We start from the raw sequence: 55,299 nt of genomic DNA, 5'->3' as shown, positions 1-55,299 counted from the left end.
TCCGCCGCTCCCGTACGTACCGCTTGGCGTGGCCAACGTTAGGTCGATCTTTTTCGATACAGCCAAAGCTGCGCGGGCGGGATGTTTCGCATCATGAATGCGATATGGCGCACCTCGTAGCCCGCAGGAAGTGACACAACCGGCGACAAAAGGCCGTAAGTTATCTGTACGACCGGTCGGCCAGCGGGGACGCGTTCAAGCAAATCGAGGACCAGTTCGCGTCGCTTAGCAGGGGGCAGGTGCAAGAGCGGTATAGCGGAAATGACGCAGTCGAACATCGCGTTTTTCTGCGCGCCCAATATAAGATCAAGCGCGAAGGCATCGCCGCATCGCACATCCACTGTCGGGAACTGCTCCCGAAGATGGCGACAGAACTCGGGTGAATACTCGATTGAAATGAGGTCCCTCGGTAGGACGCCCCGTGCCAAAATTGCCTTGGTGATAACACCTGTCCCTGGCCCGAGTTCAAGAACCGGTAGCCCCGAGGCAGCTTGGATGACACTCGCCATTCGGCTGGCGGTAGCAGAGGATGTTGGCGTGATCGCGCCGACCGCGGTTCGGTTCCGCTTCCATCCCTTTAGAAACTCGATTTCGTCCCTGAACCTCAATCCCACGCGCTGTCGTATGCTCAACGTCTGACTCCCTAAGGTTTTAGCGTTCGCGAAGTGATAGTCCAAACGCGACAAATACAAGTCCGTTGACGCCCGTTCTGGTTCGGCGATGAGGATTGATTGACTGAATCTGGGCCCAATTGCTCAATGACAGCACAAATCCTCAGGAGGCAGGTTTTTATGAGCGAGCAAACCAATCTCGTTCGGTGGCTCCTCGCCGTTTTGGCTGCCGCTTGCGAGCTGCCGGCCGCAAGGGAAGCTTTGCCGCGCCTCACTCCTATTTGTCAGATCCTCCAATTGCGCAGGCGCGCCCTTGCCGTCCTTGCTCTTCGCACCGGTTGGAAGCTTGTCTGTAAAATATCGGGAAGGAAAGGAAGGCCGGTCAACGTGGTCGGAAAAACAAATGACACGAGACGAGATCGAACAATTGAGGGAAAGGGTGGGCTGCCAGGTGGTTCTGGAGACCGCCGGGTTCGCCCTTGATGAAAAACAAAGTACGAAGCGCGCGATGAAGTATCGCCGTGGCAGCGAGATCATTATCGTCACGCACGCTGGACGGGGATGGTTTGATCCTCTCGGTGACGATAAGGGCGATGTGTTCGCGTTGGTGGCTGCGTTGGAGGGATGCGACTTCCTTGAGGGATGCGCGCGGATCGCCGCTCTATCTGGGTTTGCGCCGTCTGATGGAACCTCGGTAAGCAACGACCGCCGACCGTTGAACGAGGTCTCTATTACCGACAGTTGGGCAAGCCGGCGACCGCCGTGGCCGGGATCCGCAGTATGGCGTTATCTGCGGTTGGAGAGGTCCCTGCCCGCGTTCGTTATTCGAGCAGCGATCGACGAGGATCGCCTGCGCGAGGGACCTTATGGCAGCATGTGGGCGGCCCACACGGACGACATGGGAAGAATCAGTGGATGGGAAGGCCGCGGTGCTCAGTGGCGTGGGTTCGCTAAAGGTGGGAGTAAGATTCTGTTTCGCCTAGGCACCAGTCGAGCGAACCGGCTTTGTGTGACGGAGGCTGCGATCGATGCGATGAGCCTCGCCTCGATAGAGGGAGTGCGGGAGGAGACCGCCTACCTCAGCACCGGTGGGGGCTGGGCGCCGGCCACAGCGGAAGCGTTGCGCCGGCTTGGCGAGCGTCCCAACATTCAATTGGTAGCAGCGACCGATAACAATCCTCAAGGTGACGTCTTCGCAGATCGACTGCGCGCTCTGGCGGAGGATGTCGGCTGCTCATATCTTCGGCTGCGGCCGGCCGCCGATGACTGGAACGACGTGTTGAGACAGTCTGGAAGGTTCGCCTGACCTCCCTTTTCCTGAGGCATAGACGAGCCGTTTCGACCGTTAGTGTCTGTTCGGGTCGTTTCGAGACTGCTTCATTGGAAGATCGTTGGCGTCGGTGCTACGGACCACCCGTACACTGCCGCGTATTGCGAGCCAGATGCAGCTCAGCATGGCCGCCGGCATTCCCCATTCGAAGATCAATCCGGCATAGGTCGGCCACGGTTGCCCGGCGCTCAACCCGTCGATCAGATATCGGTATCCACCAAGGAGGAACGACAGCAGGGTTGCCCAACCGATAAGCAGGAGGGACAGATTGAGCGCCTTCAATTTGAACAACTCAGATGGCCCCCGCAACGGGATGTAACCGCGTTCCCGAGTGCGATCAATGAAGGTTGCAACACGCCGCGCGTCGTTGAAAAATCGATGTTCGGGGCCAACGATCCAGCTGCAAAGCACGTGACGAGCGATTGCCAGACTGAAAAAAATGGATGTGATCGCAAAGATCGAGGATGCAAATCCCTTGCCGTGAGTAGGGAACAAATCCACCAGCGGGACGCCGATAATCCAGATCGGCAGGGTCGCGCCCACCACCCGCAACGTGCCGAGATTGGCTTCGATGTTTCGAAGCCGACGAAGCTCGAAGATTGACTGCTGGGTCATTGAGGACTCCCGCCGGTTGGATTTCGGTGATCCATGTGATCGTCACAGTCTATGGTTTGTAGATGAGCCCGGCAACCGGCAATTTGTTTCATCCGGCCATTGAAATGCGTCGCCTCACGTCGTCGCTTGCCATTGACCTCGCAGCCACCGCATAGCTGCATTGCACAATAAATGTTTTCCAAATGGACAATATTCAGGCATAACGCCTACAGCTGATGCACATGACGGTCTCCTCCCAGTTCCGTCGCATTGGCTGTTCCCCTCTGGAGGTTTTTTTGACCTTCAAACTTTATGGGCCGCGGCTTTCGCCGTCGGCCCTTTTTTCTCCCTGCGACTCTGGCGTCGCACCGATGCGATCAGTTGCGTCAACAGACGCGCTCGCGGAATCGCTCTCCGCCGCCACCCTAGCCGGTAAACTCAGCTCAAGACGAGCGTACGCAAAACGCCCCTGCGTAAGGTGGCCGCCCTGGATGCCACCGAGCTTGGCGACGAACGAAAGTTGCCCCTGATGCATAGCTTGCGCTCCCTCGCCGTGATTGCTGGAAGCCTGCGCGAGCAACTTGAGATTGACCTTCGTCTGCGCTTTGATATTCACCTTCCTGATCGACAATCTGTGATCATGCGGGAGCACAAATTGACATTTGAAGAATTTTTTTCTGCTGGTCCGCGGATGCGAAACAAGTGGGTGCGCGAACCCGGCATTTCCATTTACATCCGCAAGTCGACAGGCTTTGGCCACAATGCGGACTACGAGCTCGCTTCGATGGAAGCGGACGTGCCGAGTAGTGGATCGCTGACGTAGTTCTTGGAAAGGTATGAGCCGACCTACAGTTTCTACATCGAGAACCTTCTGCACGAACAACTGGTGTCGTTTTTCGCGCGGCGGGGCTACCGTGTCGTCGGTGCGAACAGAGGCGATCTTGACATCTGCATGATCACAGAGCGCTGCTGGCATTTCAAAGACGACGCACACATCCCTTCCTGAACTTCTCGCCCATGCGTGCGATCACTTCGTCGGCTCGTGATCTGACGAGGCGGCCATTTCTTCAATCTGGATGGACGGGCTTTCCGTGATAGGTCTCGCGGAACGCTTTTGCGTGTTTCTTGTCGGGCACGGTGACGATTACGAAGCGACGCCCGGTCTCAGGATCCTCTTGATTGGATAGGTCGATCATCCAGATCGTTTTCGGCGCCAGGGTTGTGAGCTCGATCAGTTTTTCCATGATCGGGTCATCGCTCGCCTGGACGGCAAATGGGAGTTCATATGCGAAGGTTTCCTGGCTTGCTGGTCCGCTTAGCTGCTCCCTGAACCACTCCCACACATTCGCAAAGTCGACCGGAAAAGGTCCAAGATCAACGTTCACCTGGACCACGTCCCGCGCAAAAATGACCTCGCCATCAAAGAAAGTGTGAATTCCGAGGAAGTACTGGGAAAGTTCCAGATGAGAGGAAAGAGCCTCGCGGAGGATCTTCAGGTTCGATGTGGTCTGGAACATACCGGTCTCCGTGGGCCTACCAAATAATTTCAGCGTGATCGATGCAAAAGGCAGAGAATGATCTGCGGCGTATTCCGCAAACAGTGGAAGTTTCGACCGTAAATCTAATGTTAGTCATGCTTCAGGCAAGATTAAAACGACAAGTTGCTGAAATAACGTTGAGAGGGCGACTTTGCAGATTGTTATCGACACGATCGACCCGCAGGGAAAATGCCGAGCTCTGGTGGTCGAAGCCCTTCGATGCGACGGTGAGACGCTTTTTGTCCGCAAGGGAACTTGCGATTTGGAAGTATCGGTCGCTTCCATTGTCGACTGGACGCCGATCGATGACGAGGCGTCACATTCCCTGCCACTCGACAGGTGGATTACCAGGCGCGGGGATGTCGTCTGTTTCTGATTTTTTATGCTAACTGCTCAACATAGGTTTTGGAGCAAACTGCGCTCCACCCTATGACCGGGAGCCCGTCGCCAAACGCACTGTAGCGACGACGCAGAGACCAAGTCGGGTAGATTGCCGTTCGAGGCTGATGTTGCGCAATGAGTGCGCTTTGCACGACGCCAATTCAATTGGGCGACTCGTTTCGACCATGGTTCCAGAAAGCGCGGATATCGTCCTGTTGTGCATCACGCGTCCAGCTTGGATTTTCGAACTGATGTGGCGTCAGTCTAAAACTGTCCAATCCGTACACCATCCCAGTGCGATCTCGGGTGATGGTCGTAAGCACGACGTGTTGGAACCTGTTTCGGTCATGTGCTTCTTAGCGCACGATTGGCCCGTGTCGGCTCGTCCTTCGGTTTTGCTGCGGTCTGAACCAGCGTCCGTCCGCTTCAAGGCCGCTATCGCGCCGCGGGGCGGCCGGAACCTGCCGTCCTGCACGGAGCAGCTCCGCTCGGCTTCGCAGGGCAATTTCCCTGCTTGCTCGCAGATCGGCTCCGCTTGGCCTGGCATGTCCGGACCGTGAAGCGCCCGTCTTCCGCCGGTTCGTGGCGACCGTACCGAAGGGCAAGCCGGCATGGGGCCGGAACCGCTTCGGCTCGAAAGGAAGAGACATGGCCAAGCCCACAAACAATCCTCATCAGATCGCCCGGGTCGTTCAGCTCCGCAAGGGTGCCAGCCTCGAAATGGTCCGCCTTACCTGCCCGGACAGCGCCCAGGCGATCAAGATCGCCGAAAGCTTCGGGAACGCTGTTGTCGACAGCGACGGGATCCGAGATCTCCACGAACGACTCATCATCGAGACCGCGGATGCACTCAGCGAAGGCCTCGGTGACCGGGCCATGCAGATCCACCTGCAGCGGATCGTCGGCGCCTATGTCGGCTCCGCCCACGGCGCCGGGCAATTTTACAGCAATGCCGTCACCCAGGCACGCGATGCCACCGCGAAGGCTGCAAACGACGCTCGCGACGAAGACCTCGACGGTCCTGTTGGCTACGATAGTGCCGCACAGCGCAAGCGCGAGTTCGCCGCCGACATGGGTGTTCAAGCCCACGCGCTACGGATGGCGGCCGAAGGTGCCGTCACCGCCTACAAGCACGTCGTAGGTGAGAACTGGAAGCCATTCGATCGCCCGATCGAAAATCCTGGACACTCCCTCGACCGCAAAGCGGCCGCAGTCCAGATGTCCGCGTTCGACTGACACACTGCGGCGGGGTTCGCCCCGCCTTTCATTGTTGAAGGCCGCCTCCCTGGGGCGGCCTTTTTCATGCCGGCTCGTGCGGGAGGAAGAGCGAAAAGGAAATTGATCGGGCTATGCGGCCCGTCTCGGGCGTCGGACCTGCAGGAGCCGCCCACGTCAGGCAACGGCTTCGCCGTCCTTCACGTCGTTCCGGCCGTTCCGGTGCAAGCCGTGCGCTTATGCCTCCTGCTCTTGGTCTCCGCGACGGGCCGCGATTGGCGCGGCTCCAAATAGTGGAGAAGAGCAATGAGCAGGAAGACCGAAAGCCAGCGCATCGACACCTATTCCCGGATCACAGATCGGATCATCGAGGACCTCGTCAGCGGGGTTCGTCCATGGATGAAGCCCTGGAATGCGGCTAATACGGATGGCCGCATCACTCGCCCGCTCCGTCATAACGGCCAGCCCTATTCAGGGATAAACGTTCTCCTGCTATGGTCAGAGCAAATGTCGCGTGGCTTTGCTTCGTCGATGTGGATGACCTTCAAGCAGGCGTTGGAACTCGGCGCCGCTGTTCGAAAGGGCGAGACCGGATCGACGGTCGTATTCGCGAGCCGATTCACCAAATCCGAAGCGGATGAAAACGGTGGGGAGGTCGATCGAGAGCTCCCGTTTTTTAAAGCCTATTCCGTGTTCAACGTGGAGCAGATCGACGGATTGCCGGAGCATTACTATAGTCGGCCAGAGATCGTGCTCGACACCGTCACACGGATCGAGCAGGCGGATCGTTTTTTCCGCAACATTGGCGCGGTGATCCGCCACGGCGGAAACCAGGCTTTCTATGCACCCGGTCCGGACGTCATCCAGATGCCACCCTTCGAGACTTTCAAGGACGCGGCAAGCTACTATGCCACGTTGAGCCATGAAGCGACCCACTGGACTGCAAATGAGAACCGCGTTGACCGCGACCTGTCACGCTATGCCAAGGATAGAAGCGAACGTGCTCGCGAAGAGCTGATTGCGGAGCTTGGCAGTTGTTTCCTTTGCGCGGACCTTAGGATCGCCCCAGAGCTTGAACCGAGGCCTGATCACGCGTCGTACCTTCAGTCTTGGTTGAAGGTATTGGCCGACGACAAGCGGGCGATTTTCCAAGCGGCGGCCCATGCACAGCGTGCCGTCACCTACCTGCATGGTTTGCACGAAGCGTCGATGACGTTTCGGCCTGATTGATGCCGCCGAGATCGTGATGGGAGTGGGCCGTGTCGCCTGTATTTGCAGCAATGCTGCGATTGCTGGACCGCAGTCGACGATACAATAAGGACTTGTCCGCACGCCAGGATCGCGATCCGGCCCAAGACATTCGAAAACGATTAATGGTAAGTCTGCGATACTTCGGCCGGATCGTTGGGATTCTCGCCTTGGAACCCGCTGTCCTTGCCAAGGTCTTGAATCTGCTCGAGCCGTTCTGCAACGCTGGCGACGTAGCTGATGCCTTGCTCCAAAAATATTTCGGCCGCGCGCAGAATTTCCGTCGCCTTGCCAGTTCCACAGCCACGGATCGAGCGTGCAAGATAAGTGGCGTTGCGTGCCGACTGAACGTCGCCGAGTTCGTCTGCGTCCTCTGCGACGCTCTCAAGCGCCTGGGCAACGAGCAACATCATCTTCGCTCGTTCCACGGCTGTCATCTCGGTCAAGGTGCGCGCGGTCATCGATGCCACTTTCCGCCATGGCAAAGATATGACTTTGCCGGCTATCTATTGGTTGACGTTGAGAAATCTACAGACGGCGACGTGTCCGTCGGGATCAGATGGCAATCGAAAGTGGCGACGACAAGACCTAACCCATGTCGTGGCCGCACCACAGTCATGCGCTGAATGGGCGGATCCGCGAGGGCGGGATGATGATCCCAGTTGACCTTAAGTCGATGCACTCTCTGGCAGAGCAACTCGGCCGAAAAGTGAGGTTACGTTCGATGGCTCATCCGGAACCTGCCTTGCACTTTGAGCGCGCCGTCTCCAGAATTGATCCATCTCCCGTGTCTTCGACAGAAAGTCCTTGTGGGGATTGTAGTAGTCGGGTCGGGCCGGCAAAGGCAACTGGTAAGCAGCGCAAATCCGCTCAACCAGATCCATCCCCCGCAGGCCAAGGCGTGCATATTCATCCTGCCGATGTTCAAACAAGTCCTTGAAATCCGGTGGATCGATCTCGATGGATTCCAACGCGTCGCGGACATTGCGCAGCCGGTTCGGCAGCCACCTGATCTCGTCGGACAATTGCCGTTCGAACAATGACCAATTGGCATCCTTTGGCAGGGTGAGAACTGGATCGTCAGCGTGGAGGAAGAAATTCTCCGGATCATCGACGTCGAATTCGGGGAAATCGTGCGCCGCCATGTAGCAACCGCCGACAAAGTCGTCGATTGCCAGGACCAACTGCATCGCAAGGTCCCGCGCTTCATCTTCGGGTAGCACGATTGGTCTTCGTTCGATTTTCCGGCTTATCCAGACAACGACCCCAATCGATAGTCCGGCAACGGCGACCCCGATCAAAATCATCAGTGCAGCGAAATCAAATGGGCTCATAAGGAATCCTTCTGACAGCTAGCTTTAGCAATGCGATATGAGCACGATTCTCTGAATAGACAAACTATTGCGTGGTGCGCGAACGCGCAGTCGGAGGGATTGTCGCTTTACGACATTTGGCGATCTATGACTTAATATTCTGTATTGCTTAAATGGCATTGTGTTCAAGCCGCAAGAACACCTTGCTAAATGCCCGTCGACCCTCATCGACGGGCATCTTTCCTTTAACGCAGGAACGTGACGGAGGCAGTGAGATCTGCGCGCTAGGCTTCCGGCCCGCCCGTTTGTAAAATGATCTGCAAAACAATCATCCGCTCTAACCGCTGCATCAATCCCGATACTATGCCATCACCTTCAGAGAGCGTTCAGTTCACAACGATCCGCCAACACGAACCTTGATTTTCTGCCATCTGGCTGGATACTCCGTTCTCTTTGGTCGAAGCCAACGAGGAAGGCCAGGGCTTGCAGAATCTCGTCGACTGGTTGATCGCACAGGGTATCTCCAGCGGAAGCATCGAGCAGATCATGGAGGGGCTTGGGCCGCGCTTGGTGGCGCTTGGGTACCCCATTGCTCGCGCTTCGATCGCGATGCCATCCATCGATCCGATGCAGAGAGGGTATTCGGTGGCATGGGCCCCAGACTTAGGCGTGTCGATCGATAGCCAGGGACATGATGATGCGGGCCAGGCGATGTTCGAACGATCGCCTATTTTTCACCTGTTGGCCAATGACCTTCTTTACGGTCGGTGGCGACTGCCGACGGACGGACCCGATACCTTCCCTCTGTTCGACGATCTGGCGGCGCTCGGCGCCACCGACTACGTCATTAGGCTCGCGGAGTTTCCGGGAGAGATCGCAATCGGAGGTGTTGGGTTCTCCTTGGCGGCTAACGCTGTGGAGGGGTTCTCCGACGAGCAGATTGCAGGGATCGCCCAGTTCATGCCCGCCCTTGCGCTGGCTTGCTATCGCGTTGCGACGACCCGCTTGGCGACAGACATGCTGGCGGTCTACACCGGTACGCGAACGAGCGGCCGTATCTTGAGCGGGCAAACCAGGCGGGGTGACGGGACCTCGATAGACGCCGCGATCCTGTTTGCTGATCTCAAGAACTTCACTTCATTGAATGAACGTTGGCCCGCTGAACGTATAATCGGCTGGTTGAACGAACACTTCGAAGCCATTGCCGGTCCTGTTGAAGGGTGCGGGGGCGAAATCCTGAAATTCATGGGAGATAGCCTGCTGGCTATTTTCCCCAGTGAACTTGACGATCCGTCAGCAGCCTGCGGGCGTGCTCTGTCAGCCGCTTTAGATGCCGTTAAAGGCAACGAAGAGCTCAACGCGAGCCGCGCGGCACTCGGCGAACCCCAGTTGCTCGTCGATGTCGCCTTGCATGTCGGGGAGGTGTTCTACGGCAACATCGGCGCCTCTCGCCGGCTCGACTTCACGGCAATTGGCCGGGCGGTCAACGAAGTAGCTCGGATTGAGAAGATTGCCGATGTGGTGGAGCGCAGCGTGCTCGCATCAGCCCCGTTTGCAGCGACACTGGCCACGATCGGCTTTGAGAGCGCTGGCTACTTCAAGCTCAAAGGGGTCGAGGAACCAATGGAAGTCTATGCCTGGAAAGGCATCGTCGGGCATTGAACGCCGCGCGTGATGCAACCGGCAAAGCAGCGATCGGCTCAGCCCGAAGAGGTGTCGATCAACCCTACCGACGTTCGCGGGCGTGTGCCCCGTCCACGAGGGGGCGCCTGAGCTAAATAGGCAGCCCTGCGGGGTTTCCGCGCAAGGTGCCAGTTGGCTTGCCCTGTGACCTAGCGAAATGACCAGTTGGACCGACCTATTGGGTTTGTCGTTGTGGGTAAGCTCAGCGCCCCCATGACATCGACGGGCGATTTGCGTATGCGGTGATCGATTATTCTTATCCGCGACGGGCCCATAGAACGAGACAAGTGTCTCGGGCGCGGCTCCGCGCAACGATCTCGAAGGGGCATGAATTTGATGAGCGAAACTGGTGGCTATTTCCCGCGCTGGCGGTTGAAGACGGAAGGGCGCATCCTGCCCGATGAACGGTTGCCGGCCGGTCAGACTGTCGTGCTTGGCCTGCAGCACGTGGTCGCCATGTTCGGCTCGACCGTGCTTGCGCCGCTGATCATGGGCTTCGATCCCAATGTCTCCATCCTGTTTTCGGGCATCTCGACGCTGATCTTCTTCGTTGCCGTCGGTGGTCGAGTTCCGAGCTATCTCGGATCTTCCTTCGCCTTCATCGGTCCCGTGCTTGCCGCGACCGCGGCCACGGCCGGCGCGCCAAATCCAAATATCGCGCTGGCTTTGGGCGGCATCATCGCCGCCGGGGCGCTTTATGCCCTGATCGGCCTCTTCGTCGCATTCGCGGGTCACCGCTGGATCGAGCGGCTCATGCCACCTGTGCTCACCGGTGCGATTGTTGCGGCAATCGGACTTGTGCTGGCGCCGATCGCGATATCGAGTGCCTCCGGCATCAACGCGTCCAGCCCCGATGGCAGCCAGCTCTCGCGCTGGATCGCCATCCTGACCTTCGTGGCTGTCGGCGCCATCGCGGTTTATGCACCCGGCATGACCCGTCGCCTGCCGATCCTCATCGGCGGCGCGCTCGCTTATCTCACCTACTACATCGTCGCCAACGGTTTCGGGCTTGGCGCACCCATCGACTTTTCCGGCGTGGCCGCCGCCCCGTGGTTCGGCTGGCCGCATTTCACGACACCGGTCTTTTCAGCTTCCGCCGTGACGCTGATCGCGCCTGTCGTCATCATCCTCATCGCGGAGAACTTGGGGCACATCAAGGCGATAGGCGCCATGACAGGCCGTAGCCTGGATCCTTATCTCGGCCGCGCATTCATTGGCGACGGTGTCGCGACCATGCTGTCCGGCGCCTTCGGCGGCACGGGCATGACGACCTACGCGGAAAACATGGGCGTGATGGCCGTCACACGAATCTTCTCGACCCTCGTGTTCCTCGTCGCCGCCGCTGTCGCGATCCTGCTCGGCTTCTCGCCGAAGTTCGGAGCCCTGATACAGACGATACCTGCCCCTGTGATTGGTGGCCTGTCGATCGTCGTCTTCGGGCTTATCGCGGCGACCGCCGGCCGTATCTGGGTCGAAAACAAGGTCGACTTCGCCGAGCCGCGCAATCTCATCACGGTTGGCGTCGCGCTTGTGTTGGGCGCCGGCAACTTCAAGCTTGACGTTGCAGGGTTCACGCTCGACGGCATCGGCACGGCGACGATCGGCGCGATCGTGCTCTATCATGCCCTGGGCTGGTCGAAAGTCTCGGGTCGCACGAACAACAATGCGTAGCAGCGATTGATCTGAGCACCAGCACACGAGATCGAGGTCGCCTTGATGAGAGGCGGCCTTTCTGCTCGTTTCTACCGTCATCTAGTCGGAAGACTGATCTCGGAAATTGATGTGGATCTATCTGTGCCTGGACGATCGATGGCTCGCTTCCGACGGCCGAAATGGATTTGGCTCAACAGATCGAACACACAGCTTAGCCCGCTCTCATCCGCATCATCATGCGAAAGTTGCGAGGGGTGTCGTCCGTGTGGTGTTTGAAAACAGCGTAGAAGCGCGCGGGGGAACCGAAACCACAGTCATGTGCGATCTCAAGGATCGGGTCGTTGGTCTCCGCCAGTCGTAGCATGGCACGCGATAACCGGAACCGCGTCAGATATTCCATGACAGAGATTCCCAGCACGTTGCGAAACGCCCTGTTGGCGGTTGTGGGATGCACGCGCGCCAGCTTTGCGATCGATGCGAGCGTCAGTGGTTCACGGTAGCGCTTGCTGATTATCTCCGTCAGAGCCTGCGTATAGCGTATGCCCGGACCGGCAAGCGCCGTCGCTTCGCGGCGGGTGATGCCGGCGTCTGCATGGTCAAGAATAAGCCTGCGCACGCGAAGAGCAACCTCATCGCTGACCAGTTGCCGCCGCGCCTGATCGCCATTGGTCCATTCCTTGACCCATCGAGCGCCTGACGACGATGCGCCGTCCGTGGGGTTGGGTTCGTGTATGAACGCCCCCTGCAATATGGCCTGTCTGGCGGTTGCCTCGATTGGCATTGCCAGAAAGTCCGCGAGCGGAAGATAGGCACAGACGAGTGGTGATTGCGGCGTCACGACAATCGTCTGATGAGGGATCGCCGCCCAAAACAAGACGAGGCGTCCGGCTTCGACATGCTCCTGCTTTCCGTTGAAAAGGTAGGTCATCGAGCCCTCGCGGAGCAGATTGATCTCGATGTGGTCGTGCCAATGCGCCGACGTCATCGTATCCGCCATATGCTCTTCAACGAGAAAGTCGCGCGGCGACCCGAGCCACTTGCCCTCCGTACCAGCTTCTTCTCCGTTCACCGTCGTCTGCTCCGATCCGAGAATAATCTCCCTATTATCGAGAAGAAAGTCCCAATTAAAAGAGGCATGAAAGGTCGATCTCACCAAAGGAGAACCTTATGCCAAAAATTTGCCTCGTCGGAGCCGGAAGCACAGTCTTTGCCCAGAACATCCTGGGCGACGTGCTGTCGACTCCATCTGACCATGACTATGTCATCAGCCTTTTCGACATAGATCCGGAGCGCCTGAAGACGTCTGAGATTGTCGCGCGACGCATATGTGAGGCGCTGAAGTTGCCCTCGGTGCGGATCGAGGCGACGCTCAATCGTCGCGAGGCCCTCAAAGGTTCGGACTTCGTCATCTTGATGATGCAGGTCGGTGGCTACAAGCCAGCAACGGTCACGGATTTCGACGTGCCTAAGAAATACGGCCTGCGGCAGACGATTGCCGATACGCTCGGCATTGGAGGCATCTTCCGGGGTCTCAGAACGATCGCCGTGCTTGAGGCCATTTGCCGCGACATGGAGGAGGTGTGCCCGAATGCGTTGTTGATGCAGTATGTCAACCCGATGGCGATCAACTGCTGGGCCATCAAGGAGATTGCCCCGACCATCCGCAATGTCGGCCTCTGCCACAGCGTGCAACACACCGCCGGCCATCTTGCCGGCTGCCTTGGCGAAAACATCGACGACATCAACTACGTCTCTGCCGGCATCAATCACATTGCGTTCTTTCTCAAATATGAGAAAGTCGGCACCAACGGTGCAAGGGAAGATCTGTATCCGAGGCTGAAGGCGCTGGCAGCCGAGGGCAAGGTTCCAGCCGACGATCGCGTTCGTTTCGACGCCCTGAAACGGCTTGGCCACTTCGTGACCGAATCCAGCGAGCATTTCTCGGAATATACGTCGTGGTACATCAAGGATCGCCGGCCGGAACTGGTGGAACAGCTCAATATTCCGCTCGACGAGTACATCCGCCGTTGCGAGGTGCAGATCGGCGAATGGCATGCGCTGCGTCAGGACCTCGAAGGCGGAAAGCCGATCGAGGTGTGCCGGAGCAACGAGTATGCCGCCGGCATCATCCACGCGGCGGTAACCGGAAAGCCGGCGCTGATCTATGGCAATGTTCCGAACAACGGCCTAATCGAGAATCTTCCGCCTGAATGCATCGTCGAAGTTCCCTGCCATGTCGACCGCAACGGCATCCAGCCGACGCGCATCGGCAGAATTCCGTCGCAACTCGCAGCCGTCATGCGATTGAGCATCTCCGTACAGGAACTGACCGTGGAGGCCGCGCTGACCGGTAAACGGGACCGGATCTACCAGGCCGCGCTGCTCGATCCGCACACATCCGCCGAGCTGTCGCCCGACGAAATCTGGCACATGGTGGACGATCTCATCGACCAACACGGCGACCTGCTGCCAAAGTATCACTGAGCACACCCCTACCCTTTTCAGCGGCGCCTTGTTTGAGGCGCCGTTTTCTTTGCGCGCAAAGAAAACGATCAGAAAAAATCATAATTGTGATTGACAATGATCTTTTCAAATGAAAATCTGAGTGAAATTAAGATCCAAAAGGGAACATGCCTTGAACCAGAGCGGCGGCCTCAAGACTGATCGGCAGGACCTCATCCGCAGCCATCTCTATGCGAACGGCTTTTCCACGATCCAGGACATCGCGGATGCCGTCGGCGCCTCGCTCGCGACCGTGCGGCGCGATCTTCAGCTATTGCAGGAGGCTGGTGCGATCGACCGGGTACACGGCGGGGCTCGGATCGCCGAAGGGTCTTCGGTGGAGCTTGCGTTTCAGGAGCGCGAGAAGCGCCAATTGGCTGCCAAGCGCGCCATTGCGAATGCGGCCTACGAGCGCCTTCATCCCCGTACCGCAATCTTCCTCGATGCCGGCACGACGGTGCTCCAGCTGGCCAAGCTGATCCGCATCAATCCCATGCCGCTACGCATCTTCACCAACGGCCTGATCGTGGCGCAGGAGTTCATGAACGTCCCGAACCTCGACGTCGTCCTGCTCGGCGGGCAGTTGCGCAGCGAAAATGCATCGCTCGTCGGCCCCCAGGCCGAAGCCATGCTGGAAACGATCTGGTTCGACCAGCTGTTTCTCGGCGCAAGCGCGGTGAGCAATGATGGCGCGATCTACAGCGTGGACAGCGCCGAAGCGAGCCTCAATCGGAAGATGCTCACCCGATCCAGCCATCGCTTCGTACTCGCGGACTCCTCGAAATTCGGCACGACAGCAACCTACAAGGTGGCGCCGTTGAATAGTGCCAAGCTGATCACCGATGCCGATCTTTCGAAGGACTGGCGAGCGCAGCTTGGCGACCTTGCCGTCGAGGCCATTTTTGCCGACCAGGGAGCGAAGTCTTGAGCGACGACCTGATCCTCGGCATCGATGGCGGCGGCACCAAGGTGATGGTGGCGCTTGCCGATCGCAGCGGACACATCCTTCGTACCGGTTTGGGTGGCGGCGTCAACGCAATGGACAACCCAGCTTGGCGGACCGAGCTCGAGGCGCAGATCGAACCGTTTCGCGCCGAAGGGCGATTGACCGCCATCGCGGCCGCCTTGCCCGTTTACGGAGAGGTTGCCCATCTTTCCCAACAGTTGGAAGAAGCCATCGCGCAAGCCTTCCCGAAAGCGCGGACACGCGTTCTCAACGATGTCGATGCCGCCCATCTCGGCGCGCTGGCCGGCAAGTCCGGTATTCTTGTGCTCTCCGGAACCGGTTCCATGGCCTGGGCGCGCAATGCAGAAGGCGAACCTGCCCGGACCGGCGGCTGGGGTGACATCATCGGTGATGAAGGCAGCAGCTACTGGGTCGGCAGGTTGGCGCTCAATCTTGTCAGCCAGAGCCTGGATGGACGCCTGCCGCCGACCGCCTTGGCAAAGGCTGTCTTTGATCACCTTCAACTCGAGCCAACCAACCCGATGAACAGCCTCGGTGCCTGGGCGACGTCTGATGCGAAACGGTCAAGCATCGCTGCGCTGTCCGCAGTGGTCGATCGCGCAGCGCTAGAGGGTGACGCCGCCGCCATTGGCCTGCTTGACCTCGCTGCGGACGAACTCGCCAAGCACCACCGTGCGATCGCAGGCCACTGTGAACCGGGAGCCAACTGGACATTTGCCGGCGGCACGTTCCGGAGCACGATCCTTTTGAAAGCCCTCGAGCGACGCATCGGTCGCCCCCCGATTGCTCCGAAACTACCCCCGATCGGCGGAGCGCTCTTCGCTGCCGCCCAACTTCTCGATTGGCCCATAGACGAAGGCTGGATCGGGCACGTCGCCGCATCGGCTAATGCGGCGTTTGCGCAATAAAATCACGTAAATTCTTGATAACAAAGAAGGATGGGAACATGCGTAAAACAATCTTATCACTGCTCGCCTCAGCCGCCCTGGCCGTGGCTCTTCCGGCGGCCGCGCAAGACAAGCCGCTTGCCGGTGAATCGATCACCGTATTGATGCCGTCGCCGCAGGGCCCCGATATCGCCGCCGCGTTCGAAGCTGAAACCGGCATCCATGTCGACCTGCAGACGCTTTCTTGGGACGATATCCGCCCGAAGCTGGTGACGGCACTGGTTGCCGGCACGGCACCGGCCGACGTGACCGAGTTCGACTGGTCCTGGACGGGTCAATTCGCAGCAGCCGACTGGTATATGCCGCTTAACGATGTGATTGACGCGGATTCCACCAAGGACATCGGCGTTGCCAAGATCTTCACGGTCGATGGAAAGCTGCTTGGCGTCCCCTATTCGAACGACTTCCGCGTGATGCTCATCAACAAGAAGCATTTCGCGGATGCCGGCATCACCGAGACGCCGAAGACGCTCGACCAGCTGGTGGCAGCGGTCAAGAAGATCAAGGAAAAGGGCATCGCCACCTATCCGATCGGCCTGCCGGTCTCGGCGACAGAGGGTGCCTCGACGAGCTGGTACCTGCTGACCAAGGCATTTGGCGGCGAGCTGTTCGACAAGGATTTCAACCCGCTCTTCACCAAGCCCGATTCCGCCGGCTACAAGGCGCTGGCCTTCGAACTGATGCTGCTCAAGGAAGGCCTGGTCGATCCGGCTTCCACCGGTCTCAAGGATAGCCAGATCAACGAGGGAATGTTCTCCCAGGGTCTGACCAGCATCATGATCTCGGGCGAACCCGGCCGTCTCGGACAGATGAACGATCCGAAGCAGTCCAAGGTCGCCGGTCAGGTCGAGGCGATCCTAGTTCCGACCGAAAGCGGCGAGACCCGCAGCTTCGGCCTGCCGGAGGCGCTTGCCATCCCCAACGTCTCGCCCAACAAGGAAGCGGCTGTTGCCTTCGTCAAGTGGTTCACGAGCCGCGAGTTCCAGAAGAAGAACATGGCGAACGGCTTCCTGCCGACCCGCACCTCGGCACTGGCCGAGCTCAACTCGGAAGGCAAGCTGAACAGCGGCGATGCACTCGTCGCGCAGTCTAAGACGGTCGAGGCGCTGTTCCCGCAGGGCACGCCTCCGTGGTACCCGCAGTTCTCCAGCGGCGTAAACACCGCAATCAACAGCGCTGCCAAGGGTCAGATGAGCGTTGACCAGGCAGTCGAAAGTATTGCCTACGCCGCCAAGCAGGCGATGGCGCAATGACTGCTGTCGCCTATAAGGAGACCGCAGGCAAGAAGGGTGTCGGCTTGAATGCCGACACCACTCTCGGCGTGCTGCTGGTGTCCCCCATTCTCATCACCATGACGGCGCTCGTTTTCTATCCGATGGCGCGAACTCTTTGGGACAGCCTTCACCGGGTTAATCCGATGCAGGCCGGCACGCCCTTCGTCGGCCTGGAAAACTACACGCGCATGCTGTCGGACGCGCAGCTCGGCACGACCTGGGTCAACACGCTCATCTATGTCGTGCTGGCAGTGCTTGCGGAAACGGTCTTCGGCGTGCTCGCCGCCTCGCTGATCAATCAGCTGAAAGTTGGCCGGCAGTGGGTTCTCGCGGCGGTGATCCTCCCTTGGGCGCTTCCCGGTGTCGTCAACTCCGTGATCTGGCTATGGATCTATCAGCCTGGCGCGGGCCTGCTGAACGGCATCCTCACCTCGCTCGGCCTTCCCTTCGAAAACCACGTCTGGTTCAACGATCGGACGAGCGCGATCATTGCCGTCACCGTCGTGCATGTCTGGCGCATGATGCCGCTGACGATCGTCATCGTCCTCGCGGCGATGCAGAGCATTCCCTCGCATCTTTATGAGGCGGCACGCATCGATGGCGCAACGCGCCCACAGATGTTCGCGCTGGTCACGCTTCCGCTTGTTCGCAGCGCGATCGCGGTTGCCATGACCAACGCCACGGTCAACGCCTTCAACCTCTTCGACGAAGCCTGGGTTCTTGCTGGATCCAGTCTCGAGACGCGGCCGATCCTCGTGCAGATCTATCTGGAGACCTTCCAGAACTTGCGATTCTCATACGGCATGGCTCTTTCTGTCGTCATCACCTTCGTCTCGCTTCTCGTCTCGCTCATTTACGTCCTTCGGGTCTATCGCAACACACGGTTCGACTGATGAAACCCACCCTTCTCTATCGCCTGATGATATGGATCGGCGTCGTCGTGCTCTTGATCTGGTCGCTCGGTCCGATCTACTGGACCGTCGCCAGTTCGGTGACGCCGACGGATGACTTCTCCGTCCGGCCAATTCACTTCTTCCCGCAACATTTCACCCTGGATCACTACTCGCGTCTGCTCGGCATCAACGTCGATCGCATCGGCGGCGTCGAAGTATGGCGGCAGTTTCGCGCAGCGCTGTTGAACAGCGTCGTCACCTCGGCGGCCGCGACGCTCCTTTGTGTGGCCATTTCCGCACTGGGCGCCTACGCCTTCACCCGGATACGCTTCCCCGGCCGCAACGCGCTCTTCGGCCTTGTGGTCGCGACGCTGGCGATCCCGGCCTATGCGGTGCTGATCCCGCTCTACCAGATCATGATCAAGATGCATCTCGTCGATACCTATGTCGGCGTCGCCCTGATCTACGTCTCGGCTTACCTGCCGCTCTCGCTATGGCTGCTGCGCAGCGTCTTCGAGGCCCTGCCTCTGGCGCTGGAGGAAGCCGCGCAGCTCGATGGTGCGGGACGTCTCTACATCTTCTTCAACATCGTACTGCCGCTGGCCGGTCCCGGTCTGACTGCCGCTGCGATCCTCACCTTCCTCGGCGCCTGGGGGCAATATCTCGTGCCCCTCATCTTCTCGCCGCAGGCGACCAAGCCACTGACTGTTCTCATTCCCGAGTTCGTCACGAAAAACTTCATCGACTACGGGCTGATCACGGCCAGCGGCTCCATCGCGATCGTCATCCCCGCCCTCGTCGTCATCTTCCTCAACCGATACCTCGTCAGCGGTCTGCTGGCCGGCTCGGTCAAGTAATCGGAGTCACCATGAACACGACCGAAAAAGTCATCCGCGAGCAGTTTACCTTCTGGGAGAAGGCGCTGGGCTCAAACACCGCGATCACGCGCGACGACGTGCTCGTCTATGTTGGCTGCGGAACATCTTACTACCTCGCCATGTCGCTCGCGGCCTACGCGAACAATGCCGGCCGTCGTGCAATCGCCGTCCCCGGCGCCGAATGGCTCAATCGCCCATCATTCTTCTGGCCGGACTGGAAGAACACGCATGTCGTCGCAATATCGCGCAGCGGCGAAACGACCGAGACAGTAGCTGCCGCCAAAATGAGCCGCGAGAACGACGCCTTCGTCACCGCCCTGACTGTCGAGGCCGAGAGTTCGCTTGCAAAATGCAGCGACGACGTCGTTGCCTCGCCGACCCACAGCGAGGAAGGCATCGTCATGTCGGTCTCGGCCAGCCTCATGCTGCTGCTTGGCCTGCAGATGATCGGCCATAAGATCCCCGCATCGGCCGTGGCATCCGCAAAAAAGCTCGCTGATGCGCTCGACGCTTCGCTCAGCAAACAGGTTCTCGATCGCAGCCATTTCGTTTTTCTCGGCGGCGGACCGCTTTTCGGCATGGCCGCGGAAGGCGCACTGAAGCTTATGGAAATGAGCCAGGTCCTGACCCAGCCCTTCCATCCGCTTGAATATCGCCATGGCCCGATCAGCCTTGTGGACGAGAAAACCGCGGCCGTCATGCTTTACAGCACCGATCAGAAGGATGCCGAAGCCAAACTCGTCGGAGAGCTGCAGGAAAAGGGCGCTATCGTCATCGGCCTCGGCGGACCTGGCGATATCGAACTCGCTGTCGAAGCCGATATTTCGCTCGCCGCACTCGTCATTCTCCCCGCCCTGCAGATGCTCGGTGAGCGTGTCGCGCAATCGAGAGGCATAGACACGGTATCGCCGCGACACCTGACCAAGGTTGTCACGCTGGTATGAGCGACCCTCTTGATCATAATCGTGAGAGCGCGCTCTCCAAGCTTTTCGGCGCGCGCCAACAACCCTTGCCGCGCGGCATAACGTCGGTCTGCTCGGCTCATCCGCTCGTGATCGAGGCCGCCTTGCGGCGGGCGGCGCGGGAAGGCACCGTGGTCCTCATCGAGGCCACCTGCAACCAGGTCAATCAGGAAGGCGGCTACACGGGCATGACCCCGGCAGCCTTCCGGCAGTTCATTGAGCGGATCGCCACAGAGGTCGGTTTCCCGCTGGAGAGGATCATCCTCGGCGGCGATCATCTTGGTCCCAATCCCTGGAAGAAGCTGGGTGCGGACGAAGCCATGGCTCGAGCCGAGGCAATGGTCGCGGCTTATGTCGAAGCAGGCTTCGAGAAGCTGCATCTCGACACGTCGATGGGATGCGCTGGGGAACCGGCGGCGCTCGACGACGAAGTGACTGCCGAAAGGGCGGCACGTCTGGCAAGGGTCGCGGAAGATACGGCACGCCGGATCGGGCAACGGCCTCCGGTGTATATCATCGGCACGGAGGTCCCTCCTCCCGGCGGCGCGACGCATGCGATCGAGGAGCTTGAGGTCACCTCTCCCGACGCCGCCCTGAAGACGCTCGCCATCCACACATCGGCTTTCGAGAAGGCCGGCGCCGGAGCGGCCATGGACCGCGTGATCGGGATCGTCGTCCAACCGGGCGTCGAGTTCGGAAATGCGAATGTCGTCCTTTACAAGCCAGACCACGCCCGGGGATTGGCATCGTCGCTTTCCCGAATGCCGAGACTCCTCTTCGAGGCCCACTCGACGGACTATCAGACCGTTGCCGAGCTTTCGGCTCTTGTCGATGGCGGTTTCGCCATCCTGAAAGTTGGTCCCGGCTTGACCTTCGCGCTACGCGAGGCGCTTTACGGGCTTGATGCCATCAGGCAGGTACTTGATGGCGCGTCGGATAGCCTCCACGCCGAGATGGAAGCGATCATGTTGAGCCAGCCGCAGCATTGGGCGGGTCACTACACAGGGTCTGCCAAGGAAATGCGGCTTCAGCGCCACTTCAGCTACAGCGACCGTATCCGCTACTATTGGCCCGACAGGCAGGCTGCCGGCGCGGTGGAAGCCTTGATGGCAGCGCTTCCCGATCCGATCCCGGAAACGCTGATCAGCCAGTATCTCGCTCGTGTTTATCCTGACGTCGTGACAGGACGCGTGGCGCCACGAGCTCGCGATCTTTGCCTCGCCGCAATCGATGCGGCGCTCGCGCCCTATTCCACGGCCACGGCCAGCCAGTAAATTTCAAGTGGTGCGGGAGGCTGCCGGTACGGCGGCCGCACGTCACACAGTTTCAGTCGGAGAGAATTATGGCGTCAGTCAGCGTCGCGAATGCCCGCAAGAACTACGGTCACCTGGAAATCCTTCATGGGGTCGATATCGACATCCAGGACGGCGAGTTCGTCATTCTTGTCGGTCCCTCGGGCTGCGGCAAATCCACCCTTCTGCGGATGATCGCAGGCCTGGAGGAGATTTCCGGTGGGCGCATCTCGATCGGCGGGCGTGTCGTCAACGACGTCGCCCCGAAAGAGCGCGACATCGCCATGGTGTTCCAGTCTTATGCTCTTTATCCGCATATGACGGTGGAGGCCAACATGGGCTTTTCCCTGAGGTTGGCGAAGGCACCGAAAGAAGAGATCAAGGCACGCGTGCGTGAGGCAGCTCAGATTCTCGGGCTGGAAAAACTGCTCGACCGCCATCCACGAAACCTGTCCGGCGGCCAGCGCCAACGCGTTGCCATGGGGCGCGCTATCGTTCGCCAGCCGCAGGTTTTCCTGTTTGACGAGCCATTGTCCAACCTGGATGCCAAGCTGCGCGTCCAGATGCGCTCGGAAATCAAGCAACTGCACCAGCGCCTCAAAACCACCACCATCTACGTTACGCATGACCAGATCGAAGCGATGACCATGGCAGACAAGATCGTCGTCATGCGCGATGGTCATGTGGAGCAGATCGGATCGCCGCTCGACCTCTACGACAGCCCGGCCAACCTCTTCGTCGCCGGCTTCATCGGTTCGCCGGGGATGAATTTCATCAAAGGCCAGATCAGTGCCGAAGGTCCAGTCGAGTTTATCGCGAATGGAGGCGCGAGGCTGCCCATCCCCTCCGATGTTCCAGTCACTCGCGGCCAGCAGGTCATCTATGGCATCCGCCCGGAACATCTGACGATCAACCAGGGTGGCGCGCAGGCTAACGTAACCTTGATCGAACCAACCGGCGCTGAAACGCAGATCACGGCCGGCCTTGGCGACGTGCAGATCGTGGCAACCGTCCGAGACCGTCTTGCGCTGCACGCTGGCGACTCGATATCAATCGCGCCAGACCTGACCAAAGTGCAACTCTTCGATGCAGTTGCTGAGAAGGCGTTGAGAGTGTGATGGGACCGACTGACTGTGACCAGCGATAAGCCGTTGCAGCGGCGGTTGACGCTAGCGCAACAGGCGCCCCCTCATCGTCGATCCGTGCGAGACCTTTGGATTTTGACAAAGTTTGCCAATATCAGTAATTTAGATCGGACAGACGGAGGCTAGCTATGGCGACGATGAATGTTTCTCTCCCTGACCCGATGAAGGACTGGGTCGAGGCGCAAACCAAAACTGGGCGATACTCCAATGCCAGCGACTACGTGCGGGATCTGATCAGGCGGGACCAGTCGCGCAATGACAAGATTGCCGCCATGCAGCGCTTCGTCGATGACGGGCTTGAAAGTGGCGTCGGTACTCGATCTAAAGACCAACTCTTTGCCGAAGCTATGGCTCGCGCCAGCAACTCATGAGTTTCAAGCTCTCAGTCGAGGCAGAAGAAGACATTATTGCAATCGCGGAGCAAGGCGTTCGCTTGTTCGGGCTCACACAGGCGCGGCGTTATCACGATGATCTCTACGGCCTATTGGATCTGATCGCGGGCAATCCGCTTATCGCCCGCGAAAGAGACGAAATCCATCCACCGATTAGAGTTCATCCTTTCAAGGCTCATCTCGTCGTTTATCGGATCGAGGACGACGAATCGATTCTGATTATCCGAATTCGACACGGTCACGAAGATTGGGCAAACGATGCATTCTAGCGCAGCGTCCGTAGGTCCTTGTGCCGTTTCAGACTTACCCGGCGCTTAAAAGAAAGAGCCAATGACTTTGGCCATAGGCACCGTGAAGTGACTATCCAACCTTGGCTACGCAGACATGCCTCCCGCCAGTCGGCGCCTTACTTGAAACCCTCTTCGAGCTGACACCAGATTGCAAGCAAGGGCTGAGGTCTATCGCCAGTGGGAGGGATGGCAGACACTTTAGCGTTTACACTTCGCGAAGTCGAGGTGTGCCTGGTAGCACGCACAAAGCCAGCGTATATATCAGCCTTATATTGTTGATATGATTTGTGTTGCTGTGCTGAGCCGCTCATCCTTCCTCTTTAGGGAGGCAGGCAAATGCAGAAAAGTCACGCACGAAACGCAGGGTCGCGACTACTTCGAAACACCCAACGGATGATCGAGCGTGCGGAGCCGACCTTCGCGGCTGCCTATCGTGCCGGGGTCATGGGGCTAAGCGCCAAATCGACGGAACGGCGCCTCGTCAGTGTCTCCGGGCAAGATCAGGCGCCGCGCGAGGTCGTCGACTTCGTTCGGTGCTCCTATCTCGGTCTCGACAATCATCCTTCCATCATTTCAGGCGCGATCGAGGCCGTTGCCGACTATGGATCCCTCCATTGGTCCTGTGCCCGAACGCGCCTGAATTTCAAATTGCTCGCTGATCTTGAGGACAACCTTTCCGACCTCTTCCGGGCCCACGTCATCACCTTCTCGACCGTCCTTGCGGCCAATTTGAGTGCGCTTCCGATCCTGGCTTCGGGGCACCTTACCGATGGAAACAAGCCGCTCATCGTGTTCGACCGCCTTGCGCATGCGACGTTGGCTGCGCACAAGCCCCTCGTTGCCGCTGAAACCGAAATCCTCACCATCGACCATAATGACATCGAAAAGTTAGAGGAGATATGCAGGGCAAATCCGTTGGTCGCATTCGTGTGCGATGGGCTATATTCCATGGGCGGAGCAGCGCCCGTCGAGGAACTCGTAAGGCTCCAGCGTCAGTATGGCTTGTTCCTCTACATCGACGACGCTCACGGAGTATCGCTGTTCGGGCGCTCCGGTGAGGGCTACGCTCGTTCGATCATTGGGGAGGAATTCGGCGAACGCACCATTATCGCCGCGTCGCTGGGCAAGGGCTTCGGTGCATCCGGGGCGCTTTTGATGCTCGGATCGCAACGGCACGAGGATCTGTTTCGGCGTTTCGCGCTGGCGTTCGCATTCTCCGTACCGGTCAACCTCGCCGGCGTCGGTGGTGCGATCGCCTCGGCAAATCTTCATCGCACCCCGGAACTTGCCAATCGTCAGATGGCATTGAAAGAACGCATAGAGAAGTTCGACGCTGCAGTTTCGACGAAACAAGCCGGCCTTCCGTTCCCGATCCGGACAATCACACTGGGAGACGAACATGTGGCAATCAGGTCTGCGCGCCGCCTGCTTGATCGTGGTTTTTACACCTCGGCCATTTTCTTCCCTACGGTCGCGACGGGTCGCGCGGGATTGCGGGTTTGTCCAACTGCCAGTCATCTCCCTGAAGAGATCGATCGGCTCGGTGTTGAGCTGAACGAAATCCTGGCCTCCGGCGCCGACGGTCAGGAGGTTCAAAGATGAAGGTCATGGAGATTTCGTCGGCGATGAATAATCGCGCGCGCCTGGTGATGCCGATGGGGAACACCCGCAGTTCGGCATTCATGACGCCGCATCCGATCTACTTGGCATCGGGTGCTGGCGCATATGTCACAGATGTGGACGGCAATCGCTATTTGGATTTTCAGAACAACTTTACGGCCCTCATTCATGGCCATGGGCATAGCTCCGTCAGCGAGGCTTTGTGCCGTCAGGTACCAATTGGACTGAGCTTCGCGAATCCGACGAAACCGGAGATCGACCTCGCGGAACTCCTTTGCGGCCGTGTTTCGCATTTCGAGCACCTGCGGTTCACGAACACCGGATCGGAAGCTGTGATGATGGCCATCAACGCTGCTCGCGCGCTGACTGGCAGGACGCTCATCGCAAAGTGTGAGGGCGCCTACCACGGTTGCTACGATCCAATCGAGGTCAACGTTTCGGCGCCTCCGATCGAGGATCGGCGTGCGACCCTTCAGCATGACGGCTTGCCCACAACCGTTCGTGACCAGACGATCCCGATACCGTTCAACGACATCGAAAACACCGAACGCGTTCTTTCCGCTTATGGTTCGGAGATCTCAGCGATCGTGGTCGATCCCCTGCCCTCACGGGCGGGCCTGATTTGCGTCTCGCCGGAATACCTTGCCTTTCTCCGGCGATGGACGTCGGCTCATGCGGCGCTACTGATTTCGGACGAGGTCCTGAGCTTCAGACTTGCGTATGCTGGCGCGTTGGGTGACGGGCCGATCCGTCCGGATATTACCGCTTTCGGCAAGATTATCGGCGGTGGTCTTCCGATCGGTGCGGTCGCCGGTTCCGTAGATGTCATGCGCGTGTTTGCGCCCTCGAGTGATCGACCACACGTAGCACACTCGGGCACCTTCACGGCCAATCCGATGAGCATGGTTGCCGGACACGCGGCCATGTCGGCGATGACAGAGAACGAGTTCACGCGCCTGAACGAGCTCGGCGCTGATGCACGATCAGCCCTCAGGGGCGCGCTGCAAAACGTCGGCGTTACCGGCGCCGTGACGGGCGCTGGATCGCTGTTTCGAATTTTCCTCGGTGTCGAGGAGGTCTCAGGTTATGCCGACGCATTCCGGGCCGGATCAGCGGCCGCGCTCGGTGCGGTCGTCCGCGCCATGCAGGATCGAGGCGTCATGATTTCGCAGGTTGGCCTCGGCGCAATTTCGACGCCGATGAAGGTTGACGACATCAACAGGTTGGCCGCCGTGTTCGAGGAAGCCGTGCGAACAGTCGCGGTTTCAGGTCGCTTGGAACCGGATGACATGCCATGAACCTCGAAACCGAACGTCTCTTCATGCGACCGGTGACCGCGCGCGACGCCGAATCCCTTCACCGCCTGCATATGGATCCACTTGTCGTCGAGCTCATCATGCAGGGGAAGCCGCTGACACGCGAGGAATCCGATGCTCGCCTAAGGCTTTATCTCGATGAGTGGGACCGCTTCGCATATGGCTTCTGGATGGTCTACCTCAGGCAAGAGAGCGGCGATCTGAGCTTTGTCGGGCGTGCGGGGCTCCGTCGGTATGACGAAAACGATGTCGAGGTCGGCGTCTGTCTGTTCGGTGCCTTCTCCGGTCAAGGCATTGCCGGAGAAGGCCTGGGTGCGGCGATCGAATTCGCCTTCCGACGCCTGCCTGTTGCACGTCTCGTTTCGGTGGTCCGGCCAACGAATATCCGTTCCCAACGAGCGATGGAAAAATTGGGTTTCACCTTCGTCGGCGTGACCAAGCATCTGGGCACCACATTCCGCTATTACGAACTACAGCGCCCGGCGCCTCCCGCCTTCCTATAGTGGCAGCGCGGCCCGAAACCCCTGTCCTAGAGATCTGCCGCCGAAAATCTTGGTGCGGACAATTGACCCATCAACCTCATGCTCCGGCCAGAAGCGGGACTTGTGATACGGGAAGATCCCTTTCCTGTAGTACCCAACACCAGGCGTCGAGACGAGCATCGGCGTCGCCAACCCCTCAAAATTCATGGTGAAATGGTAGCCGGACTTCACGACCACGAAGTCGAGCGACTTGAGGTCGATCCCCTGGCTTGTGAAGACCGCGGGATCGTGGCTGAAGGCCGGCTTGCTGGTCAGCAATACGGAAATCCGCTCGTCGACCAGGACAATGGCCGCCGGTCCAAGGGAGCTCGCTTCCCCGCCGTGGAATGGCCCAGCAAGCATATAGTCGCCGTCGCTGAGATGAGACACCTGGCCTGCTATCCTGCGCGGTGAAAACCCCGGTGTGATCTGCCCGCCAACATCGAGCGTGATCGTTGCGCCGATCCCGGCTACTTGTGCCCGCACGACGCTGGCAGGATCGGTTATGGTCAGAGCGCCGATGAGGTCGTCGAAGCGATCCAGTACAGCTGTCAGCAATATCGTGCTGTCACCTGGCGCGCCGGCCAGGATCCGGTCGCCCATGTCCGCCATCACATATGGCCTAGCACTAGGTTGCGATCTTACGGTCTCGAATGCGTCATCGATCTCAAGCAGGTCATCGGTAAATTGTTCCCGGTTCTCCCAAAACGCACGGGCCAGATCCTCGGAAAGTCCGGTTGCGAGCGATACAGTTCCGTCGGTCATCACCGTGACAACCTGGCCGATGTCATAATCATCAGCGTAGCGAAAGACATTGTAGATCGATATGTCGACGATCCCTGTTCCGACCGCCGCAAGGGCCCGTGCCTTGGCATGGATTGCCCCGAGTGGGCCGCTTGCGGTCTCGCCGGCGCCCGGCAAAATCATCGGAACACGGGCGCTGACGACCACGGGCTGTAGATGCCCCTGCAGGACCTGAAGTGTCAGCTCCGCCGCGCGTTCACCGCACTCGACGACATCAGCGTGCGGGTTTTCCTTGCAGGCAATACAGATGTCCGTGTTTTCAAGCATGGGGTCGGTCAGATGAGCGTGCAGATCAAGACCGACACCGATCGGGACTTTTGGACCAACGCGTTCTCTGAGGTACGCAAGAAGGTCGCCTTCGACATCCGCGATCTGCGTGGTTGCTGCAGCACCGTGCAGGTCGAGCACGATGGCGTCAGGCTGCGCTTTGTCGATGCGCTCCAACAACTCGTCGCGGATGTCTTCATAGAAGCGATGCTCGATCAGTCCGCTCGGTGGGCCTGAGACGGAGATCAACGGCAGGATGTCCGCGCTGGTACCCTGCAAATGTCTGATGATGCCTCCCAGCGTCGAGCCGGCACACTCAAACACCGCGCTATCGCGTTGGATTTCGAATTGTTCGATGGTTGCGGGTTGCGGGTTCAGGCGATTGGATTCGTGATAGAAGCGGCCGACGGCAATCCGTAGCCTTTTGGTGGGCACGTTCATGGTACCGGTTTCCTTGGTTGCTAGGGGTTAGTGCTGGTTCCATTCGTTCCAGCGTTCGAGGAGCATTTGGTTATTGGCATTGATCCAGTCGGCATCCGGTCTAATCAGCTTGTCGAAGACTTCGGGTGATGTCGGAGACGCAGCCTGTGCTTTCGCGCTCATCGCCTTGGCGGCGGAATATCGAACCGGCGTGCAGGTCAGCGCTTCGCAGACTTTTGCCTGAGCCTCTGGGTGGGCCAGAAAGAACGTCAGGAATTTGAGGGCGGCTGCGCGATGCGGTGCATTGCGAATTAACGCCCATCGGTCGCCAACCAGGAACGCCTGATTCTGGCTCCACGCCAGCGGCTGGCCTTCTTCTTGGAGCGCAGATGCGCGTGTCTGCCAGATCTCACCGGCGACATATTCTCCGGTTCGAAACCCTTGCGTGCTTTGATCGCCCGTCTTCCACCACAGACTGATATGCGGTCGGATCGTATCCAGCTTGGCAAGTGCTCGATCGACATCGAGCGGAAACAGCGCGCTCGGCTCGACGCCGTCGGCCAGTAGAGCCGCTGCCATCACGCGCCACGGATCATTGAAATTGGGCATCGATCGCGGACCAGGAAATCTCTGGACGTCGAAGAATTCGGCCCAACTCTTCAGACCGGCGGGGAATGCGTCGGTGTTGTACGCAAGGAGTGTCGTGCCATAGGCCGACAAAACGCCTGACGGCGCGCAGGCACCGGGTAGGAGATCGTGGTCGTCTTTATAGGCGCGGCAGAATTCCGTCATATCCTCGTTGAGGGATTTGTGCAGTTCGGACGCTGCTTGGATCTCGCCTGCCTGATAGAGGTCCCATTCGACATTGCCGGTCTGCGTCATCGCCTTGATACGCGCGACGTTTTCGGCGCCTGTCCCGGATACGGTGATCACCCGGATCCCGGTCTCCTTCGTAAATGGATCGAAGAATTGCGTCCGCATCGCCTTTTCCCACGTGCCACCGGTGGTCGCGATGACGAGCGTGTCTTCGGCAGTGGCGGCAGCGCCTTCGCCCGTGAGGGCTAGCGTGATCGCGATTGCCAGACCGGGCCCCGCTAGATTTTCGAGAATGTGTCGCATGATCGGTTTTTCCTCCTGTCAAATTTGGCGCGCGGCCTTTTGCTGCTTCTGGAGCAGCGTGAGCCCACCCATCACAAGCAGGGAAACGAGCACCAGCAGGGTCGAGACCGCCGCTACAACGGGGGTGAGATTGAAGTCGATGTCTTCGAACATCTTACGGGTGATGGTTTTCCCCTCGATCCCTGAGAGGAAAAAGGCGACTGTTGCCTCGTCGAAAGAGGCAAGGAATGCAAAGACCGCGCCCGTCATCACACCGGGCAGGATCCCCGGCAGAACGACGCTAACGAATGCTCTTGCCCGGCTGGCGCCGCAGTTCAGTGCGGCAAGCTCCAATGTCGTGTCGAAACGCTGCAGCGAAGCCATGACGGTCAGCACGACGTAGGGAACGGCGAGCATTGTGTGCGCAATCAGAAAGCCAAGGAAATTGCCTGACAGTTTGATCGGCGCAAAGGCGACGAATACCGATACCGCGATGACGATGTGAGGCACGATCATCGGGCTGATGGTGATGGCCTGCAGCAATGCCTTGCCTGGAAGATCGCCCCTGACAAGCGCCAATGCTGCAAGCGTGCCTATAATCGTCGCGGTCACAGTGGTCGACGCCGCGATTTTCAGACTGAAGAGTGTCGCGGCAATCCAGTCCGGGTCCGTGAGGTACTGAAGGTACCACTTCAAAGTCACGCCCTTCGGCGGGAACTCGAGATAGTCGGCCGATCCCAGCGACATCGGAATGACGAGGATGGTGGGCAGGATGAGAAAGAAGAGGAGCATCGCGAGAATGACGACCATTGCAGCGATGTAGAGGTGCTGCAGGCCGAGCATCGGGCGCTGGGTGACGCCGCGGCGCCCATCCCGGCCAAGCTTCGCTTCGCGCTCGGCGAGCGCATAGTTCATATCAGGAGACACCGGCAAATCCTCGATTGAAAGAGAGCGTCTTGCGAAAGATGACGACGAACGCCAGGGTGGAGGCTAGGAGAACCGCCGACAGTGCGCCGGCGAAGGCCCAATCCAGTGTCTCGGTGGTTTGCTGGCCAATCAGGGTCGCCATCAACATCGTTCGTGGGCCACCGACGAGCGCCGGCGTCACGTAAAAGCCAAGAGCGAGAATGAAAGTCATCAGCGATCCGGCAAAGACGCCCGGAAGGCTCAACGGCAGTATGATCCGCCACACCACGCTCGGCCCATTCGCGCCGAGGTTCCTGGCTGCCTGGCTGAGCTCGCCGGGTATTCCCCTGATCGCTGCGAAGATCGGCAGGATCGTGTAGGGAAGGAGGACATGTGTCATCGCCATGATAACCGCGCCTTCGGTGTAGATGAGTTGGAGCGGATGGGTGATCCAGCCAAGATCGAGTAGAAGCTCGTTGACGACCCCCTCGCGCTGGAGGAGCACGATCCATGCATAGGAGCGCACCAGGACCGATGTCCAAAGCGGGACCAGAACGCATGCCGTCGTCACCAACGCCCACTTGCGTGGCAGTTTTGCCATTGCATAGCCAATGGGGTAGCCGAGTATCAGGCTTGCAAGCGTCACGATCGCTGCCACCTCGAATGTGCGCAGCAGCACTGTCAGGTAGAGCGTCGAGTTGAGAAGGCGTCGATAGGTGTCGAGGCCCGGCGCCGGAATGAGGACGCTTCCAAGCAGAAGCTTCCCGACAGGATAGAGAAACCCAAAGCCCATCAGCACCACCAGCGGGGCGATCAGCGTCAAGGACAAAGCATGCGAGTAGCGTTTTCCAGAGCCTGTGCGCGCTGGCAAAGTGAGGGTTTGTGGCTTGGCGGCATCGGTGAGAGTGGTCACTGTCATTGGATCCTCCCCGCGTCGCGTGGATAAAGCCTGACGTCGGCAGGATCGATACTGAGGGTAACCATCTCTCCCTGGGCAAAGAGCGTGGGCCGTGCGCCGGATGGAACATGAACCTCCACCAATGCCCCGCCCTGCCCTTCCATGCGAACGAGAACGAGATGCGCCTGACCGACGAAAATCACGGATTCGACGGTCCCGGTCGGCTGATCCTTGGATGACGCGGGCGAAGTGGTCCGAAGGGCAATCTGCTCGGGGCGGACTGCGACGCGGACGGCGGCGCCAGTTCGAAAATGTGCCAGCTGCGCGCCTGTCGCATCTCGCGACTGAAGCGTCACAGTCTCGGAGACGCGAACGCAGCTAGTCCCCTGATCTGATCCAAGATACTCGCCATCGAGGAAGTTCATCTTGCCGATGAACTCGGCCACGAAAGGGCTCGATGGACGGTGATAAAGGTCGAGCGGCGATCCAACCTGGACCAGGCGGCCGCCGGACATGACGGCAATCCGGTCCGACATGGTCAGGGCTTCTTCCTGGTCATGTGTCACGTAGACAACCGTGACGCCAACGCGATTCTGGATCCGCTTGATCTCGAGTTGCATGGATTCGCGCAGCTTCTTGTCAAGCGCGCTCAGCGGCTCGTCCATCAACAGCACCGGCGGTTCGGCGACCAGCGCGCGAGCCACGGCGACGCGCTGCTGCTGCCCCCCTGACAGTTGATGGGGATAGCGGCTCTCGAAACCGGCAAGCTGGACAAGCCCGAGCATCTCCGATACTCGACAAGCTATATCTTTGGTTGCAGCGCCGCGCATTTTCAGGGGGAAAGCGACATTCTGCGCTACAGTCATATGAGGGAAAAGGGCATATTTCTGGAACACCATGCCCACAGCGCGACGGTTCGGAGCCAGATACGTGATGTCTCGTGATCCAACAGAGATTTGTCCGGTGTTCGGATACTCGAAACCTGCGATCATCATCAGCAGGGTGGTCTTGCCCGAGCCGGATGGACCAAGCAGCGAAATGAACTCCCCCGCTTTCACATCCAGCGATAGATCCTCCACGACCGACTTGCCGGCAAACTGCTTTCCAATACCGGTTAGATTTATAGACTCTCCAATCAACATCGCTCTCCTCCAGTCGAGACGTATCGGTCGCTCAGCAGGCGCTGATCGACGCTTTGAAAGGTTGGAACGGGAATCAAGTCTCACTCGAAAACGCAGCAATCCTGCGCGGATCGCCGACAATGGGTCGGCGATGTCGTTCTATTCCCCGTTGCACATTTGCTGTGCTTGCTCGTATGGCTAGTTAGAGCTGTATACATTTTGGATATTTTTGTTGCAACAAAAATAATCGCCGAGAGGCAAGAAACTTTGGAGATGGTTGGAATGGATGCGTCGGCAGAAAACTCGAACAAGGTTTTGGGCCTGAGTGATCGCGCCTACGAGCATCTCAAGGAGAAACTTGTACGCGGCGCCTACCCGCCCGGACACAAGTTCACCGTTCGAACGGTCGCCGAAGAGCTGGATCTGGGAACAACGCCGGCACGCGATGCGGTCAATCGTCTTGTCGCGGAGCGCGCTCTGGTCTTCGCCGGGCCGAAGACTGTCGTTATTCCAACGCTGACCCTAGCAGAGCTCAACGAGGTCACGCAGATGCGCCTGGCACTCGAGGGTTTGGCTGCAGAGCTGGGAGCATCCCGCGCAGATTTGAACGATATCAAGCAGTTGGAAACATACCAGGCCGATATCGACGCTGCGCTGGACGAAAAGCGATACGCTGACGCGCTATGGAGCAACAAGGAATTTCACTTCCACATCTATAACCGCTCGCGCATGCCTTTGTTGGTGGCCACCATCGAAACGCTATGGCTTCGCATCGGCTCCGCCTTCCATGATCTTTATCCCGACTTTGCGGTCTCGAGATATGGTGTCCAGAACCACGGTGCGGCAATGGAGGGATTGCGGCACAAGGATCCGAAGGAGGTTCGGGCTGCAATCGAGACGGATATTCGCGACGGGTATCGGCGACTTCGGCGCGCGCTGAACGAGCGCCGTTTGCGCGGATAGTCAATTTTCTCTAGTTTTTTGTTGCAACAAAAAAGAAAACCTGTTTCTTTTGTTGCATCAAAACACGGCGAGGTCGCCGTTTGGAGGATCAAATGCAAATTGCCTTACCAAAGCAGGGCGGCTCGCCCGGAGACGCTTCCGCACGCCTTGCGCACAGAGCAAGTGGCGTTTTTCCCGGCGGCATCACGCGCAATACCGTCGATCGTGACCCTGATCTCTATTACATCGGCTGGGGGAAAGGCGCTCATCTCCATGATGTCGACGGGCGCCGATTACTCGACCTCAACAATAACTTCACCACCCTGATCCACGGCCATGCCTTCGAGCCGGTTATCGATGCGGTGACCAAAGTCTTGCGCGACGGCACGTGCTTTTCAAACCCGACGCCGCATGAGATCGCGCTGGCCGAGCAATTGTGTGAGCGCATTCCCTCGGTCGAGCATGTCCGCTTCGTCAACACCGGTACGGAAGCGGTCATGTTTGCGATCAAAGCCGCACGTGCGATTACCGGACGTCCGGCAGTCGCCAAAATAGAGGGCGCCTATCATGGCGCCTATGATTGGGCCGAAGTCGGCCAGGTCGGCACGCCTTCGACGTGGGGATCACCCGACGCACCGGTCCCGGTCCCATCCTACTATGGGCAGCCGGCTTCGGTGTTCGAAGATGTGGTTCTCTTGCGTTTTAACGACGTCGATGCGGCCGTCTCGCGAATCAAGCAACATGCCAGTCGACTGTCCTGTATTCTGATCGATCCCGTTCCCAGCCGCGCCGGGCTGATCGCACCCGATCCGGCCTTTCTGGCTGCGATAGCGACAGTTGCCAAGCAACACGGCATTCTGGTGATCGCGGACGAAGTGCTTAATCTGCGTCAAGGTTACAGGGGTGCGTCCGATCGCTTCTCGTTGAAACCTGACCTCATCACCATGGGCAAGATTATCGGCGGCGGCTTCCCGATCGGAGCAATCGGCGGAAGCCGCAATGCAATGGCGGTCTTCGGCTCATCGCACCTTTCACAGGGGGGCACCTTCTCTGCCAATCCGATGTCCATGGTGGCCGGTCTGGCCGCCATGAAAGAGATGACACGCGAGCAATTCGGCCGTCTCGAACGACTAGGTGACGACCTGCGCGCACGCCTCAAGCATTCTATCGATAGGTCGGGCGCTCCCTTCAGCGTCACGGGTTCGGCGTCCTTGTTTCGCATTCATCCCAAACCAAACCCGCCACGCGAATATCGCGAGGCTTACCTCGATGCGAGAGAGGATCGGATCATGACGCAACTCGATCATCACATGAAAGCAAATGGCGTGCTGATGCCGAAGGGCGCCGCCTCTTCTCTCTCCACCGCGATGAATGACGACGACATTTCGCATGTCGCGCAGACATTCGAAGCCTTTCTCGAGCGCCAGGGATTCTGATCATGACGACATCGAACATTGAGACCGTTGCACACCGTGTTGCACAGGCTTTGCGCCGCCACGGCGTTGAGTTCATTTTCGGCCAGAGCCTACCTTCCGCGGTCATTCTTGCGGCCGAGGAACTCGGTATTCGCCAGATTTCCTACCGCCAGGAGAACATGGGCGGCGCGATGGCCGACGGCTACGCTCGCGCGTCCGGTCGGGTGGCGGTCGTGACTGCCCAGAACGGGCCTGCGGCGACCCTACTGGTTCCTCCTCTCGCCGAGGCGCTAAAAGCCAGTATCCCCGTCGTAGCATTGGTGCAGGAAGTAGAGAGAGACCAGGCCGACCGCAATGCGTTCCAGGAGCTCGATCATATCGCGCTCTTCCAGGCTTGTTCTAAGTTCGTCCGTCGCGTCAGCACCGCCGACCGCATAGAGGACTATATCGACATGGCGTTTACGGCCGCAGCGTCCGGTCGCCCGGGACCGGCTGTCCTTTTGCTTCCAGCCGACCTGCTCCGTGAGCCGGCGAAGCCGCCGCTGGCGCATCGCCATGCCAACCTTGGAAGCTGGCCGCTGGATCAGGTGCGCCCGACTGACAAAGCAATTGCCGATGTGGCATTGCGCATCGCAAGCGCACGGGCACCGATCGTCGTCGCTGGTGGCGGCGTCCATGCCGGCGGCGGCGCCAATGCGCTATCACGGTTGCAGGAGGTCGGCTCCCTTCCCGTCTTTACCACCAACATGGGCAAAGGAGCTGTCGACGAGTTCCATCCGCTCTCAGCCGGGCCGATGACCCTCACAGGACCTCTTTCGCTTGGTTCTCATACCCGTCCGCTTCTCGACGATGCGGATCTGGTGATCATGGTTGGCACGCGGAGCAACCAGAATGGTACGGATAGCTGGCGCCTCATCCCACCAGGAGCCACCATCGTTCACGTCGACATAGATCCCGTCGAGATTGGCAGAAACTACGAAGCCATCCGTCTCGTCGGCAATGCCGCAGAAACGCTTTCGTCGCTTTGCGTCGCGTTGTCCGACGTCGATCTGTCTCAGCGCGCACGACGGCGCCCTGAAGTCGAGGCACTGATCAAGGGGGCCTGGTTAGCGTTTCACAAGGACCGCGACACGCTGATCGAACAAAGCAAGCGACTGCTCCGCCCCGAGGCCGTGATGCGCGAGGTACAGGCGCGGCTCACACCCGAGACGATTGTTGTCGCCGATGCAAGTTATTCCTCAATGTGGATTGTCGGGCAGTTGCGGTCGCTTGCCGCCGGGATGCGCTTTCTCGCCCCGCGCGGATTGGCTGGCCTGGGATGGGGACTGCCGCTTGCAATTGGTGCAAAGGTCGCCCGGCCTGACAACCGCGTGATCGCCGTCGTCGGCGACGGTGGTTTTGCCCACAGCTGGGCCGAGCTCGAAACGATTGTCCGATCGGATCTGCCGGTCACCATCCTGGTGTTGAACAACGGCATTCTCGGCTTCCAGAAGCACGCGGAGACCGTGAAATTCGGCCGCTACACCAGCGCAATCCATTTCCATGATGTCGACCACACCAAGGTCGCTGAAGCATGCGGCTGCCCAGCCGTTCGCGTTCATACGATCGCGGATGTGTCGCAAGCGCTCGACCGGGCAATGGCGACAAGCGGACCGCTGCTGGTGGAGGTCATGACGGACCCGGACGCCTTTCCGGCGATTTCGCTGTTCGCGAAGCTCGAGGTCGCCGCGTGATGGAATCGCCGATCGCAATTGTCACCGGCGGCACGAGCGGCATTGGCCTTGCCTGCGCGCAGCGGCTGCTGACTGTGGGGTTTCGGGTGGCTGTGTTCAGTCAGCAGCGTGGCCGCGTTGTAGAAACTGGAGCGGCGCTTGTTGAACGCTTCGGTCGGGAGAATGTGATCGCTGCTGCGGTCGATATCCGACATCCTTCGGAGGTCGAAGCGTTCGTTCAAATGGTTGCCGATCAATGGGGGGCGCCATCGGTACTGGTGTGCAATGCCGGCTATTCTCCCAAGCGCAAGGGCGCACGGCTGCGATTTGACGAAATCCCGCTTTCCGAATGGAACGACGTCCTTTCCGTCAATCTCACCGGAGCCATGCTATGTTGCCAGATGGTCGCTCCCATCATGGCGGCGGAAAAGTACGGGAGGATCATCTTCATCGGGTCGGTCGCCGCCCGGACCATGCCGCGGATCGCCGGCGCTAGCTACGTCGCCTCGAAGGCAGGGCTGTCGGGCCTGTCGCGGACGCTGGTCAACGAATATGCGAGCCGGGGCATCACCGTAAACACCGTCGCGCCCGGCCGGATACTCACCGAAATGACGATGCCTGCCAACTCGCCCGCCAACGAAGCAGCGCTCTCCAGGATACCGACCGGTCGATTGGGAGATCCCGACGATGTCGCCGCGGCGGTCGAATTTCTGGCGTCAACGTCTGCCGGGTTCATCAACGGCGCTGTGCTCGACATTAATGGAGGGGAGTTCTTGCCGATCTAGCGCGGGTCAAAGCAAATCCTCGATCTGGGCTCTGCTTGAGCTGGCGTGCACATTGAGATTACGAACCAATTCCGGCAGGGCGTCAATCATCAGCCGGATGTGTTCTTCGCCAATGCGGACCGCGACATCGCGGTCTTCAAGTTGTAGTCGTTCCTCCAACGCCCTGAGCGACCACAATGCTCGCCGGACCTCCGGCATCAATCGCACCCCGAATTGACGCACTTGGCCCGTGCGAGCGCAGAAGCCCGCCATGGCGCCAGCGATCCTGCGGTTCCCCGATGAATTGGCGATACTTTGATAGCGTCTTTCAGCCTCTGTGGCGATCATCGTCGCGACAAGGTCGTCCGCAACGGGCTCCCCGTGCCACGCGTTCATTTCCACGATCGGCTCTTGGCGGTGTGGCGACGCGCCATGCTCGATCGCGTACCTTATCATCACCATTGCGAACCTATGGTCGGCGATCATCTCGTCTGCATCTAGCGCTCGCGTGTAATAGCCGCGCCCACGCACAAAGCCGATGACCTCCTCGTTGGCGAGGCGAATGAGTGCCTCACGGACCGGCGTGGTGCTGAACTTCAGGCGTTCGGCGATCACACGGATGTTGAGGAACGATCCCGGAGGCGACAGATGATGATGGAGGGCGGATCGGACCCTCGAATAGGCTTCAAGGACCTTGTCGGGCAATAGCGGGTTCGAGCTGGGATCCTGCATCAATCTCTGACCAAGCGCTTCAAATGCCGATGGTGGCTCCCTCATACGAGTGGTAGTTCGAGACATGTCGAACGAGGAAATGGGCACGACGTTCGGCAGGATGTTAGCCAGCATCATCACGCATGTCGCTTGTCGAATCCTACAAGCGACGTCCGATCCCTCAAGCGATAGATTTCGTTTGTCGGCGTTGGGTTAACCTTCCACGTCGTCGAGAGGAGGTGAAACCGAACCAATAGCTGGTCCCGCAGCACGGTGGAAAACCGGTGGCTCACCACATCCAAGTCCTTTGCGTGGGTGGCTGCGTCCATCTGCGTTCTCGATGAGGCATGTCTAACCGGAAACCGGCTTCGCCTCGCTCGTTATCCCGCAACGGTGGACACGGGAACTTTCTTCCCCTGTCGGCTACGCCGCCATTCCTCGCGGGACAAGAAAGCACCGATCCCCCGCCCTCCACGATGTTCCGGCCCTCTGGGTGCGGTCCGATCGTCTCCGGTCTTTGCGACTGCCATCGAGGTCGCGATGGGCGCGGCTCCGAAACAACAAAAGGAACTTGAACATGGCTAACATCGGCAATTTCACCACTACCGAAAACGGCTTCACCGGCTCGATCCGCACTCTCGCGCTCAACGTCAAGGCCAACATCATTCGCGTCGAAAACCCAACCGAAAAGGGACCGCAGTTCCGCATCTACGCCGGCAAGGTCGAGCTTGGTGCAGCATGGCAGAAGCGTTCCGCCGAGACCGACCGCGACTACCTCGCGCTCAAGATCGACGATCCGAGCTTTCCCGCGCCGATCTTCGCCAACCTGATCAACATCGACGGTGAAGATGGATACCAGCTGATCTGGTCCCGCTCGAACCGGGACTGAACGAGAACGGCCCCGCTCGAGGGAGCGGGGCCGCTTCAGTCTTCAAAACAAAAAGCAGATCGCATCGCGGTCTGCTCATTTCCGTTACTTGTTCAGCGTGTCCTTGAGCGCCTTTGCCGGCTGGAAGCTCAGCTTCTTTGCCGCGGCAACCTTGATCGTCGCACCCGTCGACGGGTTTCGCGCTTCGCGCTCGGGGGTGTCCTTCACCTTGAATTTGCCGAAGCCGGGGATGGACGTCTCGGCACCAGACGTTGCTGCGCCAGTAATCGCGGCGAAGACGGCTTCTACTATCGCCTTGCCCTGCACCTTCGTCAGGCCATGTTCGGATGCGATCTTGTCTGCAATTTCATTCGTCGTTGTCATTGGTACTTTCCCCTCGCTTAGATAGAAAAAAGCATTTCATCCGAGGGAGGACATTGTCACTGTTGGAGCACCAAAAATTGGCTAGTCGCTCGGTTTCTCCACAAGAAGTGCATGTTGCCACGCACATGTGATGCCATAGCCAGCGGAGTTCATGTTCAAGAAGCAGCCCTTGGCTCGTGTCCTGCCAGCGAACGTTGCAACTCTCTGTAGGCCGAAATCAAAGCCGCAATGTTTCTCGGATTGCAGGCGGCCGACCCCTTTGGGCCGCGACCGTACCACGGGCCAGGCGTGGCGTTCTCCATCGTCCGCTCAATATCTGCAATAATCTGCGAAATAGACATCTCTTCTCAAACTCCTGAATCAATCCCGCTACTGTACCTTCAATTTCGCAGTTAGAAAGTGCCGACACCGCACGATCCTTCGGTGTGAGTGCCGCGACTTAGGATGCTTTTGGCGACCGCGCTCCTTCCAGGAAAAGGCATCAACTGCGGTCACGCGTTCTTAAGCCCAGAATCGGACGTTTTTGATCCGTCTCATGCCGGAATTGGCGGCATCGGCGGCGCGTCGAGACCACGAAACGGGTCACGCCACGCGTCGATGTCATGCAAGCGATCCGACCAGCGCTGAATGGCGGGATAGTCCGAGATCGGCAGTTTCGCGGCATCGTTGAACGGCAGGAAGGTCGCCATGCGAAAATCCGCGAAGGAGATCGCGTCGCCAACGAGCCATATACGATCGGCAAGCTCGGCATTCAACAGCGTGGCCGCCCTGTGGAACTGCTTCAGCCCGTTTTCGACCTGCTCTTCGTCACAGGCGCCAATCCCGTAACGCGGCTTCGTCCCGCGCTCCCAATGGACCGCGTCACATGCCTTCACGAAATTATCCTTCGCCCAACTCATCCAGCGGATCATCTCCGGTTCATCGTCATCGGTGCGCCAGAAATTCGAACCGGTATGCCGGGACAGATAACAAGCGATCGCGTCGGTCTCCCATAGCGATCGTCCGGGACGCTCGAGGATCGGAAGCAGGAGATTGGGATTAAGGGGGAGGTATCGTTCCGATTGCCCGGGCTCCAGAGGAGCCGCGAATTCGAACTCGATGCTTGAGTCCAGATGCCTGGCAACGGCAACGGCGAGACGTGGGTTTGGATTTCTGCTGAAATAGAGCTTCATGCCGGTCTCCCTTCGATGGTTTTCCCGTCAAGGACGAATGACGATGTCTCGTGCCGACATAGGCGGGAAAAGAGAAGCAGGACACAGGCATCGAGCCTGTTTCCCGCTCGTTGGTGCCAGACCGGACCGTGGGTGTAGCTGCTCAGATGGCCAATTATGCCGGTCGGCCATGACGGCATCAAGGATGAGCGGTTCCCCCAATTTCCTCCAGCCGCCTGCGGCCGCTTCCTGAAATCGGCTCCCCCACTCCCCGGCTCTGCCGGTCGCTTCGCGATCCCTGACCCCGCCACGCCCTCGTCGGCGACCGTCATCGTCTTTCACGAACTCATGGAGATGAGACGATGACCCATTCAAACGAACAACTGGTTGAAGAACTGCGCGCTGAACTGCGCAATGCATTTGACGTCGCAGAGCGTCGCCAGATCGAGGCAGAGCTCGATCTTGCACAGGCAGAGCTTGCCGTCGCATTTGCCGAGCAGAGCGGGATCGTATCCGCCGAGCCGCCCTTCTAAGGGCGGCTATCGCCGTGATCGGCATGTGCGTCCCTCTCACGCGGGGTGGGCTGCTCTTGGCACCAAGGCTCGCGACGGCCGCTCCACGTCCGGGCAAGGCCTTCAGAGACCAGGATATCACCAAGACTGCGCCCATCGCGCATAAGCACCCTCAGTTTGCGACCGTATCGGTCCTCGTCGCGGCGAGGCCATGCCCTCAGGTCGAACGGTCCTTCGTTGATCAGTTCGATCAATCGCTGTGTCGCCTAAGTGCCAAGGACAAGTTCCGAGGCGCATTTCGGCTCACTGACCTCCGGCGTATCGATGTCGGCGATCCTGATTTTCTCACCATCGATCCAGAGCGTATCGCCGTCGACCACGCATCGCTGTCTATGGCCGCCTGCGCATTTGCGAATGGCCGGGAAACTCTTGGTCGAAGCCGCGGTCACGGTGTAAGGAGCGACGAGAAGACCAGAGGCGAAGGTCGATAATACGAGCGCAGCCAGGACAACGTTCGCAAGGAGCCGCGATTGCCAGCTCGTCGGTCGGTGCAGGTTCATTGATCAATCCCAGCATACTGTTTTTTTGCCCAGTATCAGATTCGGCTCGTCCAGTCTGATATCTTCAAGCCTTGGACGTCACTCGCTTTGCGCGGACCGGCACATAGCCGCGCTTACGCTTCTGTCGGATCAGATCGAGGAACAGCGCGACGGCGTCTTGCTCCCGAGCAAAGAGGTGTGTCATCGACTGGCCCGCTGTTCCGATCCTTCCCCAACGCCGTGTCAGGCAGGCTTCGCCAAACAGCGTCTGGTCGATTGACACGGCGTAAAACCGGGCCATGTTCAGGGTCGGGTCTGTCCGTTCGATATATAGCTTGTAGGGTTGCGCGATCATGTTGGAAGAATCGCGTTTGCGGGATTCTACGTCCAACGAGAGTTTTGAATCGGTTCGGGGTCGTCGATTCATTTCAGTGAAGGATGGATAACAGAAATAGACGGGCGATCCGCCTTCGGCGTACGGCTCTATTCGCTATCGCGAACGAAGCCCGCAGGCGGTCTTCGCCCATTCGGGTTACGATCCTCTCGCGGCAAGACGCAAACGCGGTAGACACGTCGACCGAAACGGTTTTCGAGCCGTCGCCGAGCCGGCTGACGCCGGGAGCGGGCGCGCCCTCCAGGCGCGGGTACTTATCTATCTGACAGGGCATTTTACACCCGCCACTCCGGCGTCAAGGACTGCGCGGCCCCTCCAATTTTCACTCCGTTTCGCTCCGCGCCACTTCGAGAAAATCGGTTCCTCCGCTAGCCGCCGCTGGCGGCCGCTGCGCGCTCCTGGACCCCTCGCGTCTTCGGTGCGGCCTCCTTTCGCCAGATAGACGAAAGGAGATCATCATGGCCAACATCAACGTCTTCACGACCTTCGGAAAACTGCAAGGGTTCAAACTGTGGGCTCGTGCCAGTCGCGCTTGCTGCACCACTGACTTTTCGCGAGACCTTCACGACCGGTTTGTCGTGGTTCTCGACTACATGATCGCGAACCTGCGCAGTGACATCGGTTCGGAAGTGATCACCATGCGCCACACCCGCATTCCATACCCGAACCTTGCGCTTGGAGAGAGCGGCGGTGCGTTCAGTGAGGAGTGGCTGAACAATCGTGCGATTTCGCTCCTCGATCCAATCGAGACATTTGTGGCGGATCATGAAGGGCTGCTTCGGCAAGCGGCCTTGCATCACATCAGCGTTTCGAGACTGGAGCTTGAAGGTTTGGGCAAGATCATCGACGAGCTCGAACGCGAGGTGGGTGTCTTGTTTGTGGTTGCCCGCTTGTCTCACAAAGGCGATGCCGGCAATTGAGATCCAGACGAGATGCGGTTTACCGCATCTCGTCTTAGCCGTTGAGTAAGGGCGACGCCCCGGATCGACCGGGCCATCGCCCTTCATGAAAGGGGGGCTTTGCCGCCCCTCTCAAACTCACCCCATGAAGGAAGGGCAAGCCCCTCCCTCAAACTCCCTCCCTTGGAGAAAGGGGACGGTTCCCTCCTCCCTTTCCCCAAACCCCTATCCCACTCCCATGCCGTGCTTGTTTGGTCGCTACGCGATGGAGACATCAGGTCATTATTCGGGCGCCGGTGACGATTGCTTAAGTTGACTCTCAACGATGCTTTCCTTCATGTCGTCGCGCCGAAACCAGATCGCTCGCCCGCACCGCAATGGCGGGTTACCCGCCGTGAAGACGATCTGTTCGTCGGCGCGCATGCGCAGCACTTCGTGCGGCTGGATCAGCGCTCGAGCAGCCATCTGCTTCGATCGCGTCCGCGAGGAGCCGCGCGCGTTCACATTGCGACTGACCTGATCGGTTTCGACCGTCGTCGTGCCGCACCGGCGCGAAATATAGTCGGCGGTTTCCGGATCGTTTATGGCCGCGAACGAGATCCAGCTTGCGCTTTCGAACCATTTGCTGGACGCGTCACGTCCGCCGTAGGTTTCTCGCAACTGACCGATCGACTGATAGATCATCGTCAGCGTGATGCCATACTTGCGACCGGCATCACGAGCCGTCTCCAGGATGCGCATGTAGCCAAGCCGTGCGACCTCGTCGAGAAGAAAGAGCGCGCGACCCTCCATCCCGCCATTGCGATTGTAGATAGCGTTGAGGAGCGATCCGATAATCACCCGCGCCAGGCCGGCATGCATCTCCAACGTCTTCAGATCGATGTTGATGAAGACATCCGTGTTGCCGTCGGCAATCGCCTCGGCTTTGAAGCTTGAGCCTGAGACTAACGCGGCATAATTCGGGTATGATAGCCAATGGGTCTCCTTGATCGCATTGGCGTAGACACCGCTGAACGTTTCCGGCGTCATGTTGACGAAAGCTGCCACATTCTCCTTCACGAAGTCAGAGCGCGAGTTGTCATAGATATCCTGAAGGCGCTGGCGCAACTTCGGCTCCGGTTCAGAGAGATTGGTGCGGACCTGACGCAATGTCTGCTGTTCGCGTGGCCTGTGCCCTGACAGGCAGACATCAGCGATGATCGCGGTCAAAAGCTGCAGTCCGGACGCCCGGAAGAAATCATCGCGGGTGCCGTTCGCGCGGCCGCTCTCACTGACGATCCATGACGCCACGGATGCGATGTCTTCTTCTTTCGTGCCCCCGAAGCTCCCGATCCAGTCGAGCGCGTTGAACCCGGACGACGGCTGCGTGGGATCGAGCATCCTGATTCTGCGCCCGGCGTTTTCCCGATGGTAGGTGACCATGGGTGCCACCTCGTTCGAAGGGTCGAGCACAATCAGGGCGCCACCCCATTTGAGTGCGGTCGGAATTGTCACCGAGGTCGTCTTGAAACCGCCGGAGCCGGCAAACACGATGCCATGCGACGATCCGAACGAGCCATCGAAGCAAAGGAGCGGAGCCTTGCCTCCCCGTCCCCAGGTCTCCTTGTCATCGGCCCGAAACCCGCCATCGGCCATGCCGTCGCGGTCGACGCGGTAGCGCTCGCCGACAACGATTCCGCCGGTGTCGGCAAACAGTCGTTTGGCTTGGCTGAGTGTCATCCAATCGGCTTCGCCGTGCAGTGCGCGCCTGCCGAGGATCCGCTTCGGTCCTGTGTGCAGGAACGCCGCGTTACCGATCAGTGTCACGCGAAGTGCAAAGCATCCCGCCACTAGAAGACCGGCCGCTCCGATCATCGTGGCAGGATCGAGATGGGCCAGGATCGATTTGTCCTGGCGAACCATTTGCGCGAATGCGGCCAGGCGCGACATCTCTCTTGCTGCCGCGACCAAGATCGTCGCAAGACTTCCTCCGAGCGCGCTCCATGCGACGACCCTGATGCTTGCGGAGCCGGCAGACCCGAAGAGCCAGATTAACGCGGTCGCCGCAGCAAGCAGGTAGGGCGCGGCAATGCCAGCCCTGCCGAGTGCAAGGCGCGTGGCCTCAGTCTTGCCAAAAGCCGCGAGCCATTGATCAACTCCGGTTGGTGCGAGGACAATGGCGATCATCATGGCTGCAGGCGTGATGGTGAGGATCACTCTACTCGCTGTCATCGCTGAAGGCCTCCACCCCAATTGCCGTCAGCCTCACCCGCTCCCCTGCATCCGCGTCGAGGCGGCTTGCAATGTCGATGAAGGCGCCGAGCAGCAGCGCACGTTTTTCAAAGCGAAGCCCCCCCTTGACGACAAGGCCGCCGAGTTCGATCTTCTCGCGGGTATCCTTCTTGCGCGCAGCCGATGTTGCGATCCTCTCCATTCGCTCAAGCCTCGCCACTGTTGCCCGAAGCCTCGCCAGCCGGGTTCGTCGGGCCGGTCCCTGCGCTCCCGCCTCCCCTATCCTTGCCGTTCGATCCGCCTTTCGAACCGCGAAACCGTTTTGCCAGATCTTCGAACGCCGCCTGCAGCTCGCTCTCGTCGATCTCGATGTCACCAAGGCCCGCTCGCAAGGCGACCCGGCCGATCCGCTCGGCTTCGCGGGTTTCGGCCAGCTTGAGCTGCTCGTGAAGTTTCGCGATTTCTTCACGGATTTTGGAGGAAGGCTTCTTCATTCCGATCGTCTCTCCTGGCTGGAAGGTCCCTTCGTGGGCAGGAGATTTTCAGAACGGAGCGCGCATCGCACTACTGTGAATCCTACAATTTCCCGGAGCGCTGCTTTCGTGAATGATCCCTTCCGTTCTGAAGGAGCGGGTCCAAAGGGCGCATTTCGGCCGCTGCCGCCGACATCTGTCCCGCATGTGCCATACCGTGTCCCAACCGCTCAATGAACAGTTTGCCGTCGGGGTTGAGCATGATTTCGACAACGGTGCTGTCGTCGAGCGCGACGCAGAGTTCGTCGCCGAGGGCGTCTTGAAGTTTGCGCACGAGTCTGGGGTGGGATCGGAGCTGAGACACTCGCCTCTCCTTACGCTGCGCGCTGCGAGGGGGGCGTGATCTGTGAACGGTAGTTGCTCGGCATAAGGTGCAACAATACGTCGCGGTCTGCTGGCAGGGTGCCGGCTACTGCAGCCGTCGAGCCAATCCTGATAGAAGGGCCTAGCCGGTTCAGGGGCCAACCGGCACGCGACAGTATTCGTTCGAACCGGAGATCGGTGACGGTGACGATTTCTGTGAAGCGATGGGCCACGCACCATTCCACGATGCCGGCGAACATGGCGAGTGTCGTCTCGTGGATCGAGCTATCTCCCCTGCCCTGGTCCGACGCTGTATCGACGCAAAACCTCGAACTCTCGATCATTGCAGCATGAGAATACAGGCGGCCATCAGCGAGAAGTGCAGAGAAGACTTCGTTGACCATCGTCGGTCCGACCGCCGGGAGCAGGCGAACGCACCCGGTCACAAGGCCATCCGTTTGGACCGCCAGAATGTAGGTCGGATCGAGAGCGTCGAAGCGATCTTTCTCGATGCCGTCCTTTACTTCAACGTCCCAGCTCAATCGTCCTGAGAACACGCGCGCCCGAAGCTCGAACTGAGCGTGAAGAAGTTTCTCTTCGTGGGAGTTCCGTGGTTTCGAGATTGCTACAACCTGCATGAGATCCTCCATCGCTTTCGGAGTGAAATCAGCACGTAAGGGACTCGGTTTGCAGTTGTAGGATCCTGCAAACCCTTGTTTTTTGGGGCCGCTGCGGCGATTGACCCCTAGGGCGCTACTTTCGAACCCTAGAACAAAACGATAACCCAGCTAATAAGGCAGTTCACTGTAACCATCAGAGTTTCAATAGAAAAATTGCTTTTCCACGGCTCTCGGGATAGCGCCGCGTCGCGTTCTGTTGAGGTTTCGTTAACCAAGTAGCAGTTGATGCAAAGGGGGAATCGGGTAACTGTTTTTCGACGGAAAATCGATGCAGTTGCTCGACTAACTCCAAGTTCGGCAGCAAGCAGCGCCATATCCCCAGAGGTTACATCGCCAGATCGGCGCTTCAGAAACTCTCTGGTGATGATATCCTTCTCTCCGTCATTACTGATGGCCGTCATGCGGCTATCGACCTGCGCTTCGTCATGCCGGCCGCCGAGAATGAGGGCGACAGCAAGCTCAATCTCCTCGTTCGCAATGCCCACCGGATCTGGAAGGAAACCGGCGATGCCACCTATCGCCGTCCCGAGGGCAAGGGCTTCGATTTGCCGGACGCTGTGCAGATGATCTTCTCCGATCTCGGCACAATCAATGTCGAGAAGAAGCGCGGCTTCTCAGCCTATCGCTTCATCTGCGACGAGTTGATCCGGCTCGGCGTGGCGCGGGGGTTGACCTCCGCTCCGGATCATTTTTCGGCGGCCAGGCGCTTCTGCTCTCAACTGTCTTCAATGCAGGCGGCAGGCGTCGAAGTCAGCGGGGATGCTTTACACGAGTGCTGGGCCAGATCAGGGATCGCCAGCCAGTATCCGCAGAGCTTTTGATTGGCGCTAAACCAGTTACCTGGATTTAGGAAGCAAGCTGAACGCCTCGCTGCAGAACACCGGCTACATCTTCCGCATGTTAGAAGCTAAGTCGCCCGGCGCGAAGAGAGCGGTTCGGCTCTACTCGGCGCCACCGCCCGGTAACCCGGAGGATAGCGATGCACCTAACCCGGCTCTACTTGCCATCGATCCGTCGGATCAGCTCAAGAATTATCGGCGCCATCTCCCCGAACGCCTCAAGCTTTTCGTCGGCATCTTCGAGCTCATCAGAGAGGCGAGCCTCCTCTTCCCCGTCCTCGTTCGCCATATAGGCAGCGTGGGCCTTGGTGCATCGCTCTGCGGCGATCCTGAGTGCCTCGATATCAAGAGTCATGCTGTTGCCCTCATTGGTGATCGATTGAAGATACTATGGAACCATTTCTGTGAGAACATCAGTCGTTCGTGTGCCATCGCCCGTGCAGATCGGAGGTGCCGAACTGGCGACATCATCACACAGTTCCGTCGTCCGGCATGAGTATGTTCATGGACTGCTACCGCAGCAGGGATCTCGCGGAGGACGCGGCCAAGGAGATAGAGCGCATGCGCCCGCCTATGCAAAAGGTGCGCAATTTACCGACGACAATGTGACCACGGAATGTAGCTCGCTTACCAAGCTCAACTCTGGTGTAGTCGTTGTTTTCTTGCGCGGACCTTGGAATCGAACGGCCCTCCTGCGGACGCCGCCGCCTTTGGTGAAATCCTGCTCTTTGCTGTCCCTTGTTACGCGCTTGCTGCACTGGCGTCGATCTACGCTAATCCATCCAGGGCAAGGTTGTCCTTGATACATGCAATCCGCCGAGCGGATCGAGCACCGCCATATCTCGAGAGGCGGTCAGCCAAGGCGCCGGCCCGACGTCGGCCAGATATCTTCCCGCAAGCTCGGAGTTCCCCTGGCAGGCGATGATCAGGAAGCCGTTCAGATCGCCGCGCAGTTGGTTCGAGACGCCGGTTGCGAGCCGGTCGTCGTCGGAAACCTGTTGGCGGGTCGAAAGTTTGAGCGGGGTGCACCCGGCTTCCGTGCGAACACGACCGCTGCCGATCTTCGCCAACGGCTGGACCTGCCCCCAGGCTGATCCGCTCATCGGGAGCGCGTGAAAGCTGTGTCAGATCGCAAACAAGCCTGCGATCTGACCGGCAGCCGGATCATCCGTCAACGATAGCGCAATGCATCGACAAGCAAGGCGAATGCAGGCGATGAGAGGCGGCGGCTTGGGTAGTAAAGATGATAGCCGGGAAAAAGCGGGCACCAATCCTCGAGAACCGAGATAAGTTTTCCCTTCTTCACCCACGGACCAAGGTGATCATCCGGCAGGCAGGCGAGCCCAAGGCCGCTTAGCGCCGCATCGACGATCATCGGCACATCATTGCAGATGAACTGGCCATCGACGCGTACGTTGAGCGGACGCTTGTTTTGTTCGAACTCCCAGGTGTAGAGGCCGCCCAGGGTCGGCAGGCGCAGGTTGATGCAGCGATGCTGCGTCAAATCATGTGGTGTCAGCGGCACGGGATGGCTCTTGAAATACTCCGGTGAGCCGGCCACGATCATGCGTAGTTCAGGACCGATCTTGACGGCGATCATGTCTTTCTCGACCTGTTCGCCAAGCCGAACCCCTGCATCGAAACGTTCGGCGACAAGGTCGACGAACCGCTGCTCGATCGAGATCTCGATATTGATATCAGGATAGTCCATCATCAACTTCTTTGCCGCCGGCATGACAATGCTCTCGGCCGCCTGACGGCTCGATGTTATGCGTAGCTGCCCGCCTGGGCTCTGACGCATGGAGCTTAGCGACGCGACACGATCCCGAATATCGCTGAAAGCCGGCCTCAAGGTCTCTATCAGTTGCTCGCCAGCGTCGGTCGGGCTGACATTGCGGGTCGTTCTCGTCAGCAGCCGAAGGCCCATGCGCTCTTCCAGCCGTCTGACAGTGTGGCTGAGCGCAGACTGGGAGGTTCCGAGATGGGCCGCGGCGCGGGTGAAACTGCGCTCTTCGGCAACGGTCAGGAAGGCGACAAGGTCGCCCAGTTCGTCTCTTCTCATTGATGAATCCGCAACATAGGTTCATGCCGAACCTAGCATCTAATAGAGTAGGATCGCCAGCGCTAAATTGCCGCTGCGATGGTACGGCTCCCGTCAGACGTTCACATTGGAGCCGCCTGTCGCAATCGAGAAGGAACGGATAATGCAGGAAAAGCCCCTCAATATTCTCGTCATTGGCGCCACTGGCAGCGTAGGCAGACATGTCGTTTCGGAAGCGATAAGCCAGGGCCACACCGTGCGCGCGCTCGTACGCGACACCCGCAAGGGGAGGCTGCTGGGCGATGATGTCGAGCTATTCGTTGGCGACCTGACCGAAGCAGAATCGCTCAGCCGTGCGGTCCAGGACATTGATGCGGTGGTCTTCACGCATGGTTCTGACGGCGCTGGCAAGGTCGGCTCCGAGCGCGTCGACTACGGTGGCGTTCGCAATCTGCTTTTCGCCCTTGCTGGCAACGAGGTGCGCATCGCCCTGATGACATCGATCGGTGTGACCAACCGCACCGGTAGCTACAATCAGTCCACCGAGGCGCATGACTGGAAGCGCCGTGGTGAACGGCTGGTTCGCGCCAGCGGGATGCCATATACGATCGTCAGGCCAGGCTGGTTCGACTATAATGGACAGGATCAGCACAAGATCGTCTTTCTTCAGGGCGACAAGCGCCAGTCCGGCACGCCAAGCGATGGCGTAATCGCCAGGAAGCAGATCGCTAAGGTTCTGGTCGACAGCCTGACGTGCGATGATGCCCGCGGAAAGACACTCGAACTGGTTGCCGAAGTCGGTGCGGCACAGAGTGACCTGACGTCCTTGTTCGCATCGCTTGCCGCCGACGAAGCCGGCCGATTGGATGCCGTGCGCGATACCGACAACATGCCGCTCGGCGATGAGCCCAGCCGGGTGACGGACGACCTGCACGCCGTACAAAAACACGCGATGGCACAGTAACTGTTGCGACATCGAAACACCTCTACTGGAGACAGACTATGACGAAACGCACATGGTTCATCACCGGCGTAAGCACCGGTTTTGGCCGCGAGTTGGCGCAACAGTTGCTTGAGGCCGGAGACAAGGTCGTTGGAACGGTCCGCGACTTGGACAAGGTCAAGGATCTTGTCGAAGCCTATCCCGACTCGTTCGACGGACAGACACTTGACGTTACCGACGTCGCAGCTGTGAAGCGTGTCGTCGATAGCGCATTCTCGCGTCATGCACGCATCGACGTCGTCATCAGCAATGCTGGCTACGGCCTTTTTGGCGCCGCCGAAGAGCTTTCCGACAGCGAAATCGACAAGATCATCGCAACCAACCTGACCGGATCGATCCAGCTCTTCCGTGCGAGCATCCCTCATCTGCGCTCGCAGGGCGGCGGCCGCATCATCCAGCTTTCATCCTATGGCGGCCAGGTCGCCTTTCCCGGCAACTCGCTCTACCACGCGACCAAGTGGGGAATAGAGGGCTTTGCTGAATCCGTCGCGCAGGAAGTCGCCGCGTTCGGCATTGGTGTGACGATCGTCGAGCCGGGTGGCGCGCGTACCGAATTCCGCTACGGCAGCGCCAAGGTCGCCAATCTGATGCCGATCTACGACGACACGCCGACACATGCGTTTCTCAAGATGCTGGATCCGAAAAACGGCCTGGCTGTCGGCGACCCCGCCCGCATGGCCGCACGTATCATCGAAAGCGTGGAAATCGAGCCGGCGCCGCTGCGCATGGTGCTTGGTTCGCAAGCCCTGCAGAGCACGATCGACACACTGAAGAAACGCATCGGTGGCTTCGAAGCGCAGACCGAGCTCGCCGCATCCACCGACTTTCCGCCGAACGAATGAAGCGGCGTTAACCCGACTGTGAATCCGATAGAAGCAAAAGGAATGAGAGAATGTTAGGAACAGTGCTTTATGGCACCGGCGACGTCCGGTGCGAGGAAGTGGTCGAGCCAAAAATCCTGAAGCCCACGGACGCCATCATCAAGCTCTCGGCATCTTGCGTCTGCGGGTCCGATCTGTGGGCTTACAGGGGCGTCAGGGACGTCAACGAACCGCTCGCCATGGGACATGAATATTGCGGCGTCGTGGTCGAAGTCGGCAGCGCGGTCAAGACCATCAAGCCGGGACAGTTCGTTGTTGGCTCGTTCTGCCTGTCCGACAACACCTGCCCGCATTGCCAGTTCGGCTTCCAGTCCTCCTGTGAACAGCGCGAGTTCATGGTCGGCGCGCAGGCTCCTTATGCCCGCGTCCCGCTTGCCGACGGCACGCTGGTTGCGACCGCCGAAATGCCTTCGGACGATCTTATCCCCTCGCTTCTGGCGGTTTCCGACGTGCTCGGCACCGGCTGGTATGCCGCGGACGCAGCCGGCGTCCAGGAAGGCTCCACGGTCGTTGTCGTCGGCGACGGCGCTGTCGGCCTCATGGGTGTCCTGTCGGCCAAGCAGATGGGCGCGGGCCGTATCATCGCGATGAGCCGTCACAAGACCCGCCAGGATCTGGCGCTCGAGTTCGGCGCGACCGACATCGTCTCCGAGCGCGGTGACGAAGGCGTTGCCCGCATCAAGGAGATGACCAACGGCGTCGGCGCTGACTCGGTCCTCGAATGCGTCGGCATGAAGGAATCGATGATGCAGGCTATCAATTGCGCCCGTCCAGGCGGAAAGATCGGCTTTGTCGGCGTTCCGCATGGCGTTGAACTCGATGGTCAGATGCTCTTCTTCCAGCAGAAGAGCCTGCTCGGCGGTCCGGCACCCGTTCGTCGCTATCTGCCGCACCTGATGGATCTCGTGCTGACGCGACAGATCAATCCGGGCAAGGTTTTCGACCTGGAAATCCCGCTCGCCGACGTCGCCGAAGGTTACAAGGCGATGGACGAACGCCGCGCGATCAAGTCCCTGCTGCGGATGTAATGTGACTGGCATCCCGTGACACGATCGCGGGATACCCCCACTCATGAATCGAACATATAGCCCTTTGCGGAATCCGGGGCCTAATCTCGCGTGGCCCACTCCCCATTTCCATCAGTGGGCCCCAACGCCGACTTGAGAGGAAAATCTTATGAAGAACATCGCAGCGAGTATTGCCATGACCGCGCTGGCGGCAACTGGTGCTGAAGCGCAGGAAGAGCGTCGCCGCGTCGCTCCCGCCGCCGTTTACGAGGTCGCACCCGGTCTGGGCCATTTCACTGACGACGTTCTTTTTGGCGAGGTTTGGGAGCGCACCGAGCTTGCACCGCGCGACCGTAGTCTGGTGACCGTTTCGGCAATCATGTCGACGGGCAAGACGGCGCAGATCGGCGGCCATGTTCGCCGCGCATTGGACAACGGCGTTAAGCCTGAAGAGATCGGCGAACTCATTACTCACCTTGCCTTCTATTCCGGCTGGCCGAACGCGATCTCCGCAGTCTTCGAGGTAAAGAAGGTATTCGAGGAGCGCAAGATCGCGCCGCTTGCCCACAGCGACGCGGCTCGCATCGAATTGGAGGCGGCCGCCGAAGCGGCCCGTGCCGGCATGGTCAACAGCGCCGTGGCCCCGACTGCTCCCGTGCTCGCTGAGCTGACAAACCGCGTTCTCTTCGGCGACCTCTGGCAACGGCCGGACCTCGCCGCGCGTGACCGCAGCCTTGTGACGATGTCGGCGCTGGTCGCCATCGGCCAACCTGAACAGCTTCCCTTCCACGCCAACCGCGCGATGGACAATGGACTGACGCGTGCGGAAGCCTCCGAGGTGGTCGCCCATGTCGCCTTCTACGCCGGCTGGCCTCGCGCCATGTCCGCGGTCCCCGTCATGAAGAAGGTGTTCGAGACGCGTGAAAGCGCCGCTCAGCCCGCATCATCTACCACCGCGGACCTGAAGATTACCCGTGCCGGCGAAGGCAAAGCCACGGCGCCGCAAGAGAATTTCACAGGCAATGTCGAGACCTCCGGCTTCTACCGCAGCGATGCCCCGGCGCGCGTCGGCGGCGCAACCGTGGCATTCTCGGCGGGCGCTCGCACCGCATGGCACTCGCATCCGCTTGGCCAGACCCTGTTCATCGTCTCGGGCGCCGGTCTGGTTCAAAAAGAAGGTGGCCCGATCGAAAGCGTGAAGACGGGAGACGTCGTGTGGATTCCGGCAAACGTCAAGCATTGGCATGGCGCTTCGCCTGACACGGCGATGACACATTTCGCTATTGCCGAAGCGCTTGACGGCAAGGCCGTTACCTGGATGGAGAAGGTTTCCGATCAGGACTACGGCAAGGCCAGTGCAATCGACTGATCCTTGAGAAATTCGCTTCGGACGCCCTCTCATGTATGACAGCACCACGAGACGAAATATTCTGAAGCTTCTCCCCCTGGCAGGGTTGTCGGCGCTGGCGCCGGCAACTGCCCGATCGCAGGCGCCGGGCTCTTCGGCCAGAACCCTGGTCGCGTTCTTCTCGCGCACCGGCAACACGGCACTTGTAGCACGACAGATTGGAAGAGCGCGAAACGCCACGCTCTTCGAGATCAAGGCCGCACGGCCCTATCCTGAAGACTACGACGAAACCGTCGCCCAGGCCGCGCGCGAAACCAGGGAGAATTATCTCCCGAAGCTCGAATATCTGGTGACGGATATTCGCCAATATGACGAAATCTATCTTGGCTTTCCTATCTGGGGAATGACCGCTCCGCCGGTTATACGCTCCTTCCTTCAGGGGCATGACCTCTCTGGGAAGCCGGTTACCCCCTTCATCACGCACGGCGGTTATGGTCTTGGCGATAGCCTTGATGTGGTCCGCTCGCTTGCGCAGCGATCCGACGTTCGTCAGGCATTTTCGATGGAAGCCGATCAGGAACGCCGGACGCTGAAAGAGGTCACCGGCTGGCTCTCGCGGTAGTCAACCGCGTTCAACGCCGTTGCCATCGCCATCCGTTCATCGTCGATGCCGGCTTATCAAGCCGGGAAATCAAGACCGATATCGAGAATGGGCGCGCTGTGGGTGATCCAGCCGACGGAGATCAAATCAACCCCCGATGCTGCAATGTCGCGCGCGGTTTCAGGCGTTATGCGCCCCGAAGCTTCCGTGATCGCACGCCCGCCGACCATCGCCACCGCTTCGCTCAGCTGCCGTGGCCCCATATTGTCGAGAAGAACCGCATCGACACCCTCCTCCATCACGTCGCTGAGTTGATCCAGCGTATCGACTTCGATCTCGATCTTCAGCATATGTCCCGCCGCTGCTTTAGCCCGACGCAGAGCCTCCCGGACACCACCGGCAATCACGATATGATTGTCCTTGATCAGCATCGCATCATGCAGCGCGAACCGGTGGTTCATCCCGCCGCCGGCGCGCACCGCGTATTTTTCGAGCGCCCTCAGTCCCGGCGTCGTCTTGCGAGTACAGGCGACGGCCGCGCCGCTGCCGGCGACCGCTTCGACGATCGATGCGGTCACTGTTGCGATCCCTGACAGATGGCTGAGGAAGTTGAGTGCAGTGCGCTCACCGGTCAATATCCCTCTGGACGGTCCGCTGATGGTAGCGATCACGTCACCCGGCCCGACCGGGCCTCCCTCGCGGATGTGCCGGGAGACTGATATCGCGGGATCGCCCAGCTCGAATGCAAGGGCTGCGGCATCCAATCCTGCGACAATGCCGGGCTGACGCGCGGCCATGACGACGGTCGACATGTGATCTTCAGGAATGACCGCGGCCGAGGTGACGTCACCGGCCATTCCCAGATCTTCGGCAAGCGCTGTTCTGACCGCAGTCTCGATGACCAGACGTGGAAGAGATGTGACGTGCATTTCATGCACTCCTTGCAAAGTTTGATGCGCTTGCGACACGGGCGATCTGCAACGCCTGCCCAAGCGTTATCCGGCTACGCTCAGCAACCGCGTGCTTCAGCGGATAGTCGGTCCGGGCATGCGCGCCACGCGACTCCGTGCGCAGCCTTGCGGAAACGGCGATTATCAACGCGACGATCGCAGGATCGGCCGCTATGTCGTTGCCTTCCGCCACAGGTAACAGCTCCTCGATCGCCTGGTGAATGCCCGCCGCGTTGCGCAGAACGCCAAGTTGCCGGGAGACGGTTGGGCGCACGGCCGTCGTGTCGGGCACGCTCGGCATGGGCGGAACATATCCAAGCGGAACCGCCGTCAGCTCCGATCTCATGTCGTTGGCCGCACGCATGCCCATGACGGCGGCTTCCAGCAGCGAATTGCTGGCAAGCCTGTTGGCGCCATGCAATCCGGTCGAAGCGGCTTCACCCGCGACCCAGAGACCAGCAACGGTGCTTCGACCGGCCCGATCCGTCGCGACGCCACCCATGTGGTAATGCGCGGCCGGGCGAACGGGGAT

General features: G+C 59.4%; 57 protein-coding genes and 3 pseudogenes (1 of these 60 only partly in view). 33 read left to right on the top strand and 27 right to left on the bottom strand.

Features of this window, described 5'->3' with window-relative positions; all coding sequences use genetic code 11:
• Positions 1-38: 38 nt before the first annotated feature.
• Positions 39-632: a phospholipid N-methyltransferase PmtA gene (gene pmtA, locus ACODTZ_RS17150; RefSeq protein WP_209234016.1), complete on the bottom strand. Its 594-nt coding sequence runs from the start codon at positions 630-632 to the stop codon at positions 39-41.
• A 382-nt stretch (positions 633-1,014) separates the two neighbouring features.
• On the opposite strand from pmtA, the gene ACODTZ_RS17145 reads away from it, so the two are divergent.
• Positions 1,015-1,917: a DUF3991 and toprim domain-containing protein gene (locus ACODTZ_RS17145; protein ID WP_489026924.1), complete on the top strand. Its 903-nt coding sequence runs from the start codon at positions 1,015-1,017 to the stop codon at positions 1,915-1,917.
• Positions 1,918-1,956: 39 nt separating this feature from the next.
• Here ACODTZ_RS17145 and ACODTZ_RS17140 read toward each other — a convergent pair whose 3' ends face one another.
• On the bottom strand, positions 1,957-2,556 hold the full coding sequence (locus ACODTZ_RS17140; RefSeq protein WP_489026923.1) for a hypothetical protein: 600 nt from the start codon (positions 2,554-2,556) through the stop codon (positions 1,957-1,959).
• Between the two features lie 457 nt (positions 2,557-3,013).
• Between ACODTZ_RS17140 and ACODTZ_RS17135 the strand changes: the two genes are divergently transcribed.
• Positions 3,014-3,358 carry a hypothetical protein gene (locus tag ACODTZ_RS17135; protein WP_489026922.1) on the top strand — a complete coding sequence of 115 codons (345 nt, stop codon included), beginning with the start codon at positions 3,014-3,016 and terminating at the stop codon, positions 3,356-3,358.
• A 244-nt stretch (positions 3,359-3,602) separates the two neighbouring features.
• On the opposite strand, the gene ACODTZ_RS17130 is transcribed toward ACODTZ_RS17135, so the two are convergent.
• Entirely contained in the window at positions 3,603-4,052 is a 450-nt protein-coding gene (locus tag ACODTZ_RS17130) for a hypothetical protein (RefSeq protein ID WP_247750227.1), read from the bottom strand.
• Positions 4,053-5,102: 1,050 nt separating this feature from the next.
• On the opposite strand from ACODTZ_RS17130, the gene ACODTZ_RS17125 reads away from it, so the two are divergent.
• Positions 5,103-5,690 carry a hypothetical protein gene (locus ACODTZ_RS17125; protein ID WP_209234020.1) on the top strand — a complete coding sequence of 196 codons (588 nt, stop codon included), beginning with the start codon at positions 5,103-5,105 and terminating at the stop codon, positions 5,688-5,690.
• Positions 5,691-5,975: 285 nt separating this feature from the next.
• Positions 5,976-6,899, top strand: a complete 924-nt coding sequence (locus ACODTZ_RS17120) for an ArdC family protein (protein ID WP_489026921.1) — start codon at positions 5,976-5,978, stop codon at positions 6,897-6,899.
• A 140-nt stretch (positions 6,900-7,039) separates the two neighbouring features.
• Here the strand turns inward: ACODTZ_RS17120 and ACODTZ_RS17115 are convergent, their stop codons facing one another.
• Positions 7,040-7,378, bottom strand: coding sequence for a hypothetical protein (locus tag ACODTZ_RS17115; protein WP_489026920.1), 339 nt, complete (start codon positions 7,376-7,378; stop codon positions 7,040-7,042).
• 207 nt (positions 7,379-7,585) lie between these two features.
• Positions 7,586-8,251, bottom strand: a complete 666-nt coding sequence (locus ACODTZ_RS17110; RefSeq protein ID WP_489026919.1) for a hypothetical protein — start codon at positions 8,249-8,251, stop codon at positions 7,586-7,588.
• 462 nt (positions 8,252-8,713) lie between these two features.
• Here ACODTZ_RS17110 and ACODTZ_RS17105 point away from each other — a divergent pair, with 462 nt between their 5' ends.
• Together ACODTZ_RS17105 and ACODTZ_RS17100 are read left to right on the top strand one after the other, a co-directional pair.
• On the top strand, positions 8,714-9,892 hold the full coding sequence (locus ACODTZ_RS17105; protein ID WP_489026918.1) for an adenylate/guanylate cyclase domain-containing protein: 1,179 nt from the start codon (positions 8,714-8,716) through the stop codon (positions 9,890-9,892).
• Positions 9,893-10,249: 357 nt separating this feature from the next.
• Entirely contained in the window at positions 10,250-11,584 is a 1,335-nt protein-coding gene (locus ACODTZ_RS17100) for a solute carrier family 23 protein (protein WP_489026917.1), read from the top strand.
• 193 nt (positions 11,585-11,777) lie between these two features.
• Here ACODTZ_RS17100 and ACODTZ_RS17095 read toward each other — a convergent pair whose 3' ends face one another.
• Positions 11,778-12,635, bottom strand: coding sequence for a helix-turn-helix domain-containing protein (locus ACODTZ_RS17095; protein ID WP_348531736.1), 858 nt, complete (start codon positions 12,633-12,635; stop codon positions 11,778-11,780).
• A 98-nt stretch (positions 12,636-12,733) separates the two neighbouring features.
• On the opposite strand from ACODTZ_RS17095, the gene ACODTZ_RS17090 reads away from it, so the two are divergent.
• The 14 genes from ACODTZ_RS17090 (at position 12,734) to ACODTZ_RS17025 (ending at position 26,547) form a co-directional block, all read left to right on the top strand.
• On the top strand, positions 12,734-14,050 hold the full coding sequence (locus ACODTZ_RS17090) for an alpha-glucosidase/alpha-galactosidase (RefSeq protein ID WP_489026916.1): 1,317 nt from the start codon (positions 12,734-12,736) through the stop codon (positions 14,048-14,050).
• A 151-nt stretch (positions 14,051-14,201) separates the two neighbouring features.
• Entirely contained in the window at positions 14,202-14,996 is a 795-nt protein-coding gene (locus ACODTZ_RS17085) for a DeoR/GlpR family DNA-binding transcription regulator (protein ID WP_489026915.1), read from the top strand.
• On the top strand, positions 14,993-15,943 hold the full coding sequence (locus ACODTZ_RS17080; protein WP_489026914.1) for an N-acetylglucosamine kinase: 951 nt from the start codon (positions 14,993-14,995) through the stop codon (positions 15,941-15,943). Before ACODTZ_RS17085 ends, ACODTZ_RS17080 begins: the two co-directional genes overlap by 4 nt.
• Before the next feature lie 38 nt (positions 15,944-15,981).
• Entirely contained in the window at positions 15,982-17,235 is a 1,254-nt protein-coding gene (locus ACODTZ_RS17075; RefSeq protein WP_489026913.1) for an ABC transporter substrate-binding protein, read from the top strand.
• Positions 17,232-18,149, top strand: coding sequence for a carbohydrate ABC transporter permease (locus tag ACODTZ_RS17070; RefSeq protein ID WP_047510645.1), 918 nt, complete (start codon positions 17,232-17,234; stop codon positions 18,147-18,149). The genes ACODTZ_RS17075 and ACODTZ_RS17070 overlap by 4 nt, the downstream gene beginning before the upstream one ends.
• Positions 18,149-19,006 carry a carbohydrate ABC transporter permease gene (locus ACODTZ_RS17065; RefSeq protein WP_489026912.1) on the top strand — a complete coding sequence of 286 codons (858 nt, stop codon included), beginning with the start codon at positions 18,149-18,151 and terminating at the stop codon, positions 19,004-19,006. Before ACODTZ_RS17070 ends, ACODTZ_RS17065 begins: the two co-directional genes overlap by 1 nt.
• Before the next feature lie 11 nt (positions 19,007-19,017).
• Positions 19,018-19,971, top strand: a complete 954-nt coding sequence (locus ACODTZ_RS17060; protein ID WP_489026911.1) for an SIS domain-containing protein — start codon at positions 19,018-19,020, stop codon at positions 19,969-19,971.
• Positions 19,968-21,263: a D-tagatose-bisphosphate aldolase, class II, non-catalytic subunit gene (locus tag ACODTZ_RS17055; RefSeq protein WP_489026910.1), complete on the top strand. Its 1,296-nt coding sequence runs from the start codon at positions 19,968-19,970 to the stop codon at positions 21,261-21,263. The genes ACODTZ_RS17060 and ACODTZ_RS17055 overlap by 4 nt, the downstream gene beginning before the upstream one ends.
• A gap of 68 nt (positions 21,264-21,331) precedes the next feature.
• Complete coding sequence (locus ACODTZ_RS17050; protein WP_489026909.1) at positions 21,332-22,399, top strand: ABC transporter ATP-binding protein; 1,068 nt, start codon at positions 21,332-21,334, stop codon at positions 22,397-22,399.
• Between the two features lie 155 nt (positions 22,400-22,554).
• Complete coding sequence (locus ACODTZ_RS17045) at positions 22,555-22,797, top strand: type II toxin-antitoxin system ParD family antitoxin (protein WP_047510654.1); 243 nt, start codon at positions 22,555-22,557, stop codon at positions 22,795-22,797.
• Complete coding sequence (locus tag ACODTZ_RS17040; protein ID WP_489026908.1) at positions 22,794-23,087, top strand: type II toxin-antitoxin system RelE/ParE family toxin; 294 nt, start codon at positions 22,794-22,796, stop codon at positions 23,085-23,087. Before ACODTZ_RS17045 ends, ACODTZ_RS17040 begins: the two co-directional genes overlap by 4 nt.
• A 357-nt stretch (positions 23,088-23,444) precedes the next feature.
• Entirely contained in the window at positions 23,445-24,710 is a 1,266-nt protein-coding gene (locus tag ACODTZ_RS17035) for an aminotransferase class I/II-fold pyridoxal phosphate-dependent enzyme (protein ID WP_489026907.1), read from the top strand.
• Positions 24,707-26,026 carry an aspartate aminotransferase family protein gene (locus tag ACODTZ_RS17030; protein WP_489026906.1) on the top strand — a complete coding sequence of 440 codons (1,320 nt, stop codon included), beginning with the start codon at positions 24,707-24,709 and terminating at the stop codon, positions 26,024-26,026. Before ACODTZ_RS17035 ends, ACODTZ_RS17030 begins: the two co-directional genes overlap by 4 nt.
• Positions 26,023-26,547: a GNAT family N-acetyltransferase gene (locus tag ACODTZ_RS17025; protein ID WP_489026905.1), complete on the top strand. Its 525-nt coding sequence runs from the start codon at positions 26,023-26,025 to the stop codon at positions 26,545-26,547. Before ACODTZ_RS17030 ends, ACODTZ_RS17025 begins: the two co-directional genes overlap by 4 nt.
• On the opposite strand, the gene ACODTZ_RS17020 is transcribed toward ACODTZ_RS17025, so the two are convergent.
• The 5 genes from ACODTZ_RS17020 to ACODTZ_RS17000 form a co-directional block, all read right to left on the bottom strand.
• Positions 26,542-28,077 (bottom strand): M81 family metallopeptidase, encoded by a 1,536-nt coding sequence (locus ACODTZ_RS17020; protein ID WP_047510661.1) that lies wholly within the window; start codon positions 28,075-28,077, stop codon positions 26,542-26,544. The genes ACODTZ_RS17025 and ACODTZ_RS17020 overlap by 6 nt on opposite strands.
• Before the next feature lie 27 nt (positions 28,078-28,104).
• Positions 28,105-29,175: an ABC transporter substrate-binding protein gene (locus ACODTZ_RS17015; protein ID WP_489026904.1), complete on the bottom strand. Its 1,071-nt coding sequence runs from the start codon at positions 29,173-29,175 to the stop codon at positions 28,105-28,107.
• Between the two features lie 18 nt (positions 29,176-29,193).
• Positions 29,194-29,997 (bottom strand): ABC transporter permease, encoded by an 804-nt coding sequence (locus ACODTZ_RS17010; RefSeq protein WP_489027027.1) that lies wholly within the window; start codon positions 29,995-29,997, stop codon positions 29,194-29,196.
• Positions 29,998-30,070: 73 nt separating this feature from the next.
• Entirely contained in the window at positions 30,071-30,979 is a 909-nt protein-coding gene (locus ACODTZ_RS17005; RefSeq protein WP_489026903.1) for an ABC transporter permease, read from the bottom strand.
• On the bottom strand, positions 30,976-32,097 hold the full coding sequence (locus tag ACODTZ_RS17000; RefSeq protein ID WP_489027026.1) for an ABC transporter ATP-binding protein: 1,122 nt from the start codon (positions 32,095-32,097) through the stop codon (positions 30,976-30,978). Before ACODTZ_RS17000 ends, ACODTZ_RS17005 begins: the two co-directional genes overlap by 4 nt.
• Positions 32,098-32,352: 255 nt before the next feature.
• Here ACODTZ_RS17000 and ACODTZ_RS16995 point away from each other — a divergent pair, with 255 nt between their 5' ends.
• The 4 genes from ACODTZ_RS16995 to fabG all read left to right on the top strand — a co-directional run bounded on the left by ACODTZ_RS16995 (position 32,353) and on the right by fabG (position 36,933).
• Positions 32,353-33,042, top strand: a complete 690-nt coding sequence (locus ACODTZ_RS16995) for a GntR family transcriptional regulator (protein WP_489027025.1) — start codon at positions 32,353-32,355, stop codon at positions 33,040-33,042.
• 92 nt (positions 33,043-33,134) lie between these two features.
• Positions 33,135-34,457, top strand: coding sequence for an aspartate aminotransferase family protein (locus ACODTZ_RS16990; protein ID WP_489026902.1), 1,323 nt, complete (start codon positions 33,135-33,137; stop codon positions 34,455-34,457).
• 2 nt (positions 34,458-34,459) lie between these two features.
• Positions 34,460-36,169 (top strand): acetolactate synthase catalytic subunit, encoded by a 1,710-nt coding sequence (locus ACODTZ_RS16985; protein ID WP_489026901.1) that lies wholly within the window; start codon positions 34,460-34,462, stop codon positions 36,167-36,169.
• Entirely contained in the window at positions 36,169-36,933 is a 765-nt protein-coding gene (gene fabG, locus ACODTZ_RS16980; RefSeq protein ID WP_209234042.1) for a 3-oxoacyl-ACP reductase FabG, read from the top strand. Before ACODTZ_RS16985 ends, fabG begins: the two co-directional genes overlap by 1 nt.
• 6 nt (positions 36,934-36,939) lie before the next feature.
• Here the strand turns inward: fabG and ACODTZ_RS16975 are convergent, their stop codons facing one another.
• Positions 36,940-37,761 carry a GntR family transcriptional regulator gene (locus ACODTZ_RS16975; protein WP_489027024.1) on the bottom strand — a complete coding sequence of 274 codons (822 nt, stop codon included), beginning with the start codon at positions 37,759-37,761 and terminating at the stop codon, positions 36,940-36,942.
• A gap of 439 nt (positions 37,762-38,200) precedes the next feature.
• Here ACODTZ_RS16975 and ACODTZ_RS16970 point away from each other — a divergent pair, with 439 nt between their 5' ends.
• Entirely contained in the window at positions 38,201-38,512 is a 312-nt protein-coding gene (locus ACODTZ_RS16970) for a DUF736 domain-containing protein (RefSeq protein WP_047510678.1), read from the top strand.
• A gap of 84 nt (positions 38,513-38,596) precedes the next feature.
• On the opposite strand, the gene ACODTZ_RS16965 is transcribed toward ACODTZ_RS16970, so the two are convergent.
• A complete protein-coding gene (locus ACODTZ_RS16965; RefSeq protein ID WP_047510680.1) occupies positions 38,597-38,875 on the bottom strand; it encodes an HU family DNA-binding protein in 279 nt (92 codons plus the stop codon).
• 533 nt (positions 38,876-39,408) lie between these two features.
• Positions 39,409-40,047: a glutathione S-transferase family protein gene (locus tag ACODTZ_RS16960; RefSeq protein ID WP_489026900.1), complete on the bottom strand. Its 639-nt coding sequence runs from the start codon at positions 40,045-40,047 to the stop codon at positions 39,409-39,411.
• A 341-nt stretch (positions 40,048-40,388) separates the two neighbouring features.
• On the opposite strand from ACODTZ_RS16960, the gene ACODTZ_RS16955 reads away from it, so the two are divergent.
• Positions 40,389-40,559 carry a hypothetical protein gene (locus ACODTZ_RS16955; protein WP_209234046.1) on the top strand — a complete coding sequence of 57 codons (171 nt, stop codon included), beginning with the start codon at positions 40,389-40,391 and terminating at the stop codon, positions 40,557-40,559.
• Here ACODTZ_RS16955 and ACODTZ_RS16950 read toward each other — a convergent pair.
• Both ACODTZ_RS16950 and ACODTZ_RS16945 read right to left on the bottom strand, forming a co-directional pair.
• Positions 40,556-41,098: pseudogene (locus tag ACODTZ_RS16950) on the bottom strand (thermonuclease family protein). The gene ACODTZ_RS16955 and the pseudogene ACODTZ_RS16950 overlap by 4 nt on opposite strands.
• 64 nt (positions 41,099-41,162) lie before the next feature.
• The gene (locus tag ACODTZ_RS16945) at positions 41,163-41,432 is read right to left on the bottom strand and encodes a WGR domain-containing protein (protein WP_489026899.1); all 270 of its coding nucleotides are present in this window, start codon (positions 41,430-41,432) and stop codon (positions 41,163-41,165) included.
• Positions 41,433-41,929: 497 nt separating this feature from the next.
• On the opposite strand from ACODTZ_RS16945, the gene ACODTZ_RS16940 reads away from it, so the two are divergent.
• Positions 41,930-42,391 (top strand): hypothetical protein, encoded by a 462-nt coding sequence (locus ACODTZ_RS16940; RefSeq protein ID WP_489026898.1) that lies wholly within the window; start codon positions 41,930-41,932, stop codon positions 42,389-42,391.
• Positions 42,392-42,652: 261 nt separating this feature from the next.
• Here the strand turns inward: ACODTZ_RS16940 and traG are convergent, their stop codons facing one another.
• The 6 genes and pseudogenes from traG to ACODTZ_RS16910 form a co-directional block, all read right to left on the bottom strand.
• On the bottom strand, positions 42,653-44,581 hold the full coding sequence (gene traG, locus ACODTZ_RS16935) for a Ti-type conjugative transfer system protein TraG (RefSeq protein WP_489026897.1): 1,929 nt from the start codon (positions 44,579-44,581) through the stop codon (positions 42,653-42,655).
• Positions 44,568-44,783, bottom strand: a complete 216-nt coding sequence (traD, locus tag ACODTZ_RS16930) for a type IV conjugative transfer system coupling protein TraD (protein ID WP_489026896.1) — start codon at positions 44,781-44,783, stop codon at positions 44,568-44,570. The genes traG and traD overlap by 14 nt, the downstream gene beginning before the upstream one ends.
• A 4-nt stretch (positions 44,784-44,787) precedes the next feature.
• A complete protein-coding gene (gene traC / locus ACODTZ_RS16925) occupies positions 44,788-45,075 on the bottom strand; it encodes a conjugal transfer protein TraC (protein ID WP_489026895.1) in 288 nt (95 codons plus the stop codon).
• A gap of 151 nt (positions 45,076-45,226) precedes the next feature.
• A pseudogene (locus ACODTZ_RS16920) lies at positions 45,227-45,418 on the bottom strand (P-type conjugative transfer ATPase TrbB); the annotation flags it as partial.
• A gap of 10 nt (positions 45,419-45,428) precedes the next feature.
• Positions 45,429-46,055: an acyl-homoserine-lactone synthase gene (gene traI / locus ACODTZ_RS16915; protein WP_489026894.1), complete on the bottom strand. Its 627-nt coding sequence runs from the start codon at positions 46,053-46,055 to the stop codon at positions 45,429-45,431.
• Between the two features lie 128 nt (positions 46,056-46,183).
• Positions 46,184-46,498: a hypothetical protein gene (locus ACODTZ_RS16910; protein WP_489026893.1), complete on the bottom strand. Its 315-nt coding sequence runs from the start codon at positions 46,496-46,498 to the stop codon at positions 46,184-46,186.
• On the opposite strand from ACODTZ_RS16910, the pseudogene ACODTZ_RS16905 reads away from it, so the two are divergent.
• A pseudogene (locus tag ACODTZ_RS16905) lies at positions 46,457-46,756 on the top strand (N-6 DNA methylase); the annotation flags it as partial. The gene ACODTZ_RS16910 and the pseudogene ACODTZ_RS16905 overlap by 42 nt on opposite strands.
• A 337-nt stretch (positions 46,757-47,093) precedes the next feature.
• Here ACODTZ_RS16905 and ACODTZ_RS16900 read toward each other — a convergent pair.
• From ACODTZ_RS16900 to ACODTZ_RS16890, 3 genes are all read right to left on the bottom strand, one after another.
• Positions 47,094-47,291, bottom strand: a complete 198-nt coding sequence (locus ACODTZ_RS16900) for a hypothetical protein (protein WP_489026892.1) — start codon at positions 47,289-47,291, stop codon at positions 47,094-47,096.
• Positions 47,292-47,709: 418 nt separating this feature from the next.
• Positions 47,710-48,039, bottom strand: a complete 330-nt coding sequence (locus ACODTZ_RS16895) for a hypothetical protein (RefSeq protein ID WP_489026891.1) — start codon at positions 48,037-48,039, stop codon at positions 47,710-47,712.
• Positions 48,040-48,107: 68 nt separating this feature from the next.
• Positions 48,108-48,998: a LysR family transcriptional regulator gene (locus ACODTZ_RS16890; RefSeq protein ID WP_489026890.1), complete on the bottom strand. Its 891-nt coding sequence runs from the start codon at positions 48,996-48,998 to the stop codon at positions 48,108-48,110.
• 142 nt (positions 48,999-49,140) lie between these two features.
• Between ACODTZ_RS16890 and ACODTZ_RS16885 the strand changes: the two genes are divergently transcribed.
• From ACODTZ_RS16885 to ACODTZ_RS16865, 5 genes are all read left to right on the top strand, one after another.
• Positions 49,141-49,941 carry an SDR family oxidoreductase gene (locus ACODTZ_RS16885; protein ID WP_489026889.1) on the top strand — a complete coding sequence of 267 codons (801 nt, stop codon included), beginning with the start codon at positions 49,141-49,143 and terminating at the stop codon, positions 49,939-49,941.
• A 38-nt stretch (positions 49,942-49,979) separates the two neighbouring features.
• Positions 49,980-50,822: an SDR family oxidoreductase gene (locus tag ACODTZ_RS16880; RefSeq protein WP_489026888.1), complete on the top strand. Its 843-nt coding sequence runs from the start codon at positions 49,980-49,982 to the stop codon at positions 50,820-50,822.
• 50 nt (positions 50,823-50,872) lie between these two features.
• Positions 50,873-51,889 carry a zinc-dependent alcohol dehydrogenase family protein gene (locus tag ACODTZ_RS16875; RefSeq protein WP_209234062.1) on the top strand — a complete coding sequence of 339 codons (1,017 nt, stop codon included), beginning with the start codon at positions 50,873-50,875 and terminating at the stop codon, positions 51,887-51,889.
• A gap of 148 nt (positions 51,890-52,037) precedes the next feature.
• The gene (locus ACODTZ_RS16870; RefSeq protein WP_489026887.1) at positions 52,038-53,237 is read left to right on the top strand and encodes a (R)-mandelonitrile lyase; all 1,200 of its coding nucleotides are present in this window, start codon (positions 52,038-52,040) and stop codon (positions 53,235-53,237) included.
• A 31-nt stretch (positions 53,238-53,268) separates the two neighbouring features.
• Positions 53,269-53,838 (top strand): flavodoxin, encoded by a 570-nt coding sequence (locus ACODTZ_RS16865; RefSeq protein WP_489026886.1) that lies wholly within the window; start codon positions 53,269-53,271, stop codon positions 53,836-53,838.
• 56 nt (positions 53,839-53,894) lie between these two features.
• Here ACODTZ_RS16865 and nadC read toward each other — a convergent pair whose 3' ends face one another.
• On the bottom strand, positions 53,895-54,746 hold the full coding sequence (nadC, locus tag ACODTZ_RS16860; RefSeq protein ID WP_489026885.1) for a carboxylating nicotinate-nucleotide diphosphorylase: 852 nt from the start codon (positions 54,744-54,746) through the stop codon (positions 53,895-53,897).
• Position 54,747: 1 nt separating this feature from the next.
• Positions 54,748-55,299, bottom strand: partial view of an L-aspartate oxidase gene (locus ACODTZ_RS16855; RefSeq protein WP_489026884.1) — the final stretch only. The gene runs 987 nt beyond the window's last position; 552 of the gene's 1,539 nt are visible here — the last part of the coding sequence; its start codon lies off the right edge, out of view; the stop codon is at positions 54,748-54,750.

Source organism: Rhizobium sp. FG113 (assembly GCF_057809895.1).
Note: the sequence above shows the minus strand (reverse complement) of the source record. Positions and strands in the feature narration are given on the sequence as shown.

Excerpts from the sequence above, each read along its gene's own strand:
- ACODTZ_RS17145 (WP_489026924.1), top strand. The coding sequence starts at position 1,015 with ATGACACGAGACGAGATCGAACAATTGAGGGAAAGGGTGGGCTGCCAG.
- ACODTZ_RS17140 (WP_489026923.1), bottom strand. The coding sequence starts at position 2,556 with ATGACCCAGCAGTCAATCTTCGAGCTTCGTCGGCTTCGAAACATCGAA.
- ACODTZ_RS17130 (WP_247750227.1), bottom strand. The coding sequence starts at position 4,052 with ATGTTCCAGACCACATCGAACCTGAAGATCCTCCGCGAGGCTCTTTCC.
- ACODTZ_RS17125 (WP_209234020.1), top strand. The coding sequence starts at position 5,103 with ATGGCCAAGCCCACAAACAATCCTCATCAGATCGCCCGGGTCGTTCAG.
- ACODTZ_RS17120 (WP_489026921.1), top strand. The coding sequence starts at position 5,976 with ATGAGCAGGAAGACCGAAAGCCAGCGCATCGACACCTATTCCCGGATC.
- ACODTZ_RS17115 (WP_489026920.1), bottom strand. The coding sequence starts at position 7,378 with ATGACCGCGCGCACCTTGACCGAGATGACAGCCGTGGAACGAGCGAAG.
- ACODTZ_RS17110 (WP_489026919.1), bottom strand. The coding sequence starts at position 8,251 with ATGAGCCCATTTGATTTCGCTGCACTGATGATTTTGATCGGGGTCGCC.
- ACODTZ_RS17100 (WP_489026917.1), top strand. The coding sequence starts at position 10,250 with ATGAGCGAAACTGGTGGCTATTTCCCGCGCTGGCGGTTGAAGACGGAA.
- ACODTZ_RS17090 (WP_489026916.1), top strand. The coding sequence starts at position 12,734 with ATGCCAAAAATTTGCCTCGTCGGAGCCGGAAGCACAGTCTTTGCCCAG.
- ACODTZ_RS17075 (WP_489026913.1), top strand. The coding sequence starts at position 15,982 with ATGCGTAAAACAATCTTATCACTGCTCGCCTCAGCCGCCCTGGCCGTG.
- ACODTZ_RS17070 (WP_047510645.1), top strand. The coding sequence starts at position 17,232 with ATGACTGCTGTCGCCTATAAGGAGACCGCAGGCAAGAAGGGTGTCGGC.
- ACODTZ_RS17065 (WP_489026912.1), top strand. The coding sequence starts at position 18,149 with ATGAAACCCACCCTTCTCTATCGCCTGATGATATGGATCGGCGTCGTC.
- ACODTZ_RS17060 (WP_489026911.1), top strand. The coding sequence starts at position 19,018 with ATGAACACGACCGAAAAAGTCATCCGCGAGCAGTTTACCTTCTGGGAG.
- ACODTZ_RS17055 (WP_489026910.1), top strand. The coding sequence starts at position 19,968 with ATGAGCGACCCTCTTGATCATAATCGTGAGAGCGCGCTCTCCAAGCTT.
- ACODTZ_RS17050 (WP_489026909.1), top strand. The coding sequence starts at position 21,332 with ATGGCGTCAGTCAGCGTCGCGAATGCCCGCAAGAACTACGGTCACCTG.
- ACODTZ_RS17045 (WP_047510654.1), top strand. The coding sequence starts at position 22,555 with ATGGCGACGATGAATGTTTCTCTCCCTGACCCGATGAAGGACTGGGTC.
- ACODTZ_RS17040 (WP_489026908.1), top strand. The coding sequence starts at position 22,794 with ATGAGTTTCAAGCTCTCAGTCGAGGCAGAAGAAGACATTATTGCAATC.
- ACODTZ_RS17035 (WP_489026907.1), top strand. The coding sequence starts at position 23,445 with ATGCAGAAAAGTCACGCACGAAACGCAGGGTCGCGACTACTTCGAAAC.
- ACODTZ_RS17030 (WP_489026906.1), top strand. The coding sequence starts at position 24,707 with ATGAAGGTCATGGAGATTTCGTCGGCGATGAATAATCGCGCGCGCCTG.
- ACODTZ_RS17025 (WP_489026905.1), top strand. The coding sequence starts at position 26,023 with ATGAACCTCGAAACCGAACGTCTCTTCATGCGACCGGTGACCGCGCGC.
- ACODTZ_RS17020 (WP_047510661.1), bottom strand. The coding sequence starts at position 28,077 with ATGAACGTGCCCACCAAAAGGCTACGGATTGCCGTCGGCCGCTTCTAT.
- ACODTZ_RS17015 (WP_489026904.1), bottom strand. The coding sequence starts at position 29,175 with ATGCGACACATTCTCGAAAATCTAGCGGGGCCCGGTCTGGCAATCGCG.
- ACODTZ_RS17010 (WP_489027027.1), bottom strand. The coding sequence starts at position 29,997 with ATGCTCGGCCTGCAGCACCTCTACATCGCTGCAATGGTCGTCATTCTC.
- ACODTZ_RS17005 (WP_489026903.1), bottom strand. The coding sequence starts at position 30,979 with ATGACAGTGACCACTCTCACCGATGCCGCCAAGCCACAAACCCTCACT.
- ACODTZ_RS16995 (WP_489027025.1), top strand. The coding sequence starts at position 32,353 with ATGGTTGGAATGGATGCGTCGGCAGAAAACTCGAACAAGGTTTTGGGC.
- ACODTZ_RS16990 (WP_489026902.1), top strand. The coding sequence starts at position 33,135 with ATGCAAATTGCCTTACCAAAGCAGGGCGGCTCGCCCGGAGACGCTTCC.
- ACODTZ_RS16985 (WP_489026901.1), top strand. The coding sequence starts at position 34,460 with ATGACGACATCGAACATTGAGACCGTTGCACACCGTGTTGCACAGGCT.
- fabG (WP_209234042.1), top strand. The coding sequence starts at position 36,169 with ATGGAATCGCCGATCGCAATTGTCACCGGCGGCACGAGCGGCATTGGC.
- ACODTZ_RS16975 (WP_489027024.1), bottom strand. The coding sequence starts at position 37,761 with ATGATGCTGGCTAACATCCTGCCGAACGTCGTGCCCATTTCCTCGTTC.
- ACODTZ_RS16970 (WP_047510678.1), top strand. The coding sequence starts at position 38,201 with ATGGCTAACATCGGCAATTTCACCACTACCGAAAACGGCTTCACCGGC.
- ACODTZ_RS16965 (WP_047510680.1), bottom strand. The coding sequence starts at position 38,875 with ATGACAACGACGAATGAAATTGCAGACAAGATCGCATCCGAACATGGC.
- ACODTZ_RS16960 (WP_489026900.1), bottom strand. The coding sequence starts at position 40,047 with ATGAAGCTCTATTTCAGCAGAAATCCAAACCCACGTCTCGCCGTTGCC.
- ACODTZ_RS16955 (WP_209234046.1), top strand. The coding sequence starts at position 40,389 with ATGACCCATTCAAACGAACAACTGGTTGAAGAACTGCGCGCTGAACTG.
- ACODTZ_RS16945 (WP_489026899.1), bottom strand. The coding sequence starts at position 41,432 with ATGATCGCGCAACCCTACAAGCTATATATCGAACGGACAGACCCGACC.
- ACODTZ_RS16940 (WP_489026898.1), top strand. The coding sequence starts at position 41,930 with ATGGCCAACATCAACGTCTTCACGACCTTCGGAAAACTGCAAGGGTTC.
- traG (WP_489026897.1), bottom strand. The coding sequence starts at position 44,581 with ATGACAGCGAGTAGAGTGATCCTCACCATCACGCCTGCAGCCATGATG.
- traD (WP_489026896.1), bottom strand. The coding sequence starts at position 44,783 with ATGGAGAGGATCGCAACATCGGCTGCGCGCAAGAAGGATACCCGCGAG.
- traC (WP_489026895.1), bottom strand. The coding sequence starts at position 45,075 with ATGAAGAAGCCTTCCTCCAAAATCCGTGAAGAAATCGCGAAACTTCAC.
- traI (WP_489026894.1), bottom strand. The coding sequence starts at position 46,055 with ATGCAGGTTGTAGCAATCTCGAAACCACGGAACTCCCACGAAGAGAAA.
- ACODTZ_RS16910 (WP_489026893.1), bottom strand. The coding sequence starts at position 46,498 with ATGACGGCCATCAGTAATGACGGAGAGAAGGATATCATCACCAGAGAG.
- ACODTZ_RS16900 (WP_489026892.1), bottom strand. The coding sequence starts at position 47,291 with ATGACTCTTGATATCGAGGCACTCAGGATCGCCGCAGAGCGATGCACC.
- ACODTZ_RS16895 (WP_489026891.1), bottom strand. The coding sequence starts at position 48,039 with ATGAGCGGATCAGCCTGGGGGCAGGTCCAGCCGTTGGCGAAGATCGGC.
- ACODTZ_RS16890 (WP_489026890.1), bottom strand. The coding sequence starts at position 48,998 with ATGAGAAGAGACGAACTGGGCGACCTTGTCGCCTTCCTGACCGTTGCC.
- ACODTZ_RS16885 (WP_489026889.1), top strand. The coding sequence starts at position 49,141 with ATGCAGGAAAAGCCCCTCAATATTCTCGTCATTGGCGCCACTGGCAGC.
- ACODTZ_RS16880 (WP_489026888.1), top strand. The coding sequence starts at position 49,980 with ATGACGAAACGCACATGGTTCATCACCGGCGTAAGCACCGGTTTTGGC.
- ACODTZ_RS16875 (WP_209234062.1), top strand. The coding sequence starts at position 50,873 with ATGTTAGGAACAGTGCTTTATGGCACCGGCGACGTCCGGTGCGAGGAA.
- ACODTZ_RS16870 (WP_489026887.1), top strand. The coding sequence starts at position 52,038 with ATGAAGAACATCGCAGCGAGTATTGCCATGACCGCGCTGGCGGCAACT.
- ACODTZ_RS16865 (WP_489026886.1), top strand. The coding sequence starts at position 53,269 with ATGTATGACAGCACCACGAGACGAAATATTCTGAAGCTTCTCCCCCTG.
- nadC (WP_489026885.1), bottom strand. The coding sequence starts at position 54,746 with ATGCACGTCACATCTCTTCCACGTCTGGTCATCGAGACTGCGGTCAGA.